Below are 57177 nucleotides of genomic sequence, written 5' to 3' on the forward strand. Positions count from 1 at the left end.
TCTTGAGGGATGAGCACGGCTGACGTTGCCGTCATCATGGGCAGCCAGTCCGATTGGGAGACCATGCGCCACGCGTCCGAGACGCTGGAAGCGCTGAAGATCCCGCACGACAGCCGCATCGTCTCCGCCCATCGGACGCCCGAGCGCATGTACGACTTCGCCCGCAGCGCGAAGGCGCACGGCTTCAAGGTGATCATCGCTGGCGCTGGCGGGGCGGCGCACCTGCCGGGCATGGTGGCAGCGCTCACCACGCTGCCGGTGTTCGGCGTTCCGGTGCAGTCGAAAGCCCTGTCCGGCCTCGACAGCCTCTATTCCATCGTCCAGATGCCGGCCGGCGTACCGGTGGGAACGCTCGCGATCGGCGTTGCCGGGGCGACCAATGCGGCGCTGCTGGCGGCCTCCGTGCTGGCGCTCTCGGACCCGGCCCTGTCCCAGCGCCTCGAAGCCTGGCGCGCGGCCCGCACCGGGGCGGTGGCGGAACGGCCGGCCTGAGCCATGCTGAAACCCGGAAGCGTCATCGGCATCCTCGGCGGCGGCCAGCTCGGCCGCATGATCGCGCTCGCGGCGGCGGAGCTGGGCCTGAAGACGCACATCCTGTGCCCGGACAAAGACAGCCCCGCCTTCCATGTGAGCGAACACCACATCTGCGCGCCCTATGACGATTTCGCGGCACTGGAGCGCTTCGCGGCGGGCGTGGACGTGGTGACCTACGAATTCGAGAACGTGCCGCTCGCCACTGCCGAGTTCCTCGCCGCCCGCGTGCCCCTGAGGCCGGGGGCAAAAGCCCTCGCCATCACCCAGGACCGGCTGGCGGAAAAGAGCTTCGTGCGCGACCTCGGCATCGAGACCGCGCCGTTCGCCGCGGTGGACGACCTCGCGGGCCTTGAGGCGGGAGTGGCGGCGCTCGGTCTGCCGGCGGTGCTGAAAACCCGGCGCTTCGGCTATGACGGCAAGGGGCAGGTGATGATCCGCCCGGAGGAAGACCTCACCGCCGCCTGGCATGCGCTGGGCCGGCAGAGCGCGATCCTGGAGGGCTTCGTCGCCTTCGAGCGCGAGGTCTCGGTGGTGGCGGCGCGGCGCGCCGATGGCGCGTTCCAGGCCTTCGACGTGACCGAGAACGTGCATCGCGAGCACATCCTGCACACCTCCACCGTGCCCGCCACTCTGTCGGTGGCCGCGGCGCGGCAGGCCCGGTCCATCGCCCGCGCCATCGGCGATGCCCTCGACTATGAGGGCGTGTTCGCGGTGGAGCTGTTCGTGGTGGGATGCGGCGCGGACGAACGGGTGATCGTCAACGAGATCGCCCCGCGGGTGCACAACAGCGGGCACTGGACCCAGGACGGCGCCGTGACCTCCCAGTTCGAGCAGCACGTGCGCGCCATCGCCGGCTGGCCGCTGGGCGAGGTTGCACGCATCGGCCGGGTGCAGATGACCAACCTCATCGGCGCCGACGTGCACGACTGGCATGCGCTGCTCGCCGAGCCCGGCGCCCACGTCCATCTCTACGGCAAGGACGAGGCCCGCGCCGGCCGCAAGATGGGCCACGTGGTGCGGGTGCGCCGCGATCCGGAAGCCTGCACCAACATTCCCGACGACGGCTGCTAGAGCGTTTTCGAGCGAAGTGGACACCGGTTCGCGTGAAGAAAACGCGTCAATGCAAGAGTCTAGAGCGCTTTTTCATCGACGCGGATACCAGTGCGGGGGCTGTCACAGCCCTGCCATCAAGCCTCACCAAAATACCATCTTAAGCTTGACGTTCCGCGACCTGAGGCGAATCGCCATGGCGACTCTGGCCTCTCCATGAGTCATATGTGCGCAACCCAGTATCCATACTATAATACCACGTTGGTTCAGGGAATGCCGGTGGCCCAGGATCGCTTCAAGGACTGGCTGCGCGAGCTTGCGCGGCACATGGCCCGTACGGGCCGCTATGGCAGCTGGCGTCTGATCCAGATCGAGCTGCGTTTCATGCAGGGCATCCGGGAGGCGGCAAACTGCTTTGCCGATTCCGAGATCCGGACGGAGCTGGATGCCCTGTGCCGCGAGGCGCAGAAGCAGGCGGGGCGGGCCATCGCCCTGCCCGCGCTGGAACCCTCCACCGATTCTGCGTTCGCCGTCGCCACGCGGTGATCGCATCCGCGGGGGACCTTGTGGACCGGCCGGCGCGAAGATGAGCCGGCACAAGGCCCCGCCTCGCTTTTCCGGCGCATCAGGCGAGTGGACAAGGCTCAAGGCTTCTGATAAGAGAGCAGCCTTCCGGATGAGCTGAAGTCGAGCGAAAGGCTCGCGCTTCCCCGGTCCGGGTGTTCAGATCAAAGTTGGCCAGATCACGGCTTGCTGGGCTCGGCGCAACAGCTCGAAGAGGTAAACACGTGCAAGTTCTCGTCCGCGACAACAATGTTGATCAGGCCCTCAAGGCGCTCAAGAAGAAGATGCAGCGCGAGGGGATCTTCCGCGAGATGAAGCTGCGTGGCCATTACGAGAAGCCCTCCGAGAAGCGCGCCCGCGAGGAGGCCGAGGCCATCCGTCGCGCCCGCAAGCTTGCTCGCAAGCGCGCCCAGCGCGAGGGTCTCATCCCCTCCAAGCCGCGCCCGACCCGCTGATCCTGCCGACGCCGCACGGTCCTCAACCGACGCGGCGCAGCACCTCCCAGTTTCGAGCCGTTTCAACCGCGCGTGCCTGCACGCGCTGATCTTGCTTGCCTGATACCTCAAGACCGCACGCGCCCACCCGCTGACCCATGGGCGGCGCGATTGGTGTGCGTCACGATCTGGTGGAGCGCATGCGACCGCGCTGAAGATCGCCGCCCCCGGCACCTCTTGTCCCGAGCCATCCCGCCTTCATCAACATCGCGCATGCTGCCCCATAGATGCGCAGTGCCAGCGAACCCGCGTGAACAGGGCGCGTGGTCCAGCGACCAGTTAGCGGTGCAATCCGATCGGAACGTGATCTAGAGTGCCAACGGCGGACGAGGGTGCGGCGGTCCAGGCTCGCACCGGGTGCGGCAGGCGCCGTGGTCAGGGGGAGAGGCTCATGGTTGCGCGTGTGGTCGCGGTCGACCCCTTCGATATCATCGTGTTCGGCGCCACCGGTGACCTCGCGCGGCGTAAGCTGCTGCCGGCCCTGTTCGAGCGCGATCTCGCCGGCCAGATGCCCGACGAGGCCCGCATCATCGGCGTGTCGCGGCGTCCCATGGAGCGGGCGGCATTCCAGGACTTCGCCCGGGACGCCGTGGAGATGTCCGACGGCATCGAGGATGCCCGCCCGGACCGCCTGGCCCATTTCCTCGACCGGCTCGACTATGTGGCGGTGGACGCCCAGTCCGACGCCGGCTGGGCGGACCTTGCCCGCCTGCTGGAGGAGGGGCGCGACCATGTCCGGGTGCTCTACCTCGCCGTGGGCCCGGACCTGTTCGATCCCATCTGCGCGCGCATCGGCGCCCACGGCATCGTCACCGACAAGACCCGCGTTGTGGTTGAAAAACCCGTGGGCAAGGATCTCGCCTCAGCGCTGAAGGTCAATGCCGCCGTCGGCAAGGTCTTCCGCGAGGAAGCGGTGTTCCGCATCGACCATTATCTCGGCAAGGAGACGGTGCAGAACCTGATGGCGCTCAGGTTCGCCAACGCCCTGTTCGAGCCGGTGTGGAACAATGCCCACATCGACCATGTACAGATCACGGTAGCCGAGAGCATCGGCACCGCCGGCCGCGCCGGTTACTACGATACCGCCGGCGCCCTGCGCGACATGGTGCAGAACCACATTCTGCAACTGCTCTGCCTGGTCGCCATGGAGCCCCCCGTGTCGCTGGACGCCGATGCGGTGCGCGACGAGAAGCTGAAGGTTCTCAAAGCCCTCACCCCCATCACCGAGGCTAATGCCGCCCAGCTTACCGTGCGCGGCCAGTATCGCGCCGGCGCCTCGGCGGGCGGGGCGGTGCCGGGCTATCTGGAGGAGCTGGGCTCCGCCACCTCGGAGACCGAGACCTTCGTGGCGCTGAAGGCGGAGATCGGCAACTGGCGCTGGTCCGGCGTGCCGTTCTACCTGCGCACCGGCAAGAGGCTGGCCTCGCGGGTGTCGGAGATCGTGGTGGCGTTCCGGCCCATCCCCCATTCGGTGTTCGATGCGCAGGCGGGGCCCATCATGGCCAACCGCCTGGTCATGCGGCTCCAGCCCGACGAGGGCGTGAAGCTGTGGCTGATGATCAAGGATCCCGGCCCCGGCGGCATGCGGCTCCAGCACGTGCCCCTCGACATGAGCTTCGCCAGCGTGTTCGGCGTGCGCAACGCCGACGCCTACGAGCGGCTCATCATGGATGTGGTGCGCGGCAACCAGACCCTGTTCATGCGCCGCGACGAGGTGGAGGCGGCCTGGAACTGGATCGATCCCATCCTGGATGCCTGGCGGACCTCCCGCGAACCGCCCAAGCCCTATACCGCCGGCACCTGGGGTCCCTCCGCCGCCATCGCCCTCATCGAGCGGGACGGACGGACCTGGACCGACGATGCCTGAGGCCGCCATTTCCGAGACCCCCATGACGACACCCGCCTTCCCCTTCGCCCTCGCCGCTTACGACGACCCCGCCGCACTCGCCCGCGCCCTGGCGGCGCACGTAGCGGAGGCGCTACGGGCCCGCGTCGCCCGCGACGGATCGGCGAGCCTCGCCATCTCCGGCGGCCGCACGCCGACGCGCTTCTTCGAGACCCTGTCCGGCGCGCCGCTGGACTGGAGCCGCATCGCGGTGACCCTGGTGGACGAGCGCTGGGTGCCGGAGACCTCGGAGCGCTCCAACGCCGCCCTGGTGCGGCGCCACCTGCTGAAGGGGCCGGCCGCCGCCGCGCGCTTCGTGCCGCTCTTCACCGGCGCGCCGACGCCGGAAGACGGACTTGCGGACGCCGAAGCGGCCGTCGCCGCCCTGCCCGCTCCGTTCGCCGCCGTGGTGCTGGGCATGGGGGACGACGGGCACACCGCTTCCTTCTTCCCTGGTGCAGAGGCTCTTTCCGCCGCCATCGACCCGGGCGGCACGGCGCGCCTCATGGCGGTGCGGGCCGAAGGGGCCGGCGAGCCGCGCATCACCTTCACCCTGCCGCCCCTCGTCGCGGCCGACCTGCTGCTCCTCCACATCGAAGGCGCAACCAAGCGCGCGGTGCTGGAGCGGGCTGCGGCCGGTGGCGATGCGGCGGAACTGCCCATCCGCGCCGTGCTCGGCAACGCCCCCAGGCCGCTCGACGTGCTCTGGTGTCCCTGAAGCCTGATTTGCTCGCCTCTCATTTCCTTCCCGCGACCCGGGTTCCCACATTGCCCGCAAAGGGCCTGACGGAGATTTCGCGCCCATGACGTCCATCGCCCCGTCCAACGCCCTCGCGACCGACGCCGCCTTCAAGGCCCTCGCCACCGCCTGGACCGCCCGCGAGGGACGCATCCTCGACCTGTTCACGACGCCGGACCGGTTCGAGCGCTTTTCGGTGGCCTATGGCGACCTGCTCATCGACTTCTCCAAGACTGCCATCACGGACGACATCCTCAAGCTGCTCCTCGACCTCGCCCGCGCGGGCGGGGTGGAGGCGCAGCGCGACGCCATGTTCGCCGGCGACCACATCAACCTCACCGAGGATCGCGCGGTGCTGCACACCGCTTTGCGCGACCAGGCGAGCGAGACCATCCAGGTGGACGGCATCGACGTGAAGCCCGGCGTGGTGGAGACGCTGGCGCGGCTGGGCGATTTCGCTTCGGGCGTGCGCGAAGGCCGCATCGCCGGAGCGCGGGGCAGCGTCATCACCGACGTGGTGAACATCGGCATCGGCGGCTCGGATTTGGGGCCGGCCATGGTGACGCTGGCGCTCGCGCCCTACCACGACGGGCCGCGCTGCCACTTCGTCTCCAACGTGGACAGCGCCCACATCACCGACGTGCTGAAGAGGCTCGACCCCGCCACCACCCTGTTCATCGTGGCCTCCAAGACCTTCACCACGGTGGAGACCATGACCAACGCCGCCACCGCGCGCGCCTTCATCGTGAATGCGCTGGGCGAGGAGGCCGTGGGCGCCCATTTCGCCGCCGTCTCCACGGCGCTCGACAAGGTGGGGGCCTTCGGCATCCCCGCCGATCGCATCTTCGGCTTCTGGGACTGGGTGGGCGGGCGCTATTCGGTGTGGTCGGCCATCGGCCTGCCGCTCATGCTCGCCATCGGCCCGGACCGGTTCCGGGAATTCCTCGCCGGCGCGGCGGCCATGGACGAGCACTTCCGCTCCGCTCCCCTCGACCAGAACCTGCCGGTGCTGCTGGGTCTCGTCGGGCTGTGGCATCGCAATGCCTGCGGCTTCCCGAGCCGCGCCATCATCCCCTACGACCAGCGCCTCGCCCGGTTGCCGGCCTATCTCCAGCAACTCGACATGGAGAGCAACGGCAAGAGCGTGACACGGGACGGGACCGCCGTTGCCCGGCCCACCGGCCCCATCGTGTGGGGCGAGCCCGGCACCAATGCGCAGCACGCTTTCTTCCAGCTGTTGCACCAGGGCACGGATATCGTGCCGGTGGAATTCCTGGTGGGGGCGCAGAGCCACGAGCCGACGCTGAAGGACCACCAGGACCTGCTGGTGGCCAATTGCCTTGCCCAGTCCGAGGCGCTGATGCGCGGGCGCACGCTGGAGGAAGCCACGGCCCAGCTCAAGGCCAAAGGCATGGCCGAGGACAAGGTGGCGGAGATCGCGCCCCATCGCGTCTTCCCCGGCGACCGCCCGTCGCTGACCATCGCCTATGCCACCCTCGACCCGTTCACCCTCGGGCGCATCATCGCGCTCTACGAACACCGGGTGTTCGTGGAAGCGGCAGTGTGGGGCATCAACGCCTTCGACCAGTGGGGCGTGGAACTGGGCAAGGAGCTCGCGACCCAGTTTCTGCCGGCCGTCACCGGCGGCGCGCTGCCGCCGAGCGCTTCGGCGTCCACCTCCGGCCTGATCGCCCATCTCGACGCCGTCGCCGGGGGCTGATCCCTTCCCTTTAGGCAGGTAGCGCGTTCTTCCCGCCAGCTCCCGCATGTGCGATGCTGCTATGCAGCAATGCGGGGGTTCCTCTGCGTATTATGTATACCACATCGATCTCAGCCTGCGCTATGAAGAGGTCGATCCCGGTGGTGCATCGCACATGAGGGCTCATTCGGGGGCGGCACTTGAGGTGCCTGGAGAGAAGATGATGAACGCGCTTGAACTGACGGCCTTCGGCCTTTTCGGCATTGTGCTCTCGCTCGCGGTTACCGGCCTGAACGCACAGAAGCCTTATATGTCGGTCGCCGGCGGCATGGGCATTCCGGTGGAAGACGTTCTGCTGCAGCCGTCCGAGCCGCGTTTCGCCTCTGTGCACACCGCCGCCAACGGCGCGGTGGAAGTGGCCGTCGCGCCCCACCACAACTGATGAAGCCCCCTCGGGGTGGATCGGGGACCTTCGGTGTCCAGATGCACCTGCGGACAGAAAGAAGGGAGCGGCAAGCCGCTCCCTCAAGGTAGGCCCGGGGTAGGAGGGCCAAAGTGAAGTCCGAGGACGGGACCGGGTTTCCCCGCCCCCGTCCGTCGGCCAATCTTCAGCTGACGACCTTGGCGCTTTGGACCTCCACGTCCTCCTTCGCCGCCGCTCCCAGCACGAAGCGGGCGCGCAGCGGCTTCAGGACGAAGAGCGCCATGAGCGCGGCGATGGCGTTGACGCCCGCCGTCAGCATGAACACTAGGTCCCAGTTGCCGAGCTTGGCAACCGCGACCGAGGCCAGCGGCACCACGAGCGAGGCAGTGCCCTTCGCGGTGTAGAGCAGGCCAGCGTTGGTGGTGGCGAAACGCGAGCCGAAGGTGTCGCCGCAGGTCGCCGGGAACAGCGAGTAGATCTCACCCCAGGCGAAGAAGACGAGGCCGGTGAGGATCACGAACGCGATCGGGTCGGCACCGAAATGGGCCAGAGCCAGCACGCCCACCGCTTCCAGCGAGAAGGCGATGAACATGGTGTTCTCGCGCCCGATATTGTCCGACACCCAGCCGAAGAACGGGCGGGTGACGCCGTTGAGTACCCGGTCGATGGACAGGGCGAAGGTCAGGGCCGGCAAGGTGAGGCCCATGATCGAGACCGGCACGTCGGCGATCTTGAAGTCCTTGGCGATGGAGCCGAGCTGGGCCGTGGCCATCAGGCCGCCCGCCGCCACCAGCACGAACATCAGGTACATGACCCAGAACACCGGGGCCTTCAGCATCTCCCCCGGACCATAGCTGCGACGGCTCTGGGTGGTGGAGGTGGAGGCGACGACCGGCACCTGGCCGGGCTTCGGGCTCATCAGGAACAGCGACGCGACGAGCACGACGGCACCCTGGATCAGGCCGAAGAACAGGAAGGTGTGCTCGTAGCCCTGCGCCTTGATCATGGCCGCGATGGGCACGATGGTCAGGGCCGATCCGGCGCCGAAGCCGGCGGCGGTGATGCCAGCGGCAAGGCCGCGGCGATCGGGGAACCACTTCAGCGCCGCACCCACGGCCGTACCGTAGACCGCGCCGGCGCCGGCGCCGCCGAGGGCGGCCGAGATGTACAGCATGGTGAGGCTGGAGGCGATGGAGTTGAGCCCCCAGGACAGGGCACACAGGATGCCGCCGATAAACACCACTGGCCGCGGCCCGAACTTGTCCACGAACCAGCCTTCCACCGGGACCAGCCACGTCTCGAACACGACGAAGATGGTAAAGGCCACCTGGATGGCGGCGCGACCCCACTGGTGTTTCTCGTTCATCGGTTCGACGAACAGCGTCCAGCCGTACTGGAGGTTGGCGATCATGGACATGCAGACCACGCCGATGGCGAGCTGCATCCATCTTCCGCCCAACGGCCCGCGCACGGGCGTCGAAAGATTCTGCGACATTTCCTTCCCTTTCTCACTGGGGATCATCGAAAGCGATGAACGGCCCGTGACGGTCACCATTCTTGATGCGGGCCTTCTTGACCGAGCCCGCTCGCGTACCGAGAAGGAATCTGTATCAAAAATACGGTATACATAATGCGTTTAACGGCTATGTAACTGATACATTCCGTTGTTTTCAGGGGTTATCCGGAAGGGGAAGACCGCTTTCGCACGGCACGACCGAGCAGAGAACAGGTCCATATTCTTGATTCTTGATCGCATGCTCTCGACGGCGAGGCATATAACGTCACTTTCTACATCGACACAATTGCGACCGATTGACAACCAATCCCGCGAATGCATCCGAAGACCTGCACGAGCACATGGACCTCTCGTGGTGTTCAGATCGTGGCACACAGACGAAAAAAGCCCCGGCACAAGGCCGGGGCTTGAGGGGCCGCCACTTGGACGGCGGAGGGACGGGTTCGGTCGCCTTAGCCGGCGCATGGCGCTGGCGGGGCGAAGCCCGGGGGCGCGCCGACCGGGTCCTGATCCGGACCTAGATCGTTCACGCGCCCTTGCCTTTGGGCTTCCGGATAGGCGCCGATCGCCCTGCACCGCAGGATGACCGGAAAACATGTCGTGTCTTCTTGAACTTGAACCTTGCGGACCGACCAGGCCGGGCGCGCCGACCCGGTCGGATCTGAAAGGTCAGGCCGTCGCTTCGCGGGTCGTGGTCGCTGCGGCGGCCGCCTCGGCATTTTGCCGGTGGTGGCGCACCAGCATGGGCCGCAGGACGAAGAGCGCACCGAACGCCGCGGTCAGGTCCATGGCCGCCACCGTGTAGAGCACGGTGGTCCAGGTGCCCGTCGCCTCCATCAGGATGTTGGCGAGCGGCACCAGCAGGGCGGCGAAGCCCTTGGCCGTATAGAGCATGCCGTAGATCTTGCCGATGTGCTTGGAGCCGAAGGTATCCGCGGCAGTCGCCGAGAACAGGGAGTAGACTTCGCCCCAGGCCAGGAAGACGATGCCGGACAGGATGATGAACGCCCACGGATTGTGGCCGAACGTGCCCAGCGCGACGATGCCGATGCCTTCCATGGCGAAGGCGAAGAACATGGTCTTCTCACGGCCGATATGGTCGGAGATCCAGCCGAAGAAGGGGCGGGAGAAGCCGTTCAGGATGCGGTCCAGCATCAGGGCGAAGGGCAGCGCCGCCATGGCGAAGAAGTAGAGGTCGACGTTGATGTGCTTCACGCCGAGGTCTTCGGCGATCACGCCCAGCTGCGCCACGGCCATAAGGCCGCCGGACACGGTGAGGATGAACAGGGTGAGCATGATCCAGAACACGGGGGTCCGGAGCGCCTCGCCCAGGGTGTAGTCACGCCGGCTCTGGGCAACGTTGGACGAATAGACCGTTTCGGTCTTGGACGGCGCCCGCAGGAAGCCGGCCGCAAGCAGGATCACCGCGCCCTGGATCAGGCCGAAGGTGAAGAAGGTATCCTGATAGCCGCTCGTCTTGATCATGGCGGCGATGGGCAGGATGGTGAGCACGGTACCCGAGCCGTAGCCGGCCGCGGTGAGGCCCACGGCGAGGCCGCGGCGATCCGGGAACCACTTCAGCGCGGCGTTCACGCAGGTGGCGTAGACGCAGCCGACGCCGATGCCGCCCACCGCCGCCGCCACATAGAGCGCCGTCAGGGATTCGGCATAGGAATTGAGCACCCAGGACAGGCCGGTGAACACACCGCCGACAAGCACCATGACCCGCGGGCCGTACTTGTCGATGAAATAGCCCTCGATGGGCGTCAGCCAGGTCTGCACCACGACGAAGACGGTGAAAGCCACCTGCACGGAGGCACGCGTCCATCCGCGCGTGGAGACGATTTCCGGGACGAAGAGCGTCCAGGAATACTGGATGTTCGCCGCGGCGACCATACAGACGATACCGGCGACAAGTTGCAGCCAGCGATTGGTCGCAGGCGCCTTTACTGCTGCTTCAACCATTTTTCCTACCCCTTGAGACTTTTTATATTTTTGATGTTGGTAACCGCTCCACCCTCTTTTTGTCCCTCATGGAGCGGCGGATGTTCAAACGGGCGTTTTTCTCCCGTCAGACTGCACCGGCGGCACGCATGCCGGCGATCTCTTCGTGGGTGTAGCCGAGCGTGGCCAGCACCTCGTCCGTATGCTCGCCGAGGAGCGGCGCGCGCTCGACGGGAACATGGCTTGCGGACAAATGGATGGGAGATCCCACGGTGACATAGGTGCCGCGCTCGGGATGCGGCACCTCCACCAGGAACCCACGGTCATAGAGTGCGCGGTCCTCCAGGATGTCCTTGGTGGACAGCACCGGGCCGCAGGGCACGTCGATGGCCTTCAGAGCGGCCATGACATCGAACTTGGTGCGCTTGGCGGTCCAGCGCTCGATGATTTCGAAGCACTGGTCGAGCCTCTGGGCCCGCGCCTCGTGGGAGGCGAATTTCACGTCGTCGATGAGGTCCTTGCGGCCCACCAGCCGCATCAGCGGCGCCCAGCCCTGGGGCTGGATGATGACGTAGCAATAATCGTTCTCGCCCCCCGGCGCGCAGCGCAGGGCCGCGCCCGGCTGGCCGCCACCCGAGCAGTTGCCGGCCCGCGGCACGCAGTCCCCTTCCGGAGCGCCGGGATATTCGGTGAGCGGCCCGGCGTCGAGACGCTGCTGGTCGCGCAGCTTCACGCGCAGAAGGTTCACCACGCAGTCCTGCATGGCCACGTCCACCTTCTGGCCCTCCCCCGTGACGGTGCGCTGGTAGAGCGCCGCGAGGATGCCGGTGACGCAGTGGATGCCGGTGCCGGTATCGCCGATCTGGGCGCTGGAGGCGGTGGGCGGTCCGGAGCGCCAGCCCGTGGTGCTCATGGCGCCGCCCATGGCCTGGGCGATGGTCTCATAAGCCTTGGCGTCAACGCCGGCGCCCTCCGCGAAGCCACGGATGGAGGCATAGATCAGGCGGGGGTTACGGGCGCGGACGGCCTCGTAACCGAAGCCCTGACGATCCAGCACGCCGGGGCCGAAATTCTCGACAAGCACGTCGCAGGCGTCGATCAGGCGGCCCATGGCCTCCTGGCCCTGCGGCGTCTTGATGTTGATGGTGACGCTCTGCTTGTTGGCGTTCAGCATCGTGAAGTAAAGGCTGTCCACATTGGACTTGTCCCGCAGCTGCGAACGGGTGATATCCCCGCGCCGCGGCATCTCAACCTTGATAACCTCAGCCCCCAGCCACGCAAGAAGTTGCGTCGCGGACGGGCCGGACTGCACGTGCGTCATGTCCAGGACGCGCACGCCGTCGAGCGCCTTGCCCATGCATCCACTCCCGGATTTCCCTGCCCTGATTTGCGGAGCCGCCGGTCTGCGCCGGCTTGCCTTTCGCTGGGTTGCCGGCTTTCGCCGGCGCGCCATGTTCTGCAAATGCCGGCTTCGCCGGCCTGTCTTGCTTGGGTTTGCCGACTTCTGCCGGCAGGGACTGGACCCTGAGGGCATCGTCCGCGGTACTTTTGTGTACTGAATTACGTATGCCAGATACAAAATGTAGCACCGTCATTCGGTCCCCGCAATCACTTTGCGTAGGGACCTCACCTAAGGGCGGCGAGACCTGCTTCCATGCCCGCGCTGACCGGCTCGCGAAGGGCCGCTTCCTCTTCCTTGAGGTAGTGGCGCATGAGATCGGTGGCGCTGATGACGCCGACGAGACTGTAGTTCTCGATGACGGGAAGGTGGCGCACCTGGTGCTCCACCATCAGCCGCAGCACCGTCTCGATGCTGTCAGCGAGGCTGCAGCTGATCACTTCCCGCTTGAGCAGGCTGGCGAGAACCATCTTGGGCGTGTTGGCGCCATGCTCCAGCACGGCACGGGTGACATCGCGCTCGGAAAAGACTCCGACCACGGTGTTGCCTTCGGTGCGGCACACGTCCTTGACGATGACGGAGGAGATGTTCTCCCGCTTCATCACCAATACGGCGTCGGCCACGGTTTCATGCATGCGCAGGGTAATGATGCGGGTATCGCGCTTGGCCCGCAGCATGTCGTCCACGGTCATCATCGGCGTTCTCCCCTGGCTCGGGCATGGGCTGGAGGCTTGTCGTGCAAGCGGTCCGCAGCGCGCATCCCGACTACGTTCAGAACCGGATTCACCGATCAGATCGATTTGACCTGATCGGACCCAGCTCTGTGTTCGCCGTCATGGGCGGGGCTTGGGCCAAATAGGCCACCCCGTCTTCTGGGAGAGATGCTGGTATTCAAAATACATTCTGTCAACGCGCACCGCGGCATGAACCGGCCCATATCTTTGCTGCATCGCAATGCAACTAGGCAGCAGGTGCGGCATTGCTTACCACCTGCAATCATGCTGCCATTAGATATGATGTATATGGTGGGCAAAGGCGGGAATCACGCGGCGCCGATCCGGCGAACCTGATCAGCCAGGGGCGAAAGGGTGCGATGACGTACCAGGATATCAACGTGAAGCCGATCGAGACGGAATCGAGCTTCCGGATGAAGGCGTACAAGGCGCTGAAGGCGGCCATCATGGAGATGGACATCTACAGCCACCCCGAGGAGATCCGCCTCGAGGAACGCCAGCTCTCCGAGCGGCTCGGCGTCTCGCGCACGCCGATTCGCGAGGCCATGACCCTGCTGGAGCAGGAGGGCTTCGTGCGCTCCGTGCCGCGCCGCGGCATCTTCGTGGTCCGCAAGACCAAGCAGGAGGTGATCGAGATGATCACCGTCTGGGCAGCGCTGGAGAGCATGGCCGCGCGCCTCGCCTGCGAGCGGGCCAGCGAGGGGGAGATCCGCCTGCTGCGCGAGAACGTGCGCGCCTTCGCCAACCGCGATCCGGAAGACTACGTCTCGGAATATTCCGAGGCGAACCTCGCCTTCCACAAGCTCATCATCCGCATGTCCGGATGCCAGCTCATCGCCGAAACCACGGAAAACCTGTTTCCGCACATGCGCGGGGTCCGCAAGGTCACCATCGGCCAGGACCACCGCGCCCAGCGCTCCATCGTGGACCACACGAAGATCGTGGAAGCCATCGAGAAGCGCGACCCGGACCTTGCCGAGCGCCTGGTGCGCGAGCACACCATGGGCCTTGCCCGTCATGTGGCCGAGCACGGCAACTTCCTGGACTGACCCGACGGCGACGCACGCAACAAAAAAGGCCGGCGCATGCGCCGGCCTTTTTTGCTTTTCACGGACGCCCTCAGGCCGCCTTGTGCTTGCCAATCATCTCGATGAAGCGGTCGAACAGATAGTGGCTGTCCTGAGGGCCGGGGCTCGCCTCGGGGTGGTACTGCACCGAGAACACCGGCCGGTCCGCCAGCGCGATGCCGGCGTTCGAGCCGTCGAACAGGGAGACATGGGTCTCCACCGCGTTCTTGGGCAGGGTCTCGCGGTCCACCGCGAAGCCGTGGTTCATGGAGGTGATCTCCACCTTGCCGGTGGTGAGGTCCTTGACCGGATGGTTCGCGCCGTGGTGGCCCTGGTGCATCTTCACCGTACGCCCGCCCACCGCGAGGCCGATCATCTGGTGGCCGAGACAGATGCCGAAGGTCGGCACACCGGTCTCGATGATCTGGCGGATCACCGGCACAGCGTATTCCCCCGTGGCCGCCGGATCGCCGGGGCCGTTGGAGAGGAACACGCCGTCCGGCTTCAGGGCCAGGATGTCGTCGGCCGAGGAGGTGGCAGGAACCACCGTCACCTTGCAGCCGGCGCGGGCGAGCAGGCGCAGGATGTTGCGCTTCACGCCATAATCCACCGCCACCACATGGTGACGGGGCGCATCCTGGTGGCCATAGCCCTTTTCCCATTCCCAGGTGGTCTCGTCCCAGCCGAAGCGCTGGGCGGAGGTGACGCCGGGCACAAGATCCATGCCGACGAGACCGGGCCAGGCCCGCGCCTCCGCCTTCAGCGCCTCGATGTCGAAGACGCCGTCGGCGGAATGGGCGATGACCGCGTTGGGCATGCCCGCCTCGCGGATGAGGGCGGTGAGCGCGCGGGTGTCGATGCCGGTGATGCCGGGAATGCCGCGCGCCTTCAGCCATTCATTCAGGTGGCGGGTGGCGCGGTAGTTGGACGGCTCGGTGACGGCGGTGCGCAGCACCACGCCGCGGACGCCCGAGGCGGCGGCCATGGACACCGTCTCGATGTCTTCCTCGTTGGTCCCCACGTTGCCGATGTGCGGGAACGTGAAGGTGATGATCTGGCCCGCGTAGGAGGGATCGGTCAGGATCTCCTCATAGCCGGTGATGGCGGTGTTGAAGCACACCTCGCCGGCGAGCCGGGCTTGCGCGCCGATGCCGAATCCTTCGAGGACCGTGCCGTCCGCGAGGACGAGGACAGCGGTGGGCTTGGGCTCGCTCCAGCCTTCGGCGGAGGGGCGCACATCCCGGCCTTCGGCCGGGGCGGTCGGGGCGTGGTCTTGTTCGGTGGTCATAGATCGCCTAGATAGAGCCTCGCGCGTCGCGTTTCCAGCGTCCCGCACCGAATTTGTGCGGCGCGGCGCCGGACGGTCGAGGGACCGGGGAGGAAACGAGCCTCCGCAGGCTGGCATTCCGGATGGAACCGAAGGCTTGCGACCGGGTCGGCCCGGCACCTTTGCTCTCCCCGCCACCCCGGCCCGCCCACTTATCCATTCCTTCTTTCAATCTAAGGACGACGTTCCGTGCTTCGTGACGACATCAACACGGCCCTGAAAGAGTCGCTGAAGGCCCAGGACAAGCGCCGCACCGGCACGCTCCGGCTGATCAACGCGGCGCTGAAGGACCGCGACATCGAGCAGCGCGGCCAGGGCAAGGATCCCCTCACCGACGACGAGTTGCGCGCCCTGCTGGCCAAGATGGTCAAGCAGCGCGAGGAAAGCGCCAAGATCTACGAGGAGAATGCCCGCCCCGAGCTCGCCGAGCAGGAGCGCGAGGAGATCACCTATATTCAGGCCTTCCTGCCGCAGCAGCTCTCGGAAGCCGACACCCGTGCCGCCATCAAGGCGGTGATCGCGGAGATCGACGCCAAGGGCATCAAGGACATGGGCCGCACCATGGCGGTGCTGAAGGAGCGCCACGCCGGCGCCATCGACTTCGGCAAGGCCTCCGGCTGGGTGAAGGAAGCCCTCACCGCGGCCTGAGGCCGCTCGCCGGCGGGTGCTGGCCGCCGGCTTCCGTCTCTTTTCCCTGAAGGCAACGCCCGGTCAGCCCCGGCGCTTCCAGATGTCTCCGTCCACGCCCGGCGGCAGGTCCGGCATGTCCGCCGCGATGAAGACGGGCTCCACGCCGGCCTTGCGCTTGGCGAGATAGTCCTGCGCCAGCCGGACCACCGTGCCCGACAGCAGCACGATGGCCACCAGGTTGATGGAGGCCATGAGCCCCATGGAGGCGTCGGCCGCGTTGAACACGGTGGCGACGCTCTGCACCGCGCCCCACACCACCATGGCGAGCACGCCAATGCGCAGGAGCACCACCCCGGACACATGACCGTGGCCGAGGAACACCAGCGCGTTCTCCGCATAGGAGTAGTTGCCGATGATGGAGGTGAAGGCGAAGAAAAAGATGGCGATTGCGACGAAATAGCGTCCCAGCCCGCCCACATGGGCTTCCAGCGCCGCCTGGGTGAGCTGCGTTCCGGTGGCTGTCCCCAGCTCCACGCCCGACAGCAGGATGAGCAGCGCGGTGGCGGTGCAGATCACGATGGTGTCGATGAACACGCCCAGGGACTGCACGAAGCCCTGGCTCACGGGGTGGTGCGGATTAGGCGTCGCCACGGCGGCGATGTTGGGCGCGCTGCCCATGCCGGCCTCGTTGGAGAACAGGCCGCGCTTCACCCCGTTGAGCATGGCCGCGGCCACCGCTCCCGAAACGCCGCCGGCCGCCGGCTCGAGGCCAAAGGCGCTGCCGACGATATGGCCGAGCGTGGCCGGCACCGCGCCGAGATGGGTCACGAGCGCGTAGAGCGCGAGGACCACATAGGCGAGCGCCATGAACGGCACCACCAGTTCGGCGGTGCGCGCGATGGCGGCGATGCCGCCAAAGATAATGACGCCCGAAAGCGCGGCGATGACCAGCCCGGTCCCGAGCTTGGGCACGCCGAACGCGCCCTGCATGGCGTCGGCGATGGAATTGGCCTGCACGGCGTTGAAGACCAGGCCGAAGGAGAGGATGAGGCAGACCGAGAACACCCCGCCGGCCCACGGCGCCTTGAGTCCGCGCGCGATGTAGAAGGCCGGCCCTCCGCGATAGCGGCCCTTCTCGTCCTTCACCTTGTAGAGCTGGGCGAGCGTGCTCTCGGCGAAGGCGGTGGCCATGCCGAGGGCCGCCACCACCCACATCCAGAAGATGGCGCCGGGCCCGCCGAGGGTGAGCGCCACGGCGACCCCGGCGATGTTGCCGGTGCCCACCCGCGAGGCGAGCGAGGTGCACAGGGCCTGAAACGGCGTGATGCCGGACTTGTCGGTGGCATCCGCCCGCAGCACTGAGCGCAGCATCTCCGGAAAATGCAGGATCTGGATGAGGCGCAGGCGGAAGGTGAAATACACGCCCACCGCCAGCAGGCCGTAGATGAGGATATAGCCCCAGAAGATCGTGTTCAGGACATCGATCAGTGCGTCCATTGCGCCCCGGCCCCCGTGCAACGACCACGTGCACCGCTCAGGCTAGCGACGGGTTGCCACAGGGTCCACAGGGATTCGCACCGGAAGGTACCGCTCCGCCGCGCCATGGCACGCTGTGGATAACGAGGACAGCGCGGCGCGGATGGCGTCCGGTCGACGGTCGCTGACGCGCGCCTGGCATCCACCTCCCGGCCCCACAAGCGGCGGTATCTTAATGGCGCAACCCACTTCAACGCCCACATGAACCCAAGTTGGGGAGGCGCGATTCGCAATTTCGGAAATTACAGCCCAAAAGTTGCATCACAGCATCTTTCACCGCACCGCAATCAGAGATACCGTAACGTGATCGGTGGCTGGGTACAGATTATGGGTTAGGGGGCCGCATGATGAGCGCCTTGGATTACCGCATTGCAAGTCGGGCCGGGTCGCTCGCCTCCCTGGGTCCGCTCGTCACCGGCCAAAGGTGCAGTCGTGCTGCGGGCCGAAGTGTCGTCTCAACTTGTGGTGCGCGCTGCATCCGCGCGGCCATCGCCCGATGAAGCCCGGACTAACCGACAAGCAAGGCGCAAAAGGTGAGCCGGGCAGCCTGTCCCGGACCATGGACGGGCCAAGGATCAGGGCGGATTGGGTCGACGGCGCCAAAGGCATCAGCATCTGCCTCGTGGTGCTGTGGCACACGGCCGGGGCAGACCTTTTCGTCAACACCCTTCTGATTTTCGTGCGCATGCCGCTGTTTTTCTTTGCCGCAGGCTTCTTCGCGGCAAAGGCCATCAGCGGCAGTTGGGCGAGCCTGCTCAAGAACAGATGCCTGAACTATTATTATATCTACGTCGTATGGATGACAATTTTCTTCACAATGGTCGTGTGCGTACGTGAGTTGAAGAATGGCACGCCGCCCCACATTTCAGATTATCTGATAAATTTCGTTTTACCGCTGGAATATCTCTGGTTCATTTTCGCGCTGGCCCTGCTCTTCGCCGTGGCCAAACTGGCGCGCCTGCTGCCGAAACCGGCCGTGATCGGCATTCTGCTCCTCGCCTATGCCGTCAGCGTCGCCGACGGCCAGTGGGAACCCCTCACCTTCGCAACGCGCATGGCGCGCCTGCCGCTGTTCTTCATCCTCGGCACCTATGCGTTCACCGCAGTGAACACCCATTCCCACACCTACCGGCTGCTGTGGCCAGTGACGCTCGCGGCCTTCCTCGCCCTCAGCGCCACGATCCTGCTCTTCGATATCGATCACCTCGCACCCCTCACGCTGGTGGCGAGCGCGCTCGGCATCTTCGCGGTCTGCCAGTTCTGCCAGGTGGTGGAGGGCACGGCCATCGGAGCCGGCCTCGGCTTCATCGGCCGGCACACCCTCTACATCTACCTCCTGCACAAGATCCTGATCGTCTATCTCATCAATGGGTTCGCCCTCATGGGCCTGTCGGGGCTACCCGCAACCCCCTACCTGGTCTTCGCCACCGCGCTGCCCCTGTCCCTGATCGGGGGACTGGTGCTGTCACGCATCGCGCCCTGGCTGTTCGAGGCGCCTTGGGTCGGCAGGCCACAATCCAAGATTGCGACATCATCCTGATTCGCCGGTAAGCAGCGCTTTACAAGGAAGGCCCCGCCTCCCACTGTTACAGGTCTCGTCCCGCGGCACCCGTCATGCGGCCCCGGCGGCCCCAGGCGCCAGCGCCGCGATATCGCGCTCACGTCCAACAGACCAGGCACAGACCAGGCCATATGCGCTTTCCGCCCGCCTTCCTCGACGAGATCCGTGCCCGCCTCCCGGTGTCGGAGGTGGTGGGCCGGCGCGTCAAGCTGAAGAAGCAGGGGCGAGAGTTCGCCGGCCTCTCTCCCTTCAACGCGGAGAAGACTCCGTCCTTCTTCGTCAACGACCAGAAGGGCTTCTACCACTGCTTCTCCTCCGGCAAGCACGGGGACGTGTTCGATTTCCTGATGGAAACGGAGGGCGTGCCCTTCGGCGAGGCGGTGGAGCGGCTCGCCGCCATGGCCGGCCTGCCCCTGCCGCAGGAGACCCCGGAGGCCGCCGCGAAGGAGCGCCGCCGCCACACCCTGTTCGAGGTCATGTCCCTTGCCGCCCGGCATTTCGAGGAGACGCTGCAATCGCGCCTCGGGGCCAAGGCGCGCGGCTACCTCGCCGACCGGGAACTGGGCGCCGCCACCCAGAAGCGATTCGGCCTCGGCTATGCCGCCGGCGAGCGCTTCCGCCTGAAGGAGGCGCTGGGCAAGGCCGGCGTGCCGGTGGAGGACATGGTGGAAGCGGGCCTGCTGATCGCTGGCGAAGACATCCCCGTGCCCTACGACCGCTTCCGCGACCGGGTCATGTTCCCCATCACCGACCTGAAGGGCCGCATCGTCGGCTTCGGCGGGCGGGCCCTCGAGAAAGACGTTCCGGCGAAATACCTTAACTCCCCGGAAACGGTGCTCTTCCACAAGGGATCGCTGCTCTATAACGGCGCCGCCGCCCGCACCGCCGCCCAGTCGGGCGCGCGGGTGATCGCGGTGGAAGGCTATGTGGACGTGATCGCCATGGCCGAGGCCGGCTTCGGAGCCACCGTGGCGCCCCTGGGCACGGCGCTGACCGAGGATCAGTTGCAGTTGCTCTGGCGCATGTCGGAAGAGCCGCTACTGCTGTTCGACGGCGACAAGGCCGGCCGCCGCGCCGCCCATCGCGCCATCGACCTCGCCCTGCCGCACCTGAAGGCCGGGCGCAGCCTCGCCTTCGCCACCCTGCCGGACGGGCAGGACCCCGACGACCTCATCCGCCGCTCCGGCCGCGAGGCCATGGAAAGCGTGCTGGCCCAGGCGCGGCCGCTGGTAGCGGAACTGTGGGCACGCGAGAGCGAGACCGCCACCCTCGACACGCCGGAGCGTCGCGCGGGCTTAGAGGCGCGCCTCGGCGAGGTGGTCTCCGCCATCGCCGACGAGACGGTGCGCAAGCACTATCGCCAGGAATTGCTCAGCCGCTTCAATGCCTTGGTCTCCCCCCAGGACCGCGCGCCGGCCCGGGCCCGGCGGGAGGGCTGGAAGGAGGGCTGGCAGCCGTCCGGCGGCCGCCGCGGCGCGCCTTTGCCCCCGCCCCTGGTGCCGCGCGGTACCGAGATCGCGCGCAGCGCGCTGGTGCGCGGGCCCATGGCGGCCCTGCCCCGCAACGAGGCGCTCTTGCTGTTCTGCCTCATCAACCACACTTTCCTGCTGGACGAGGCGGACGAGGACGTGGCAAGCCTGCCACTGGCCAACCCGGAGGCGGACCGCCTGCGTCGCATCCTGATCGACGCCCACCTCGAAGGCGCCGATTCCGACGCCCTCACGGAGCGTCTGGGGCGGGAGGATATCGACGCTCTCACCCGCCGGGTGAAGGCACTCGCCAATCCTCGGCACGACTGGCCGGCATATCCAGATACCGCACAAAGCGATGTCCGGCTCTGGTGGCATCAGCGGACGGCCTTGCATCGCAAGGCCCACGCGCTATCTAGAGAGTTGAAGGAGGCCGAACGCAGCCTGGGGGAAGATCCCAGTGAAGCCAATTTTGCCTGGCTTCGGGACGTCCGCGAGCGCCTTTCGGCGCTGGACGGAACCGAGGCACTGGTGGAAGGCTTTGGTGCGTCATCAGGCCGGAGTGCGGTGCGCTCCCTTTGAATCGGCCATGGTCCTGGAACGCGATTCCGGGAACAAAGGAAGTTCAAGGCGGGCTGCGGCACTCTTTTTTCGCTTTCCGGCTGTCGGCTACCCCATGGTGGCCACATCGGTGAGCGAAGCAGAATGAAAGGGAGCCTAACGCATCAACCATAGGGGTTGGAAGTGCGTTCAGGCTGGTTTAACGGGATGGCGTCAAAAAAGCCGCTCCCGGGCGCAAAGGCAAAAGGTGGCACGGCCGAGGCGCCGCGCCGCCGTTCTGCTGTTGGCACTCAGCAGGATCCGCAGGAGAAGTCCATGGCGAAGCAGTCTTCCGAAGCGACCGAGGCTCCCGAGAAGGAGACCGACGCGCCCGACGGGCCGTTGCTCGACCTCTCCGACGCCGCCGTCCGGAAGATGATCAAGAATGCCAAGCGCCGGGGCTATGTGACCTACGAGCAGCTCAACGAGGTGATGCCTTCCGAGGAAGTCACCTCCGAGCAGATCGAGGACACCCTCGCCATGCTCAACGACATGGGCATCAACGTCATCGAGGCCGAGGAAGCCGAAGCCGAAGAGGGCGCTGAGGAAACCGAGACCGCCGAGGAGCCCGAGGAGGCCGAGGGCGGCGAGCTCGCCGAGCCCGCCCCGCGCGCTGTCGCGCGCTCCGAGACCAAGTCCGAGCCGGCCGAGCGCACCGACGATCCGGTGCGCATGTACCTGCGCGAAATGGGCTCGGTGGAGCTGCTCTCCCGCGAGGGCGAAATCGCCATCGCCAAGCGCATCGAGGCCGGCCGCGAGGCCATGATCGCCGGCCTGTGCGAGAGCCCGCTGACGTTCCAGGCCATCATCATCTGGCGCGACGAGCTCACCGAGGGTCGCGTGCTGCTGCGCGACATCATCGACCTCGAGGCCACCTATGCCGGCCCCGAGGGCAAGAACCCGCCCGCAGCTCTGGGCGAGGAAGCAGCCCTTGCCCCCGAGGCGGGCGAGGACGGTCTTCTGGGCGACGCCCCCGGTCCCGAGGGCGACGACGACGACATGGAAAATTCCATGTCGCTCGCCGCCATGGAGGCAGAGATCAAGCCGAAGGTGCTGGAAACCTTCGACCGCATCGCCTCGTCCTACACCAAGCTGCGGCGGCTGCAGGACCAGAACGTCGAATCCAAGCTGAAGAACGAGACGCTGTCGCCGGCGCAGGAGCGCAAGGCGAAGAAGCTGAAGGAAGACCTCGTCGGCGACGTGAAGAGCCTGTCCCTCAACCAGGCCCGCATCGACGCCCTGGTGGAGCAGCTCTACGAGATCAACAAGCGTCTCGTCGGGCTGGAGGGGCGCCTGCTGCGCCTCGCCGACAGCTATGGCGTGACCCGCGACGACTTCCTGAAGAACTACATGGGCGCGGAGCTGGACCCCAAGTGGCTGCTGCGGGTGTCGAAGCTGGGTACCAAGGGCTGGAAGGGCTTCGTCGGCCACGAGAAGGATACCATCCACGAGATCCGCGGCGACATCCACGCGCTGGCCACCGAGACCGGGCTGGAGATCGCCGAGTTCCGCAAGATCGTGCAGATGGTGCAGAAGGGCGAGAAGGAAGCCCGCCAGGCCAAGAAGGAAATGGTGGAGGCCAACCTGCGCCTCGTCATCTCCATCGCCAAGAAGTACACGAACCGTGGCCTGCAGTTCCTGGACCTGATCCAGGAGGGCAACATCGGCCTGATGAAGGCGGTGGACAAGTTCGAGTACCGGCGCGGCTACAAGTTTTCCACCTATGCCACCTGGTGGATCAGGCAGGCCATCACGCGGTCCATCGCCGACCAGGCGCGGACCATCCGCATCCCCGTGCACATGATCGAGACGATCAACAAGATCGTGCGCACGAGCCGGCAGATGCTCCACGAGATCGGCCGCGAGCCCACTCCCGAGGAGCTGGCCGAGAAGCTCGGCATGCCGCTGGAGAAGGTGCGCAAGGTGTTGAAGATCGCCAAGGAGCCCATCTCCCTCGAAACGCCCATTGGCGACGAGGAGGATTCGCACCTCGGCGACTTCATTGAGGACAAGAACGCCATCCTGCCCATCGACGCGGCGATCCAGTCCAACCTGCGCGAGACCACCACGCGGGTTCTGGCCTCCCTCACCCCGCGCGAGGAACGGGTTCTGCGCATGCGCTTCGGCATCGGCATGAACACGGACCACACGCTGGAAGAGGTTGGACAGCAGTTCTCGGTGACCCGCGAGCGCATCCGTCAGATCGAGGCGAAGGCGCTGCGCAAGCTCAAGCACCCCTCGCGCTCGCGCAAGCTGCGGTCGTTCCTCGACAATTGAGGGGACGGCATATGTGATCGGAAAAGGCGGCCCTTGCGGCCGCCTTTTCTTTTTCAGCGTGCCGACGCCTTGCAGGGGGATCTTGGGATCGGAGGCCAAAGAAACTACCAGGACCATACGTCGAACGCCTGCGGTACGGTGCGGCAACAGTTGGTGCATCTTGCTTGCACCACGCCACGCGGGACGCCCCCGTCAAGCCTGAATTCAGCTACTCTCCCGCTCCACCAGATCGAAGCCGAGATCGATGGCCGGCTCGGCGCGACAATCGCCCTCCATGAGATCCACCAGCCGGCGCGCGGCCGCCTCCCCCACCTTGGCCCGCGGGGTGCGAATGGAGGTGAGGCGCGGCGCCATGTGGGCCGACAGGGGCAGGTCGTTGAAGCCCACCACGGCGACCCGCCCGGGAATGGGGACCTGCCGCCGCGTCGCTTCGAAGATGGCGCCCTGGGCGAGGTCGTCGTTGCAGAAGAAGATGCCGTCGATGTCGGGATAGGCCTCCAGAAGGCGCACGAACAGCTCGCCGCCGAGGGCCACCGACGACGGCTCGGGCACCGACAGCCACACCGGGGGCCGGACCTCGCGCTGACCCGCCAGCACGCGCTGGAAGCCGAGCCCGCGTTCCAGCGCGCGCGGATCGAGCTGGGCGGCCACATAGGCAAGATGGCGCCGGCCCCGGGCCAGCAGGTGACGCGCCACCGCCGCGCCCGACTCCTCCTGCGAGAAGCCGACGCTGTGAACCCCCATCTCCCGGCTCAGCTCCATCATGTAGACCACCGGAATGCCGCTCGCCTTCAGCAGGCTGCGCGTGGCCGGTGTCTGCTCCAGCCCGGTAAGAAGGATGCCTCGGGGCTGGTAGGCCAGATAGTTGCGGACCAGCTTCTCCTCCTCCTCCGGCGAATAGTGGAAATTGCCGATCAGCACCTCCAGGCCGCGCGGCATGAGCACGTCGTGGATCGCCTCCAGCGTGTCGATGAACAGCAGGTTGGAGAGGGAGGGAATAAGCACCGCCACCGCATCGCTGTGGGCGGAGGCGAGGGTGCGCGCGGCGGGGTTGGCCACGTAATTGAGCGCGGCCGCAGCTTCCCGCACCCGTTTTGCAAGATCGGGATCGACACTGGCCACGCCGCGCAGGGCGCGCGAGGCGGTGATCGGCGAGACGCCGGCGATCCGCGCCAATTCCGCCAAGGTGGGACGGCCGCTGGCGCGCGACCCGCGGGAGGAGCCGCCGGACGATCCGCTCGAAGACCGTTGGGACATGGACGCGTTTTTCCGCTTGATAGCTGCCGCCGACAGCGCATAAGATAACGCTATCTTGACGGCATCAAGCAAGAAACTTGCGCGCTCCACAGTAACGGAAGCGCTATCTCCGCAGAAGTTAGGGACATACTCGACTTAAGGTCAATGGCCCGACGGCGCATGGCAGGTATGTTTCGGCCGAGAAAAGATAGCGCTATCTCAAAAGGGACGCGCGACACCGCCCACGGGGCACGGGGGAGACGAGGATGGGCGACAGGATTGCAGCCCTGGTGGTGATGGGCGTTTCGGGCTGCGGCAAGAGCAGCGTCGGCGCGGCCGTGGCCGAGCTGGCCGGGGCACGCCTGATCGAAGGCGACAGTTTTCATCCCGCGGGCAACATCGCCAAGATGTCCGCCGGCATTCCCCTCGACGACGACGATCGCGCCGGATGGCTGGCGCGCCTCGGCGAGGAGATGGCGCGCACCCTCAGTGAGGGCGCGGCACCGGTTCTCACCTGCTCGGCGCTGAAGCTGAAATATCGCGATGCGCTGCGTGCCGCCGTGCCAGGCCTCGGCTTCGTGTTTCTCGACCTGACACGGGAAATGGCGGCCCGCCGGGTAGCCGAACGGCCCGGACATTTCATGCCGGCGAGCCTCATCGACAGCCAGTTCGCGGCGCTGGAGCGCCCGTCGGCGGAGGGCCTGACGCTGACCCTCGATGCCACGCTCCCTCTGTCCGAGATGGCCCCCCGCGTCGTGGAATGGTGGCGCGCGTCTACGGAGATGCACGCAGGGGCGCGACACATCCCCGGCTCCACTCTTAGCCAGGCCGTCTAACCCCTTCTTTTTCTCCTCCGTCCGCCCGGGTACGGGATCGCTGATGCGGGGCAGCTTTCGCGCATATGAGATAGCGCTATCTCACCTTGCGTCAGCGAAACTTCTTTGTCTTCCCGGCCAACCGCACCGGGGCGACAGGCCCACGGACGGTCATTTTCCACTGAGTTTCAAGACCATTGTGAGGAACGCATGCTGGGCATGAGCAAGGACACATTTCTACTGGTCGACGCGGCGGTGACCATCATCGGTCTCATCGTCCTCATCACCCGCTTCAAGGTCCACCCGTTCGTGGCGCTGATCCTGGCCGCGGGCTTCCTGGGGCTCAGCTCCGGCATGCCGGTGGACCTCATCATGAAGTCGTTCCAGGACGGCTTCGGCGGCGTGCTGGGCTTCGTTGGCATCGTGCTCGGGCTTGGCACCATGCTGGGCAAGCTCATGGCCGAATCGGGCGGCGCGGACCAGATCGCCCAGACCCTCATCAACGCCTTCGGCAAGCAGCGGGTGCACTGGGCCATCATGCTCGCCGCCTTCCTGGTGGGCATTCCGCTATTCTTCGAGATCGGCTTCGTGCTGCTCATCCCCCTCGTCTTCGTCGTGGCAAGCCGCACCGGCGTGTCCCTGGTGAAGGTGGGCATCTCGCTCCTGGCCGGCCTCTCGGCCGTGCACGGCCTGGTGCCGCCCCATCCAGGGCCTCTACTGGCGGTGGGCGTGTTCGGCGCCGATATCGGCAAGACCATCTTCTACGGCCTCATCGTCGGCCTTCCCGCGGCCGCTATCGCCGGCCCCATGTTCGGCTCGTTCATTTCAAGGCGCATTCCGGGCCATGCCTCGCCGGAGCTGGTCGCCCAGTTCGTGCAGGATACCCGCACCCACAGCCTGCCCGGCTTCGGCGTCACCCTCGCCACCATCCTGCTGCCGGTGGTGCTGATGCTGCTGAAGGCCTTCGCCGACGTGACCTTCGCGGCCGGCCATCCGGTGCGCTCCTGGCTGGACCTCATCGGCCATCCCATCACCGCGCTGCTCGCGGCGCTGCTGCTGTCGCTCTACACCTTCGGCAGCGCGCGCGGCTTCACACGCGAGGTCATCGGCAAGCACCTCAACGACAGCCTCCTGCCGGTGGCGGGCATTATCCTCATCGTCGGTGCCGGCGGCGGCTTCAAGCAGATGCTGGTGGCGAGCGGGGTGGGCGATGTCATCGGCCACATGGCGGTGCAGGCCCACGTGAACCCCATCCTGCTCGCTTGGCTGGTGGCGGCGGTGATCCGCGTGGCCACGGGCTCCGCCACGGTGGCGACCATCACAGGCGCGGGCATCGTCGCCCCGGTCCTCGCGCTTACCCCCGGCGTCAACCGCGAACTGCTGGTGCTTGCCACCGGCGCAGGCTCGGTGGTGCTCTCCCACGTCAACGACGCCGGCTTCTGGCTGGTGAAGCAGTATTTCAACATGACGGTGGAGGAGACCTTCAAGACCTGGACCGCCATGGAGACGATCCTGTCGGTGGTCGCCCTCGGCCTCATCATGGCTCTGTCGCTGGTGGTGTAGCTCCACCGCGACAGCACGCCCGCCGCCGCTTCCCCAAGTCCGGCGGCGGGCGTGGTTTTTTACGATCCCGAAGATGCTGCGCATCCGGGATCTCTTCGCTCAAGCGCCGCGCGGGCCGGTGTCAGGGCTGGCGGAACCGGGCGCGGATGCGCTGCTCCAGCTCGTCGCGCACGGTGCGGTAGGCGTCGAGGCGCTGCTCGCGATTGCCGGCTTCCCGGGAGGGGTCGGGGGTGGGCCAGTATTCCACGCCCAGGGCGTTGGTGCGGGTCAGCTCCAGCGCGCGGTGGTGGGCGTCGGGCGAGAGGGTGATAGCGAGGTCGAAGCTGAGGCCCTCATATTCCTCGAGGTCCTCCACACTTTGCGGCCGATGCTTCTTCACGTCGAGGCCGATTTCGTCCAGCACCGCGGTGACGAAGGGGTCCACGTCCCCCGCGATCACGCCGGCCGAGGCCACATAGATGGACTTGCCGAACAGGTGCTTGGCCAACGCCTGCGCCATCACCGAGCGCACGACGTTCTGCCCGCACATGAAGAGAACCGATTGCGGCCGCGCCGAGCGCTTGGGTACCGCAGGCGGCTCCATGGTCGCTCAGCCTTTCCAGTGCAGGGCGCAGATGAGCGTGAACAGGCGCCGGGCGCTGTCGAAATCCAGCTCCACCTTGCCGTCGAGGCGCTCGCGCAGCAGCGTCGAGCCCTCGTTGTGGAGCCCGCGCCGGCCCATGTCGATAGCCTCGATCTGGCTCGGCGAAGCGGAGCGGATGGCGCTGTAATAGCTTTCGCAGACGAGGAAATAGTCCTTCACCACCTTGCGGAAGGGGGTGAGGGAGAGGTGGTGCTGCACCACCTGCTCGCCGCTCTCGCGCTTGATGTCCAGCACCAGGCGGCTCTCCGCGAGCGAGATGTGGAGCGTATAGGGCCCCTCCCCGGGATCGCCGCACGGGGCGAAGCTGTTGTCCTCGATGAGGTCCCAGATGGCGGTGGCACGCTCGTGGTCGATGTCGGCGCTGGAATGGCCGATGGAGGCGTCGTCGAGAGTCACCGCGCTGAGGCGGGCTGAGGGGCGCGCATCCGGCTTATCGCTCATCGCCTCGTCCTTCCGATCATCTGTTGGTGCGGATGGAGACAGACCGCCCGTGGGCATCGAGGCGCTCTACCGCCGCAAGGCGCACGGCCGCCGGCCCGAGCTGTTCCAGCGCGCCGGCGTCGAGCTTCAGGATCGAGGTGCGCTTCATGAAGTCGAGCACGGACAGGCCCGAGGAGAAGCGCGCCGAGCGGGCGGTGGGCAGCACGTGGTTGGTGCCACCCACATAGTCGCCGATGGCCTCCGGCGTGAAGGCGCCCACGAAGATCGCCCCCGCATGCCGCACCTTGGCCGCAAGGTCGTCCGCATTGGCGGCGTGGATCTCCAGGTGCTCGGGCGCAATGCGATCCACCAGCGGAATGGCCGAGGCAAGGTCGGGCACCAGGATGATGGCGCCATGGTCGCGCCACGAGGCGGAGGCGATGGCGACACGCGGCAGGGTCGCCAGCATGCCCTCCACCGCCTTCTCCACCTGGTCCGCCAGCTCGGGCGAATCGGTGATGAGGATGGACTGGGCGGCGGTGTCGTGCTCGGCCTGGGCGAGGAGGTCGGCGGCGATCCAGTCGGCGCTGGCGTCCCCGTCGGCGAGGATCAGCACCTCGGAGGGGCCGGCCACCATGTCGATGCCCACCTTGCCGAACACCTGCCGTTTCGCAGCCGCCACATAGGCGTTGCCGGGGCCGACGATCTTGTCCACCGGCTGGATGGTCCTGGTGCCATAGGCCAGCGCCGCCACCGCCTGGGCACCGCCCACACGATAAACCTCGTGCACGCCGGCAAGGCGCGCCGCCGCCAGCACCAAAGGTGCGATCTCGCCATCCGGAGCCGGCACCACCATGACGATGCGCGGAACGCCCGCGACCTGCGCCGGCACCGCATTCATGAGCACGGACGACGGATAGGCCGCAGTGCCGCCGGGCACATAGAGCCCCACCGCGTCCACGCTGGTCCAGCGATGGCCCAGCACCACGCCGGCGGCATCGCGATAGCTGTCGTCGGCCGGCTTCTGGCGGGCGTGATGGGATTCAATGCGTGCCTTGGCGAAGACGAGCGCCTCGCGGGTCTCGTCCGGGATGGAGGCGAGGGCGGCGTCCAGCTCCGCGTCGCTCACGCGCAAGCCGAGCTTTGCAAGGTCCACCCGGTCGAAGGTGCGCGACAGATCGATGAGGGCCTCATCGCCCCGCGCGCGCACGTCGGCGATGATGGTGGCCACCTGTTCCTGCACGTCCACCGAGGCCTCGCGCTTGGAGCCGAGGAAGGTGGTGAAACGCTCGGGAAAATCGGGTTGTTCGGTGATGAGGCGGATCGGCATGACGCCTTGCTAGAGCAGGTTCGTCCGCGAGGGAAGCCCCGCGGTCACCGTGCCGCGCCGACAGCACGCTGCGCCGGCGCCTCTGCAGCCCCGCTCAAGCAGCGGTGCCCTTGGATTGCGTCACTTCTTCCGGCACCGGGTGCTTGGGCGCATGGGTGCAGCCCCAGGCGGGCCCGAGGTCCCGCATGCCGGCCTCGATGCACTCCACCTCAAGCCGCACTTCCGCGCCGCCGGAGAACGTGAGCAGCACGAAGCCCGAGGGGGTCTCGCCGGGGATGAAGGTGACGGCCAGGAGATTGAGCACGCCGGTGCGGCGCGCCTCCTCCATGTTGCGGCACTTCACGTCGCGCACCCGCTCGAAATGCAGGCCAGTGCGCCGGCGCACGGTCTCGTTCGCGCAGACCTGCTGGTCCCAGTCGAAGCGGTTCAGCACCATGGCGAAGCGCTGCAGCCGCGGCAGGAACCCCATGTCGACCGTCTTCACCACCGCATCCTGGAGATGGGCGGAAAAGATCGCGAGATCCTCGTCGTCGAGGGCGATGAGCTTCAAATTTTCCATGGCGATGCTGCCTTTCTGGCATGAAGCGCAAATAGCGATCACAGCCCCGCCCTTCAAGGGGCAAAGGCGCGGCTCAGGTCTGCAACAGCCCGCCGGGACGGGCAAAACGCGATGCTTCGCCTTTGCCATGGCGCCCCGGCGACCTATAGGTTCCCTGCGCCGGCGCATGCGGCATAAGGGATGACGGCACCATGAGGATTTTCGGCCCGCTCTGGCGGGGCTCAAAGCGCGTGGTGAAGCTGTTCGCCCTGCTGGTGGCCGCCGTCGTCCTCACCATCTTCGTGGTGAGGGCCGTGGACAGCCAGCGCGGTCCGCCGCTGGAGCCGTGGCATACCTTCGTGCCGCAGGAACTCAGCCGCAGCGCGCTGGCGAAGGCCGACCTTGCCCAATACCTTGAGGCAGAGGCCAAGGCGTTCGCCGCCGTGCAAGCCAAGGTGACGCAGAAGCTGCCCCCCTCCGACCGGGTGCGCTTCAATCGCTATTTTGACGCCAGCCCCATCTATCCCGGCCGCTTCGCCCAGGATTTCAACCGCACCTATGTGCTGGAGCCCAAAGGCGTGCCGGAAGGGGCGGCGGTGTTCCTGCACGGCCTCACCGATTCGCCCTACAGCCACCGGCACCTGGCCAAGCTCTATGCGGATCACGGCTTCGTCGCCATCGTGCTGCGCCTGCCGGGCCACGGCACCGTGCCCGGCGCCCTCACGCAGACCGATTACGAGGACTGGATCGCCGCCACGCGCCTCGCCATGCGCGAGGCCCGCCGCCGCGTGGGACCGGACAAGCCGGTGCATATCGTCGGCTATTCCAATGGCGGGGCGCTGGCGCTCATGCATGCGCTGGATGCGCTGGACGATCCGTCACTCGTGGCGCCGTCCCGCATCGTGCTGATGTCGCCCATGGTGGGGGTGACGGAGTTCGCGCGCTTCGCCGGCCTGGCCAGCCTGCCGGCCATCTTCCCGGCCTTCGCCAAGGCGGCGTGGCTGAGCCTGATCCCCGAGTTCAACCCCTTCAAGTACAATTCATTCCCGGTGCATGCGGCGCGCCAGTCCTTCCTCCTGACGCAGGCGCTGCAGGAGAACATCACCCGCCATTCGCGCTCCGGGCGGCTTTCGGGCCTCGCGCCGGTGCTCACCTTCCAGTCGGTGCTGGACCACACGGTGAGCACCCGCGCGGTGGTCGATGAACTGCATGCGCGCCTCGACGACAATGGCAGCGAGCTGGTGCTGTTCGACATCAACCGCGGCGGACAGTTCGAGGAACTGCTGACGGTCAATGCCGGCACGGCCCTTTCCCGCCTGCTGCCGCCGGCGCCGCGCCGGTTCCGCACGGCGGTGATCGCCAACGCCTCCACCACCACCGAGGCCATGGAGGTGCGCGAGACCCTCGCCAACGCCACCGAGGAGACGACGCGCCCGCTCTCGGTCACCTATCCGGACGATGTCTATTCCCTGTCCCACGTGGCGATCCCGTTCCCGCTCTCCGACGGGCTCTACGGGCTGGAGCCGGACCTTTCCGACACCTTCGGCATAAGGCTCGGCGACATTGCCGCGCGGGGGGAATTCGGATCGCTGGTGGTGGGGGTGGACATGCTGGTGCGCATGTCCTCCAACCCCTTCTTCCCCTATCTCGCCGAACGGGTGGCGGCAGGCCTGCCCCCCGCCCGTTAAATGAGGAAGCCGACGCTCAGGCGCCGCTCGGGGGCTCCTTTGGGGCCTACGCTCAGGCGCCGCGCGGGCTTGGGCTCAGATCTGCTCGGGGACCGTCTGGCCGGAAAGCAGTTCCGCCACGTAGCGGGACGAGGGATGGTGGGCGCAGATGGTGAGGACGGCGATCAGGATCGGCACGCCGATGAACGCGCCGGCGATGCCCCACAGAAACGCCCAGAAGAACACCGAGAACAGCACCAGGAACGGCGACACCGCCAGCGCCTTGCCGGCAAGGCGCGGCTCCAGATAGGAGCCGGAGAGGAACTGGATCACGTTCAGGCAGGCGAAGACGAACAGCGCCATCTCCCAGGATTCGAACTGGGCGAGGGCGAACAGCGCGGGCAGAAGCGTCGCCACGAACGGGCCGATGAACGGAATATAGTTCATGGCGAAGGCGATGGCGCCCCAGGCAAGCGCCAGTTCCAGCCCGGCCGTGAGCGTGAACACCCACACCACCGCCCCGGTGGCGATGCTCATGAGCGTGCGCACCGCCATGTATTTCTGCAGCTTCGCCGCCGTATCCGCGAGGGCCGCCGGCAGGTGCGGCGCGCGCCCGGTGCGGCCGAGGCGCAGCACCTGGCTCTTGGCCGCATCCACCTCCAGCAAGCCGAGCAACACATAGACGAAGGTGAAGACAAGGAAGCTTGCCAGCCCCTGCAGGCGGCCGGACAAGTCCTGGAACACCCGCAGCAGCCAGCGCACGTTGAAATGCTCGGCCCACAGGCCCGCCAGCACGAAGCCATGCCCTTCCAGCCATGCGGCGGCCTGGCCATAGAGCACCTGGAAGCGGGCAGTGTTCTGGAACACCCAGGTTGCCACATGGCTGAAGCCCCACACCACCACGGAGGACACGCCGCCCACCACCGCCAGCGTGATGACGAGGGTGGCCAACACCGCCAGCAGCTTCGGCAGGCGTTTCTCCAGCAGGGCCTGGAGCGGGTAGACCACGGCGATGACGAATACGGCGAAGGCCACCGGCACGATCAGCGTGTCCGCCACATAGAGGGCGGCAAAGACCAAGATCGCCGCGGCGAGACCGACCGGAAACTTCATGCTGCATCCTTCCCCGAAAGCGGGCCTGCACCGACTACCTCAAGCGCAGCCGGATGGCGAGGGGACGAGGCACGCAACCGGTCATGCCGCAGGGATGTACCGATGTATGCAATGCGCTCACAGAATGGCACTTATGCTTAAATATTGAGCCCCATCTGCACGAGTCCGGCGCACGAGGTCGCCAACAGCAACCGGCAAGGCATTGATTTTGTTAAAACCATCATCTGGCACGTCCGTTGCTTGATAACAGGACGAGTTGGTGGCTAGGGTTCCGGCATCCTGAAGGATGTGCTGGTCCGAGAGCTGCCACTGCTCCGGGAGACATCCGGGGCGGGTGCACGGCGGGATAAAAGCCCGGGAGACCTCAGTGGCCAAGGAATTGGCGGCACTTGGGTTTCCGCCAGTTCCCAATCGTTCGAAACGAAGGGGAATTACATGCACACTGCGTTCTCGTTCTCAGCTCAGCGCCTGAAATCCTTCGCCGCCCGCGCCCTCGGCGCCGCCGCCGTGGTGGGCCTCGCGCTCGCCGCCCAGCCGGCCGCCGCCGCGCCCAAGAAGGAATTCAAGGTCGCCTGGTCCATCTATGTGGGCTGGATGCCATGGGGCTACGCCAACGACACCGGCATCGTGAAGAAGTGGGCCGACAAGTACGGTATCAAGATCGAAGTCGTGCAGTTCAACGACTATGTGGAGAGCATCAACCAGTACACGGCCGGCGCCTTCGACGCCCTCACCGTCACCAACATGGATGCCCTCTCCGTGCCCGCCGCCGGCGGCGTGGACACCACCGCCGTCATCGTCGGCGACTTCTCAAACGGCAACGACGCCGTGATCCTGAAGGGCAAGAAGGAGCTTTCGGCCATCAAGGGCCAGAAGGTGAACCTGGTGGAGTTCTCCGTCTCCCACTATCTGCTCGCCCGCGCCCTTGAAAGCATCAAGCTGAAGGAGCGCGACGTGAAGGTGGTGAACACCTCCGACGCCGACATGGTCGCCGCCTTCAAGACCAAGGACGTGACCTCCGTCGTCACCTGGAACCCGCTGGTCTCCGAGATCCTCGCCGACAAGAACGCCCACAACGTGTTCGACAGCTCCAAGATCCCCGGCGAGATCATGGACCTGATGGTCGCGAATTCCGACACGCTCAAGGACAACCCCGACTTCGGCAGGGCCCTGGCCGGCATCTGGTACGAGACCACGGCCCTCTTCACCGCCGACACCGAGGCCGGCAAGGCGGCGCGGGCTGCCATGGGCAAGGCCTCCGGCTCGGACCTCGCCGGCTTCGACAGCCAGCTTGCCGCCACCAAGCTCTTCGCCAAGGCGTCGGATGCGGTGGAATTCGTGCGCTCCCCCGCCGTGGGCACCACCATGGACCGGGTGCGCTCCTTCCTGTTCGAGAAGAACCTGCTCGGCTCCAACGCCAAGTCCGCCGACGCGGTGGGCATCGCGCTGGCCGACGGCAAGGTGCTGGGCGACGCCAAAAACGTGAAGTTCCGCTTCGTCGATACCTGGATGGCGCTCGCCGCCGACGGCAAGCTCTGAGGGCGCCCGCTCGAACCGCCCCCTTCGTGAAACACCGTCATCCTCCGGCTTGACCGGAGGATCCACCGGCCCACGGCGGGAGCGGCTCCGGAACACGGTGCAAGCGGCACGGCGTGGATGCCCGGAACCCGCATGTTTGCGGGTTCCGTTCTCAGAAGCTGAAGTCGGCAACAGCCAACTTCAGGGACAAGCCCGGGCATGACGAAGGAAGGGGCGGCACGCGTCGCTTCCCCCGTTCCAAGGTCATCTATGCAGCAGCGTTCGCCCTCTGCGCGCATGCCCCCTCCCCGGCCCTCCCCCGCAAGCGGGAGAGGGAGCCCCTGCGGTCCAGTTGGACTGCCATCCAACCCAATTTTCGGAGCAGCGCTGATGCGCCTTGTAAACGTCAGGCCGGATCGGGGAACGGCGCTGTTCCTCGCCATCCTGCCCTTTGCCCTCGTCATCCTCGCCTATGTGCTCGGCTCGGCCGAGCGCCTGTCCGCGAACCCCGACGACAAGCTGCTGCCGAGCCTCGTGTCGCTAGGCGATGCCATCGTCAAGGTGGCCTTCACCGCGGATGCCCGCACCGGCAACTACCTGTTGTGGTCGGACACCCTGGCGAGCCTTGAACGCCTGTTCTCGGCGCTCGCCATCTCCACCGCCATCGCCCTCCTCATCGGCGTGCTCGTGGGCATGCTCCCCATCGTGCGCTCCTTCCTCGCGCCGTTCGTGGCCATGGTGTCCATGGTGCCGCCGCTGGCGCTCCTGCCCATCCTGTTCATCGTGATGGGCCTCGGGGAAGCCTCGAAAATCGCGCTCATCACCATCGGCATCACGCCCTACCTCGTGCGCGACCTCGCCATGCGGGTGGAGGAACTGCCCCGCGAGCAGATGATCAAGGCGCAGACGCTCGGCGCCTCCACCTGGCAGATGGCCCTGCGCGTGGTGCTGCCACAGATCCTGCCCCGCCTCATGGACGCCCTTCGCCTGTCGCTGGGGCCAGCCTTCCTGTTCCTCATCGCGGCGGAGGCCATCGCCTCGGACAGTGGCCTCGGCTACCGGATCTTCCTGGTGCGGCGCTATCTCGCCATGGATGTGATCCTGCCTTACGTGGCCTGGATCACCCTCCTCGCCGTGGCCATGGATTTCGCGCTGGTGCGCGCCCGCCGCTTCTTCTTCCCCTGGTTCGGAGCCGCGAAATGACCGCCATCGCCGTGCGCCACCTCTGGAAGGAATATGGCGACCAGATCGTGCTGGAGGACATCTCCCTCGATTTCGCACCCCGCTCCTTCATCGCCCTCGTCGGCCCCTCGGGCTGCGGCAAGACCACCTTTTTGCGCATCCTGCTCTCGGAAGAGACCGTGACCCGCGGCGAGGTGCTGATCGACGGCAAGCCCATCGCCCGCGAGCCGGGAGCGGACCGGGGCGTGGTGTTCCAGCGCTATTCCGTGTTTCCGCACCTCACCGTGCTGGGCAACGTGGTGCTCGCTGCCGAGATGGAGGAAGCCCCCTTCATCGGCCGCCTGTTCGGCGCCCGCCGCCGTCAGGTGGAGGAGGAGGCTCGTGCCCTCATCGAGGAAGTGGGCCTGAAGGGCGCCGAGGACAAATACCCCGCGGCGCTGTCCGGCGGCATGCAGCAGCGCCTGGCGCTGGCGCAGGCCATCATGCGCAAGCCCAAGATCCTGCTGCTGGACGAGCCGTTCGGCGCGCTCGACCCCGGCATCCGCGCCGACATCCACCAGCTGATGCTGAAGCTGTGGAACAGCTGCGAGATGACCGTGGTGATGGTGACCCACGACCTGAAGGAGGCGTTCACCCTCGCCACCCGCATCATCGCCTTCGAGCGCCGCCGCAACCGGCCCGAGGAAAAGGCCCGCTACGGCGCCACCATCGCCAAGGACATCGAGGTCTGGCCGACCCGCATCGCCGGCAAGACCAGGCAGGTTTCACCCACCCCAGGCCGGGACGACCCGGCCATTCCCTCGGGACCCGGCCGGGACGACCCGGCACTTCAGACGGCTTGAGGAGACACGCCATGACCGTCACCGAGGACACCCGCCTCTTCATCGAAGAGAACACCCGCCGCTATGCAGAGCTGAAGGCCGCCGGCCAGAAGCATGCGCCCAAGGCCCTGCCCGGCCCGACGCCGCGCGATGGCGCGCCCATCTCCGAAGGCGCCGTGATCCACGCCGAGACCCTTCCCGGCGGCTGGTACTGGTCGACGCCGCTGAAAGCCGGCGAGGCCCTGCGCATCCGCCTGCCCGATGGTCCGGCGGCGGTCTCCATGATCGCCTGGGCGGCGGGCGACAAGACCGAGCGGCTGAACTATGCCGACACGGTGAAGGTCCAGTGGACCTCGGCCCTCGGCAAGGGCCGCGTGCTGTTCTCCGACATGGGCCGGGTGATGTTCTCCCTGATCGAGGACACGACCGGCTTCCACGACGCTTTGGTGGGCGGCTCCACGGCCGCCTCCAACCGCGCCCACTATGGCGACAAAGTGCTGCGCAACACCCGCGACAACTTCATCCTCGCCGCCGGCAAGCTCGGCTACGACAAGCGCGACATCCCCCCGGCCCTGACCTTCTTCGCGCCCGTGCGCACCGATGCAGAAGGCCGCTTCCACTGGTTGGACGGCAAGCGGCAGACGGGCGATTTCGTGGACCTGCGCGCCGAGATGGACCTTATCGTCGCCCTGTCCAACTGCCCCCACCCCCTCGACCCGGCGCCCGATTACGCGCCGCCCGCCGTGGAGGCCATCCGCTTCCGCGCGCCCGCGCCGGCCGCGGACGACCTGTGCCGCACCGCCACCATCGAGGCCGTCCGCGGCTTCGAGAACAACGCACGCTGAGGGGAGGCTGACATGAGCAAGTTCTTCGCGACCCCCGTGCGGGATGCTTCCACCGCCATTGCCGATTACTTCGTGCCGGCCAACGCCCCCTTCTCCTGCGTGGTGAAGAAGGGCGAGAGCGTGCGCATCGTGGATCTGGAAGGCCAGCAGGCGGTGGACACCCTGTTCTACCGCGCCGACGACTTCTCCGAGCGCTATTCCTCGCAGGATACGCTGCGGGTGCAGGGCTCGGCCTATGTGTCCACGGGCACCAAGCTGATCTCCTCCGAGGGCAACCTCATGCTCACCGTGACCGCCGACACCTGCGGGCGGCACGACACCTCGGCGGGCGCCTGCTCGTGCGAGGCCAATACGGTGCGCTTCGGCCACCAGGTGAAGTATCTGCACGCCTGCCGCGAGAATTTCGTCATCGAGGTGATGAAGCACGGCATGTCGAAGCGCGACGTGGTGCCCAACATCAACTTCTTCATGAACGTGCCGGTGGAGCCCTCGGGCGAATTGGCCATCGTGGACGGCATCTCTGGCCCCGGTGACTATGTGGAGCTGAAGGCAGAGATGGATGTGCTCGTCGTCATCTCCAACTGCCCGCAGATCAACAATCCCTGCAACGGCTTCAACCCGACGCCGATCCAGGTCCTCGTCTTCGCCGGCGAGGAGGGCTGATCCATGTTCACGAAGGTCCTGATCGCCAATCGCGGCGAGATCGCGCGGCGCGTCATCCGCACGCTCCGCGCCATGAACATCAAGTCGGTGGCCGTCCATTCGGACGCCGACCGCTTCACCCGCGGCGTGCTGGAGGCGGACGAGGCGGTGCGCCTCGGCCCGGCGCCGGCCGCCGAGAGCTACCTGAACGTGGACGCCGTCGTTGCCGCCTGCAAGGCGACGGGGGCGCAGGCGGTGCATCCCGGCTACGGCTTCCTGTCGGAGAACGTGGCGTTCGCCCAGCGCCTCGCCGATGAGGGCATCCGCTTTATCGGGCCCAAGCCCGAGCACCTGAAGGACTTCGGCCTGAAGCACACGGCGCGTGCGCTGGCGAAAGCCTCCGGCGTGCCGCTGCTGCCGGGCACCGACTTGCTCGACAGCGCCGAAGAAGCGCTGAAGGCGGCGGAGGCCATCACCTATCCGGTGATGCTGAAGTCCACCGCCGGCGGTGGCGGCATCGGCATGCAGCTGTGCCATACCCCGCAGGAGCTGGCCGACACCTTCGAGCGCGTCCAGCGCACCGCCCGCGCCTCCTTCGGCGATGCGCGGGTGTATCTGGAGCGCTTCGTGGCCGAGGCGCGCCATGTGGAAGTGCAGATCTTCGGCGACGGCAAGGGCCGCGTGGTGGCGCTGGGCGAGCGCGACTGCTCGCTCCAGCGCCGGAACCAGAAGGTGGTGGAGGAGACCCCTGCCCCCCTGCTCTCCGACGACGTTCGCGCGCGCCTGCACGCCGCCGCCGTGAAGCTGGGCGAGAGCGTGGCCTATGAGAGCGCCGGCACCGTGGAGTTCATCTACGACCCGGCCCGGCAGGAATTCTACTTCCTGGAGGTGAACACCCGCCTGCAGGTGGAGCACCCCGTCACCGAGGCGGTGTTCGGCATCGACCTCGTGGAATGGATGATCCGCCAGGCCGCCGGGGAAGATCCCATATCCGCCGCCGGTCCGCTCGTGCCGAAGGGCGCGGCCATGGAGGTGCGCGTCTATGCGGAGATCCCGCATGCCAACTTCCAGCCCTCGGCGGGCCTGCTCACCGAGGTGAAGTTCCCGGCCGGCGCGCGCATCGACGGCTGGATCGAGACCGGCACCGAGGTGACGCCCTATTACGATCCCATGCTCGCCAAGGTGATCGTCACGGGCGAGGACCGCCCCGCCGCCATCGCCGCCCTCAACGCGGCGCTGGCGGGCACCTCCATCTGCGGCATCGAGACCAACCTGCAGTATCTGCGCGCAATCGCCGCGTCCGAATTGCTGGCGTCAGCCAAGGTGGCCACCACCGCGCTGAAGGACTTCGCTTTCAGGCCCGAAAGCGTGGAGGTGATTGTTCCCGGCGCCCAGTCCAGCCTTCAGGAGCTGCCCGGGCGGCTTCACCTGTGGCACGTGGGCGTGCCGCCCTCCGGGCCGATGGATGAATATTCGTTCCGCCGGGCCAATGCGCTGGTGGGCAATGCCGAGACCGCGTGCGCACTGGAACTGACGGTCAATGGCCCGACGCTCCGCTTCCACGACGATGCGGTGGTCGCCCTCTCCGGCGCGCTGATGCCGGCGGCGCTGGATGGCATCCCCGCCCCGCACGACGCGGCCTTCCCCGTGAAGGCCGGGCAGGTGCTGTCCATCGGCGCCATTTCGGGGCCGGGGCAGCGGTCTTATCTGGCGGTCAATGGTGCGTTCCAGGCCCCCGTGGTGCTGGGCTCGCGCGCTACCTTCGCGCTGGGCGCCTTCGGCGGCCATGCCACCGGCACCCTGAAGGGCGGCGATGCCCTCCACCTCGCGCCCAAGGCCGCACGCCCACAGGTTCCGGACCATGCGCCCGGCGCTCCGGCGCCGCTGACGCGGGAGTGGAGCATCGGCGTGGTCTATGGCCCCCACGGCGCGCCGGACTTCTTCCAGGACGACGACATCGCCGACCTGTTCGACGCCACCTACGAGGTGCATTTCAACAGCGCCCGCACCGGCGTGCGCCTCATGGGGCCGACGCCGCGCTGGGCCCGCACCGATGGCGGCGAGGCGGGGCTCCACCCCTCCAACATCCACGACAATGCCTATGCCATCGGCGCCATCGACTTCACCGGCGACATGCCCATCATCCTCGGCCCGGACGGCCCCTCGCTGGGCGGCTTCGTCTGCCCGGCGGTGATCGCCCGCGATGAGCAGTGGAAGATGGGTCAGCTGAAGCCCGGCGACACCGTGCGCTTCTTCGCGCTGCCCCGCCCGCAGGACCCTATCGCCGGCCCGATGGTCATCGGCGCGCCGGAGGAGACCGGCTCCCCCATCCTCGCCCGGCGGGACGACGGGCCGGTGGGCGTGGTCTACCGCCGGCAGGGTGACGACAACCTGCTGGTCGAGTTCGGCGACATGCACCTCGACATCGCCCTGCGCCTGCGCGCCCACCTGATGGCACAGGCGGTGGGGGAAGCGCGCCTGCCGGGGATCATCGACCTCACCCCCGGCATCCGCTCGCTGCAGATCCATTACGATGGCGCGGCTATGCCCCGCGCCAAGCTGCTCGACGCCCTCGCCGAGATCGAGAGTGGCCTGCCCCGCGCCGAGGACGTGGTGGTGCCGAGCCGCGTCGTCCACCTGCCTTTGTCATGGAACGACCCGCAGGCGGAACTTGCCATGCGCAAGTATCAGGAACTGGTGCGGCCCAACGCGCCGTGGTGCCCGTCCAACATCGAGTTCATCCGCCGCATCAACGGCCTTGAAGACGAGCAGGCGGTGAAGGACATCATCTTCGGCGCCAGCTACCAGGTGTTGGGCCTCGGCGACGTCTATCTCGGGGCGCCGGTGGCCACGCCTATCGATCCGCGCCACCGCCTCGTCACCACCAAGTACAATCCAGCCCGCACCTGGACGCCGGAAAACGCGGTGGGCATCGGCGGCGCCTACATGTGCATCTACGGCATGGAGGGGCCGGGCGGCTACCAGTTGTTCGGCCGCACCATCCAGATGTGGAACACGTGGCGGTCCACCAAGGCGTTCGAGCCCGGCACCCCGTGGCTGCTGCGCTTCTTCGACGAGATCCGCTTCTTCCCCGTGAGCCATCAGGAATTGATGGAAGCGCGCGAGGCCTTCCCCCATGGCGCCTATCCGGTGCGCATCGAGGACGGCCGCTTCTCCTATGCCGACTACGCGGCGAACCTTGCCGCCAATGCCGGCGAGATCACCGCCGGCAAGGCCCGCCAGCAGGCGGCCTTCGAGGCCGAGCGCGCCCGCTGGAAGGCGGAAGGGCTCGACAGCTTCGTGGTGGAGGACGGCGCCGGCCCCTTCAGTGAGGGCGAGATGCCGGACGGCTGCTTCGGCGTGTCCGCCAACGTGCCGGGCAATGTCTGGAAGGTGCTGGTGGAGGAGGAGACGGTGGTCGCCGCAGGCGAAACCATCGCCATCATCGAATCCATGAAGATGGAAATCTCCATCACCGCCCATGCCGCCGGGCGGGTGCGGGAGATCCGTGCCGTCCCCGGCCGCACCGTGCGGTCCGGCGATGTGGTCTGCGTGCTCGAAGCCCTGTGACGAAAGCTGAGGGAAAGCTCATGACGACCGATCTGCCGCTCAGCGGACATCGCCCGTCCGAAACCAAGCCGCCGGAAGCCGTGCCCATCGCCGTGGTGGGCGCGCATCTCTCCGGCATGCCGCTCAATCCGGAGCTTACGGAGGCCGGCGGCGTGCTGGTGAAGAGCTGCCGTACCGCGCCGGACTACCGGCTGTTCGTGCTGCCGGACACCACGCCCCAGAAGCCGGGGGTGGTGCGCGCGCCGGGCTTCGCCGGGCCGGGGCTGGAGGTGGAGGTCTGGGCGCTGGACCCCGCCGCCTTCGGCCGCTTCGTCTCCCGCATCCCGGCGCCGCTCGGCATCGGCAAGGTGCGGCTGGAGGACGGCAGCGAAGTGCCCGGCTTCCTGTGCGAGGCCCATGCGGTGGAGCGGGCCGAGGAGATCACCGCGCTCGGCGGCTGGCGCGCCTATATGGCGCGGCGGCGCGGATAGAGTGTGTTCGAGCGAAGTGGATACCGGCTCGCGTAAAGAAAACGCGTCAACACAACAACCTAGAGCGATTTCCGTGAGCCGGAGCGAGCGAAAAACGCTCTAGGCCGCGCCGCCCTTCTCATCCCCCGGCGCGGCCGGGGGATGCCCCTCTCCCACGGGAGAAAAAGCGGCCGTAGCGCGCCTCAGGCCTCCGGCTGCTCGCCGACGACTTCCTCGGCGCTGTATTTGTACACGCGACCACAGAATTCGCAGGTAACGGCGATGTGGCCGTCGTCCTGGATCATGTCGTGCCGTTCCTCGCTGGAGAAGGAGGCGAGCACGCCCGACACCCGCTCGCGCGAGCAGGAGCAGTGGGCCGCCATGGGCGAGGGATCGAACACCCGCACCCCGCGCTCGTGGAACAGGCGATAGAGCAGCCGCTCGCTGGAGAGGTCACGGTCGATCAGTTCCACGTCTTCCAGGGTGGCCACGAGGGATCGCGCCTCCACCCAGGCGTCGTCCTCGTCCACCGCGTGGACGGCAGTGCCCTCCGGCGCGTCGCCCGGCGACAGGTCGGACATGCGGGAGCGGGAAGCATCGTTCGGCAGGAACTGGGCGAGAAGCCCGCCCGCCCGCCAGGACGAGGCCGCGCCCCCGGCCTTCATCTCCTCGCCCACCGCAAGGCGCACGCGGGTGGGGATCTGCTCGGACTGCTTGAAATATTCGTGCGCCGCTTCCTCCAGACCAGAGCCGTCCAGCGCCACCACCCCCTGGTAGCGGTTGGCGGAAATGCCCTGGTCGATGGTCATGGCGAGGTGGCCGCGCCCGATGAGGGCGGCGGGCGATGTCTCGTTGCGCCGCTCGGCTTCCGCCAGCGCCTCCTTGTCGAAGCGCGCATAGGCGCGGATCTTGTCGGGGGTGACGAAGTCCGCCACCACCATGTCCACCGGCCCGTCGGTCTGGGTCTGCAGGATGAAGCGGCCCTCGAACTTGAGGGACGAGCCCAGCAGCACGGCGAGCGTCACCGCCTCGCCCACCACCCGCTTCACCGCCGCGGGATAATCATGGTGCGCCAGCACGGCATCCAGCGTGGTGCCGAGACGCACGGTGCGCCCGCGCAGGTCCAGCGCATCCACCTGGAAGGCGGTGACGATGTCGTCCTGCGCCGCCTCGGCCCGGCGGGTGGTGCCGTGTCTCTCGCCGCGGGACTGCTCGCCGCGGGACTGCTCGCCGCTCATGGGGGGACTCCTCGAAACGATGGGCCGGGCAAGACGATCATGGCCGCCGATTGTGGCCGCTGGTCGCTGACCATAGCCGCTAATCCCGGCCGCCGCTGCGCCGGCCAGATGCCATCCCGCCCGAAAGGGTTGAGCCGGCATATAGGCACCCGACCCCGCCGGCGGAAGATGGCCGCCGGATCGGTCCGTCAGACCAGCCCAACCGCCATCGTTCCGGATCTTTCCGCCCCGAAGGTCGCCCCGGTGATCGGCGCCTGCTACTCGCCCGCCGCGTGGAAGCACCAGGCCAGGATGCCCTTCTGGGCATGCAGCCGGTTTTCCGCCTCGTCGAACACCACCGATTGCGGGCCGTCCATCACCTCGTCGCTCACCTCCTCGCCGCGATGGGCGGGCAGGCAGTGCATGAAGATGGCGTCCTTGTCGGCCCGCGCCATGAGCGCGCGGTTCACCTGATAGGGCTTCAACAGGTTGTGGCGGCGCTCCGCCTCCTTGTCGCCCATGGAAACCCAGGTGTCGGTGACGACGCAGTCCACGCCCTCCACCGCTTCCTCGGGATCGCGCATGAACTTCACCTTCGCCTTGGTGCGCTTGACGAAGTCCTTCAGCGCCTGGCGCGGCGAAAGCTCCTTCGGGGTGGCGACCTTGAGCGAGAAATCGAAGCGCTGGGCGGCATGGACCCAGGACGCCAGCACGTTGTTGGCGTCGCCGGTCCAGGCCACGGAGCGGCCGGTGATGTTGCCCCTGTGCTCCTCGAAGGTGAGCACGTCCGCCATCACCTGGCAGGGATGGGAGATGCGCGTGAGCCCGTTGATCACCGGCACGGTGGCGTATTTGGCCAGCTCGGTGAGGTCGTCATGGTCCAGGATGCGGATCATGATGGCGTCGACGAAGCGCGACAGCACGCGGGCGGTGTCGGCGATGGTCTCGCCACGCCCGAGCTGCATCTCCTGGCCGGTGAGCATGATGGTGTCGCCGCCCAGCTGGCGCATGGCGAGGTCGAACGACACGCGGGTGCGGGTGGAGGGCTTGTCGAACACCATGGCGAGCGTCTTGCCCGCGAGCGGCCGGTCTACCTCGCCGGCCTTGCGCCGGGCCTTGAGGTCCTTGGAAAAATCGAGAACCCGGCGCAACTCCTCGGCCGGGATCTCGGACAAGTCTAGAAAATGGCGCACGCCGTTCCCCTTCATTCCGCCGCTCCCTGCACCGGGGCGGCGACGAGGCGGTCCTCGATCCGCCGGCAGGCAGCTTCGATCTTATCCACGGCGATGCCCACCTCCTCCTCGCTCACGATGAGCGGGGGCAGCAGCCTCACCACATTGTCGCTGGCGCCGGGCGCAAGCAGGCCTTCCTCGCGCAGCGCCGTGACGAGGTCCGCCGCCGGCACGTTGGCGCGCAGGCCCAGCAGCAGGCCCTGCCCGCGCACCTCGGCGATGATGGACGGATGCCGGTCCTTGAGTTCGGCCAGGCGCTGCACGAGGCGCGTCGACATGGCGTTCACATGGTCGAGGAAGCCGTCGGCGAGCACGAGGTCGAGCACCGCATTGCCCACCGCCATGGCCAGCGGGTTGCCGCCATAGGTGGAGCCGTGGGTGCCGAGCGTCATGCCCTTGGCGGCCTCTTCAGTGGCAAGGCAGGCACCCATGGGGAAGCCGCCGCCGATGCCCTTGGCCACCGCCATGATGTCCGGGATGACGCCGACCCATTCGTGGGCGAACAGCTTGCCGGTGCGCCCGACGCCGCTCTGCACCTCGTCCAGCACCAGCAGCAGGCCCTTCTCGTCGCACAGCTCCCGAAGCCCCCTGAGGAAGCCGGAGGGGGGCACGCGCACGCCGCCCTCGCCCTGCACCGGCTCCACCAGGATAGCGGCGGTCTCGGCGGTCACGGCGGCGCGGGCGGCGCCCAGGTCGCCGAACGGCACCTGGTCGAAGCCCGGCATGGCCGGCTCGAACCCTTCCAGATACTTGGCGTTGCCGCCGGCGGCGATGGTCGCCAGAGTGCGGCCGTGGAAGGCGCCCTCGAAGGTGACGATGCGGTTCTTCTCGGGATGGCCGCTGGCATACTGGTACTTGCGGGCCATCTTGATGGCGCACTCGAGGGCTTCCGCACCCGAATTGGTGAAGAACATGGTGTCCGCGAAGGTCACCGCCTTGATGCGGTCGGCCAGCCGCTCGCCGCCGGGGATGCGAAACAGGTTCGAGGTGTGCCAGAGCTTCCGGGCCTGCTCGGAGAGCGCCTCGGCGAGATAGGGATGGGCGTGGCCCAGCACATTAACGGCGATGCCGCCGGTGAAATCGAGAAAGCGTCGCCCGTCCGTCGTGACGAGCCAGCAGCCCTCCCCCCGTTCGAATTCGAGGTCGATGCGCGCATAGGTCGGCAGAACGGCGGTGATCACTTTAATCCTCCCAAAAAGGGTTCATTCCCCTTGAGGTGGCACCGGTTGACGAACAAAACGCGACAACCGGCGCGTCGCAAACAAAAAAGGCCGCCCAAGCGGGGGGCGGCCCGACAGCTGCGGATTCTAATGATCATGCGCGAGAGGTCAACTCATGCGCCGCCGGAGCCGGTTCTTTGACCTCGCGCAAGTTTTCCGGCGCAAGTTTTCACGGCACAAGGGTGCGCAATGGAACCTGCGGCATTAACGAAGCCTTAAGGAGCTGGGGAAAACGGCCTTGACGCCATTGCCGACTCTGTTGTGCGCACCAGCCATATTGTAGGTTGTTCCTCGTCAGCCACGAGATGTCGTGCGCGAGGGACGCCAGGGACGATTTTCCAGGACCTTGCAGAGCCGGGCCGAACCCGCGCGCGGATTGCGTGCGGGAACGCGGAAGGAGTCCGGCTTCACGCGCCACCCGGCATGATCGGGGGGCTGGTTGGCTTGGAGCCGGATCGGTTCAGGTTGAAATGCCTGATCGACCATTCCGTCTCCAACGTGATGAAAAGAGGCCGGTTTTACCGATCAGGTCGCGACCTGACCGGACGGACTCCAGGCGCCGCGCGTATTCCGGCGCCCTCGTTTTCGGCCGACGCATCTTCGCCGGCCGTCGTCCGAGGTCCAGCACGGGCTCCGGACCCACCCACGCGACGCCGGCGGATGCTGGCGCCGGTGGCTTTCAAATGCGGCAAATGGAGAAGAGCGATGAGCTGGACTGACGAGCGCGTCGAACTCTTGAAAAAGCTCTGGAGCGAAGGCCTCTCCGCGAGCCAGATTGCAACCGAACTGGGTGAAGTCACCCGCAATGCGGTGATCGGCAAGGTGCACCGGCTGGGCCTGTCCGGCCGGGCCAAGTCGCCAGCCCCGGCGCCGGCCCGCCCGCGCAGCAAGACGGACCGGCCTGAGCGGCCAGAGGCCCGTCCCAACCGCCCCGCCACCATCGGCAACACCGCGCTCGCGGCCGAGCCGGAGGACATGCCGGAAGAGGCGCCGGCTCCGGCTCCCGCCCCCAAGGCGTCCGACAACGTGGTGCCCATGGCGCAGCGTTGCACCATCATGAACCTCACCGAGTCCACCTGCCGCTGGCCCCTGGGCGAGCCGGGCACGGAGAGCTTTCATTTCTGCGGCGGCAAGAGCAATCCGGGCACGCCCTATTGCACCGTGCATGCCCGCATGGCCTACCAGCCGGTGCAGGACCGCCGCCGCGACCGGCGCCTCGCCTATCTGTGAAAACAGGAAGGGCCGGGGAAGAGGCACCCCGGCCCTTTTCATTCAAGATCTTGAGATCGCTAGGGGATTTCCCTCGGCTACCGGTCCGGAAAGCTCAGTCCGCAAGCCCCAGCGTAGGTGCGGCGCGGCGTTCCAGCACGTCGCGGATGGCGGCGACGAGGTCTTCCTCCTTCACCGCGAACTGGGCCGGGCGAGCGGCGCGATATTCCGCATTGTCAGCGATGGAGGCGGCGATCTTCGCGCCTTCCACGAGGTCCTTGATCTGAACCTCGCCCGCCGATTTCTCGTTTGATCCCTGGATGATAACCGCGGGCGCGCCGCGCCGGTCGGCATATTTCATCTGCGGTTTCATGCCGCCGCCACCCAGATACATCTCGGCCCGGATGCCGTTGGCGCGCAGGTCGGCGACCATCTTCATATAGTCGGCGAGGCGGTGCGGCTCCTTGTCCATGACCAGCACCACGACCGGGCCAACCCCTTCCACTGCATCCATTTTTCCCAAAAAGGCCAGGGCCGCCAGCAGCCGGGAGACGCCGATGGAGAAGCCGGTGGCCGGCACCTTCTCGCCGCGGAAGCGGGCCACCAGGCCGTCATAGCGCCCGCCGCCGGCCACCGAGCCGAAGCGCACCGGGCGCCCCTCTTCGTCCTTGATTTCAAACGTCAATTCGGCCTCGTAGACGGGGCCGGTGTAATATTCCAGGCCGCGCACCACGCTGGGATCGATCTTCACCCGGTCCTGATAGCCCGCCGCACCCACCAGCGCGGCGATGTCGCGCAGCTCGGCCATGCCTTCAAGGAAGGCGGAATTGGACGCCAAGGCTGCCGCGAGTTCCACATCACCGTCGAGTTCGACTTCAACTCCCACATCGGTGGCGCGCAGGCCCTTGCCGGTGAGCATGGCCAGCACAACCGCGCTCTGGCGCTGGCTTAGGCCCGCCCCCTTGGTGAAGTCGCCGCTCTCGTCGCGCCGGCCGGCGCCGAGCAGAAGTTCGACACCTTCAACGCCGAACTTGTCGAACTTGTCGATGGCGCGCAGCACGGTGAGGCGACGGCCGAAATTTTCATCGCCGCCGAGGCCGATGGCCTCCATCACCCCGTCGAGCACTTTTCGGTTGTTCACGCGCACCACATAGGCGCCGCGGGGCACGCCCACCGCCTCCAGGGTGTCGGCGGCCATCATGCAGATCTCGGCGTCGGCGGCCACCGAGGGGGCGCCCACGGTGTCGGCGTCGAACTGCATGAACTGGCGGAAGCGGCCGGGGCCGGGCTTCTCGTTACGGAAGACGTAGCCGGCCCGGTAGGAGCGGTAGGGCTTGGGCAGTTGCTCGAAATGCTCGGCCACGTAGCGGGCCAGCGGCGCCGTCAGGTCATAGCGCAGGGACAGCCACTGCTCGTCGTCGTCCTTCAGGGAGAACACGCCCTCATTGGGGCGGTCGAGGTCCGGCAGGAACTTGCCGAGGGCGTCGGTGTATTCGAAGGCCGGGGTCTCCAGCGCCTCGAAGCCGTACAGCTCGTAGACGGCGCGGATCTTCTCCAGCATGGCGCGGGTGGCGGACAGCTCCGCGCCGGTACGATCGACGAGGCCGCGGGGGAGCCGCGCCTTCGGCTTGAATTCTTTGGCCATGGGGATTGGGAGCCCGTCCCGGTATCTTCAAAGGGTTGGGGCGTCTTAGAGGACGGGGGACGGAACGGCAAGTTTGGGGGGAGATTGTGCCCCCTCTCCGCCCCAGAGAGTGTTTGAAAATGCGACCGGTCGGGGTCTCGCCGACCACTGAGGTTCTTGGCATCGTCATGGCCGGGCTCGACCCGAAAGCCGGCTGTTGCCGACTTCCGTCCTTACGAACGGAACCCGCAAACACGCAGGTTCCGGCCATCCACGCCGAGGGGCCGGAAGCGATCTCGGGGCATCGCGCATGCGGCACCGCGTGGATGCCCGGCACGAGGCCGGGCATGACGGGGGTGAAAGGCACGCCGGACTAGGCCCACCCAAAAGGCGAGCCGCCCCTCAGCCCCTCACATAGACCCGGGTGCCGAGCGGCACGCGCTCGTAGAGGTCGATGATGTCCTGGTTCAGCAGGCGGATGCAGCCGGAGGACACCTGCTGGCCGATGCTCCACGGCTCGATGGTACCGTGGATGCGGAACAGGGTGTCGCGGTCGCCGTCGTAGAGATAGAGCGCGCGCGGGCCGAGCGGGTTGGTCTCGCCGCCGGGCAGGCCGGCCGCATAGGGTCCGTAGCGGGCCGGCTGGAGGCGGACCATGTTGGCGGTCGGGGTCCAGTGGGGCCACTTTTCCTTGCGCTTGATGGTGGCCCAGCCGCGGAAGGAATAGCCCTCCTTGCCCACGCCCACGCCGTAGCGGATGGCCTTGCCGTCCCGCCCGATGAGATAGAGGAAGCGCTCGTTGATATCGACGAGGATGGTGCCGGGCGCGAAGCCCGCGGGCGCCGGCACCTCCTGGCGCAGGAAGCGGGGATCCACCTCGGAGAGGTCGACCTCGTCCACCGGGAAGGGCTCGCCCTCCACCGGGCCATACATCATGGCCGACCGGCTGAGCGGCGCCGGCGGCGGATTGGTCACGCAGGCGGCGAGCGCCAGGGGCGCGCCGAGCACGAACAGGCGGCGGGTGAGGCGTTCAGGCGTCGAGGAATGATCTGCCGGGGGGAACTTCAGGGCCATGGTCTGTCCACTCGGAACGAAACGAATCTCTGCACGCGTCAACGCGCGAACCGGGGCGCGGGTTTCGCCCCGTGTCCGTTGCATTGAATCTGGCTTAGGTGGCGTTAAGGTTAACGCCGCCTCACCGCCTGCGCCCAAGGGCAAGCGGATGGCGCGGCGCCAAGACCTTATGGGCAGCGATGTACCACCATTGCTGCGCTGCGGGGTGGCCTTTGCGCCACACTTTTCCGGTGAACGACATCGCGGAAATGTGAAAGCCGCTCCGCTCGCCCGACGCAGGCAGGGGTAGATCTGCACGGTCGCCCCAATGGCCGCTCCAAGGGCACCGGCAGGAATAGCCGTTCGTCCTTGCGGCAGCCGCACCCGGCTACGGAAAAGCGCGGGCGTGACCGTGCTAGGCTTGATGGCGGAAGGCTTCGCACCCGGTTCCGGGGCGGACGGCAGCCCCGCCGGGCCGCGCGATCATGCCTTCCGCCTGCCCACGGCCCACCCGCCGGCAAGAGCGGGATGCGCCGGACCCAGCCAGGGGGAAACCCATGACCGCATCCATGAACGCATCCACCCTCGCCTTCCGCTTCGCCGTCATCTTCGTTGTGACGGGCATGCTCATGGGCATCGCCATGGCCGCCTCGCACGACACCTCGGTGATGCCCGCCCACGCGCATCTCAACCTGCTCGGCTGGGTGAGCCTGTTTCTGTTCGGCATCTATTACGAGCGGCGCCCCGCCCTCGACACGAGCCGCCTCGCCCGGCTCCAGGTGTTGATCTGGGCATTGGCCACGGCGGTGCTCACGGTGGCCGTGGCCGCCGTCCATCTGGGCCACGACGCCGCCGACCCGGTGGCGGCGGTAACCTCGCTGGTGGTCCTCGGCGACGTGCTGCTGTTCGGCTACCTGGTGTATCGCGGCGGGCCGGTGCGCGAAGGCCAAGGGCGCGACGGCAAGGGCTTCGCGCCGGCCGAATGAGCCCGCCGCCCCTCAGGCCGCTGATGCCCCCCGGCCCGAAGGCTCAGAGCCTGTTGAAAATTTGCTCGGATGAGCGCCTGTTGCCCTCGCAAGCGCTTTATCTCGGTCATGGCCGGGCTTGACCCGGCCATCCACGCGGAGAGGCTGGGCCGAACTTTCGGAGGCGAGCGCAAGCGGCGCGGCGTGGATGCCCGGAACCCGCATGTTTGCGGGTTCCGCTCTCAGAAACGGAAGTCGGCAACAGCCGACTTCCGGGTCAAGGCCGGGCATGACGAGGGTGATTGCGGTCGCGCCTTTTCAAATTTCCAAACAGGCTCTCAGATGCCCTCGCCGAGATTGACGAAATCCGCCATCAGGCGCTCCGGCGGCAGGGTGTCGCGGCCGGCGGGCCGGGCGAGGTCCTCCACCAGGCGGTGCACCTGCACGGAGATTTCCGGCACCGCCGTCACCTCCCAGTAGGCGGGCCGGGCCAGCGGGCCGAGCGCATACAGCCAGTCGCTGGCGTGGCCGTAGCGATCGAGCACCGCCGAGCCTCGGGTCTCAAGGCCGAGGCCCAGGGCGTCGGGCAGGATGCGGCCGCTGTCCCGCAGCCCGTCGAACGGCGGGAAGGCGAAGCTCTGGAAATCGGAGCGCGGGCCGGTGCAGTTCACCATCCGCGCCACCTCCAGCGTGAGGGCGCTGCCGCTGTGCCGGCGCCGGATGTGGGCGACAAGCCCGCCCGGCGCCCGCTCGAACCCCGCGATGCGCCCCGCCACCACCTTCAGCCGGCCGGAGGCGACCAGCCCGTCGAGCCGCCGGGCGATGCGCGGCGCCATGCGGTGGCGGTGAATGTCCCAATAGGCGCGGGCGTGGCGCAGGAAGCGCGCCTTCTCCCGCTCGGACCAGCCGGACCAGACGCCGGCGATGGAAGGCCGCACCGCGTCCATCACCCGCTGCCAGGGCACGCCCTTGTCGGCGGCACGGGCCACGGCGGCGCGGATGAGGCGCATGCCGCGCAGCGGGCTGCTCGCCTCCGCCGGGTCCACGAACGGCTCGAAGGCGCCGCCGCGCACATGGGCCTGCGGCAGCAGTCCGTGGCGGGAGACGCTCCAGATGGGGCCGCGATGGCCCTGCTCGTCCAGCAGCAGCGCCACGTCCACCGTGGTGAGGCCGGAGCCGATGAGCAGCACCGGCGCCTCGGGCGGCAGGTCGTGGAGGCCCTCGCCGGCCCAGGGATCGGGCACGAACAGGGGGTCTTCATAAAGACCTCCGTCGCGGCAGCGCGGCGGCTTCGGCGGCAGATTGCCGGTGGCGAGCACCACATGGGTGCCCTCCACCCGCCGCCCGTCGGCGAGCTGCACCGAGGGCGCCGGCCGGTCGGTGACATGGACCACCTCGCCGCGCAGCCGCACCAGCCGGTCGCCGCGGGTGGCCAGCGCCTCCCTCATCCGGGCGGTCAGATAGGCGCCGAACAGGGCGCGGGGCACGAAGGCCTGAGACAGGTCCCCGCCCGCCTCGGCGATGGCGTCGGTGAGGTCGGCGCCCGACTGCCCCAGCCATTCCGTGAAGGTGGGCTTCAGCCCCACCTCCATGCGCGCCACCGGCACGTTGAGCAGATGGAACGGCCCGCACGCGCCATAGGCAAGGCCCGGCCCGGCGGTGCGGGCGCTTTCCACCAGCACCACGTCGAGCCCCTCCTGCGCGGAGGCGGCAAGGGCGAACAGCGTGCCGGAAAAGCCACCGCCCACGACGATGACGGACTTGCGCCCGTCCCTCAGGTTCAACATCCAGCGTTCTCCAGGCCCGGCCCGCCCCTGGAGCGTTTTCGAGCGAAATGGATACCGGTTCGCGTGAAGAAACGCGTCAACACAACGCACCAGAGCGGTTGCCGTTCGCCCTAGCGAACGGAAAACGTTCTAGGAGGCTGACCGCTGACGCTCCTGCGGCACGATGGTGTTGCCGATGATCTCGCCGAACGGGCCGCGATGGCTCGCCGACACACCGGGCGCGCCCGTGCCCGAGGCGAGCGGCAGCAGCGGCAGCACCCCTTCGCCGAACCGATAGGCTTCCTCAAGGTGAGGATAGCCGGAGAGCACGAAGGTATCGATGCCCAGCGCCATATACTCCTTGATGCGCTCGGCCACGGTGGCGGGATCGCCCACCAGCGCGGTGCCGGCGCCGCCGCGCACCAGGCCCACGCCGGCCCACAGGTTGGGGCTCACCTCCAGCTTGTCGCGGCGCCCGCCGTGCAGGGCGCTCATCCGCCGCTGGCCTTCCGAATCCATGCGCGCGAACACCTTCTGGGCCTCGGCGATGGTGGTGTCGTCGATGTAGGAGATCAGCTTGTCCGCCGCCGCCCAGGCCTCCGCCGTGGTGTCGCGCACGATGACATGGAGGCGGATGCCGAAGGTCAGCTCGCGGCCCACCGCCGCGGCGCGGGCCTTCAGGTCCTTGATCTTCTCGGCCACCAGCGCGGGCGGCTCGCCCCAGGTGAGATACTTCTGCACCTGCCGCGCTGCCACCTCGTGGGCCGGGGCGGAGGAGCCGCCGAAGAACAGCGGCGGATGGGGCTGCTGCACCGGCGGATAGAGCAGCTTGCCGCCCTCCACCTGAAGATGCTTACCGGTGAAGGTCACTTCCTCGCCCTTCAGCAGGCGGGTGTAGATGTCGAGGAATTCCCGCGTGATCTCGTAGCGCTCGGCGTGGTCGGCGAAGAAGCCGTCGCCCTTGTTCTCCTCCGGATCGCCGCCGGTGACCACGTTGATGAGCGCCCGCCCGCCCGAGATGCGGTCCAGCGTCGCCGTCATGCGCGCTGCGACGCCGGGCGAGAGCAGGCCGGGCCGCACCGCCACCAGGAAGCGCAGCCGCTCGGTGAGGCCAACCAGCGCCGAGGCGACGATCCACGAATCCTCGCAGGAACGGCCGGTGGGAATGAGCACGCCGTAATAGCCGAGCTGGTCCGCCGCCTGCGCGATCTGCCTGAGGTAGCCGAGGGTCACCTCCCGCGCCCCGTGGGACGTGCCGAGATAGTGCCCGTCGCCATGGGTCGGCAGGAACCACAGCACGTTGGCGGCCTCGGCCGGGGTGAGGGTGGTCTCGGCAGGCGCGGCTTCGGCACTCGACATGGATGGGCTCCGGTTGAAGGCGCGCCAGCCGCCGCCATGCGCCGGCTCCGGCCTGCCTTTTAATTCAATAAACTTCATCGAGTTTATTGACTATGGCGCTGGCCGCTGTCTATCCTTTTTTCCACCAGACGCACTCCGGATTGCTCCGGAGGCTCCCGAACGCCCCGGCGCCGCCGCGCGCCGACCAGAAGGCCATTTTCATGAACGCGCATACTCCCGTCGCCTCCCCCACCCTTGCCCCCGAGCTGCCAGACGCCTCGCTCGCCTTCCGCGCCGCCATGCGCAAGCTGGCCGGCGCCGTGAGCGTGCTCACGGTCGGCACCGGGGACGAGCGCACCGGGCTCACCGCCACCTCGGTCACCTCCCTGTCGGTGGAGCCGCCGACCCTGCTCATCGCCGTCAACCGTGGCTCCTCCTCCTTCGCCCCGCTGCTGAAGGAGCGGAATTTCGCCATCAACGTGCTGCGCCCGCACCACCAGCCCATCGCCGACCAGTTCGCCGGCAAGGGCGGGCTGAAGGGCCCCGAGCGCTACCAGGGCGCCGACTGGACCCGGCTTACGACCGGCGCGCCGGTGCTGGCGGATGCGCTGGCCGCGTTCGACTGTGAGCTGGAGGACGCCATCGAGCGGCACTCCCACGTCATCGTCATCGGCCGGGTGGTGGCCTCCCGCATCACCGAGAGCGCGCAGCCGCTGCTCTACTGGGCCGGCGGCTATCGCGGCCTCGCCGACTGACGCCGGTCGCCTGCCGACCGCCCTCGCGTTTCTCCCGAAGGATCACCTCATGACCCACCGCGTCACCCGCCGCACCTCGCTCCTCCTCGCCGCCGGCCTTGCGACTGGCTTGGCGGGCCTCGTGTCGGCCCCCGCGCTGGCGCAGGAGAAGGTGGTGCGCATCGGCTACCAGAAGTACGGCACCCTTATCCTGCTCAAGAACAAGGGCCTGCTGGAAGAGAAGCTGAAGCCACTCGGCTATACGGTGAAGTGGGCCGAGTTCCCCGCCGGTCCGCAGCTGCTGGAGGCGCTGAACGCCGGCGCCATCGACTTCGGCAATACGGGCGAGGCCCCGCCGGTGTTCGCCCAGGCCGCCGGCGCGCCGCTGGTCTATGTGGGCTATGAGCCTGCCGCCCCCCAGGGCGAGGCCATCCTGGTGCCCAAAGACAGCCCGCTGAAGACCGTCGCCGACCTCAAGGGCAAGACGGTGGCCCTCAACAAGGGCTCCAACGTCCACTTCCTGCTGGTGAAGGCGCTGGAGAAGGCCGGCGTGCCCTACACCGACATCAAGACCGCCTACCTCACCCCGGCCGACGCCCGCGCCGCCTTCGAGCGCGGCTCGGTGGACGCCTGGGCCATCTGGGACCCCTTCCAGGCCGCGGCGGAGAAGACCATCGAGGCCCGGCAGCTGGCGGATGGCACCGGCATCGTTTCCAACTACCAGTTCTATTTCTCCACCAAGGCGTTCGTGGACCAGGCGCCGCAGGTGGTGGACGCGGTGCTGGCCGGCGTCGCCGAGATCGGCGCCTGGACCAAGGCCAACCCCAAGGCGGCGGCCGAGACCTTCTCGCCCCTCATCGGCATTCCCGCGCCCATCCTCGAGGTGGCGCTGGCCCGCCAGCAGTATGACGTGAAGCCGCTGACGCCCCAGGTGGCGGCGGAGCAGCAGAAGGTGGCGGACGCCTTCTTCGCCCTGGGCCTCATCCCCAAGCCCATCCGCATCGCCGACGCCCTGCGCGCGCCCAAATCCTGAGCGCTGACGTTCCGAGGAGATCCGCCATGAGCCTGTCCGGCCCCACCGAAGCCATCGCCTTCACGCAAGGCGCGGCTGCCGGCACCGTGCCGGGCAGTAGCGTCCCGGCCGTCGCCGGGGCGCAGGCGGAGCGTCACGATACGGCCGGCACCGTCGGCCGGTCGCGGCTGGCAAGCACCGGGCGGGCGCTCGGCAGATCACTGGCGAAGTCGCTCGCCCCCTGGGCGCTGCCGCTGGCCATCCTCGCCTTGTGGCAGGCGGCCGCGAGCCTCGGCTTCCTCTCTTCCCGCGTGCTGCCGGCACCGGGGGACGTGGCCATCGCCTTCTGGCGCACGCTGAAGGACGGCTCGCTCATCGCCAACATCTCCGTCTCCACCGGCCGGGCGCTCACGGGCCTTGCCATCGGCGGAGGCATCGGCTTCGCCCTCGGCGTGCTCAACGGGGTGTGGCGGCCGGCGGAAACCGCGCTCGACTCCACCCTGCAGATGCTGCGCAACGTGCCGCACCTCGCCATCATCCCCCTCGTGATCCTGTGGTTCGGCATCGGCGAGGAGGCCAAGATCTTCCTGGTGGCGGTGGGGGTGGCCTTCCCCATCTATCTCAACACCTACCATGGCATTCGCAACGTGGATTCCGGCCTGATCGAGATGGCGCGGGTCTACGGGCTCTCCCCCGCCGCCCTGTTCACCCGCATCGTGCTGCCGGGGGCGCTGCCCTCGGTTCTGGTGGGCCTGCGCTATGCGCTGGGCATCATGTGGCTGACGCTGATCGTGGCCGAGACCATCTCCTCCACCGAGGGCATCGGCTACATGACCATGAACGCCCGCGAATTCCTCCAGACCGACGTGGTGGTGCTGGGCGTGCTCGCCTATGCCCTCCTCGGCAAGCTCGCCGACAGCCTGACGCGAGCCATCGAGCAGCGCGCGCTGGCGTGGAACCCGGCCTACCAGCCCGGCGGCAAGGGAGTGGCGTGATGGAAATCTTTGCCGCCAGCGACGCCGAAATCTCCGCAGCCCTGCGTGACCGGGACAGCCGCGAACCCGACAGCCGCGTTTTGGAGATTCGCGAGACCTTCCGCACCCCGCGCTTTCCGGAAACCGCCACCGCCGAGCGCTGGCAGGGCGAGCGCATCCGCCTGAAGAATGTGGTGAAGAGCTTCGGCGCCCGCACCGTGCTGCGCCGGCTCGACCTCGACGTGCCCGCCGGCCAGTTCCTCGCCGTTGTGGGCCGCTCGGGCGGGGGCAAGACCACCCTCATGCGCCTCATCTGCGGGCTCGACACCGCGAGTTCCGGCGAGGTGAGCATCGGCGAAGCGCCCGTCACCGGCCTGATGCCGCAGGTGCGCCTGCTGTTCCAGGACGCCCGTCTCGCGCCGTGGCAGCGGGTGATCGGCAATGTGGGCATCGCCCGCGGCCCCGGCTGGCGCGAGAAGGCCCATGCGGCCCTCAAGGACGTGGGCCTCGCCGATCGCGGTCGGGAATGGCCCTATGTGCTCTCCGGCGGGCAGAAGCAGCGGGTGGCGCTGGCCCGCGCCCTGGTGTCGCGCCCCGGCGTGCTGCTGCTGGACGAGCCGTTCGGCGCGCTCGACGCCCTGACCCGGGTGGAGATGCATCGCCTCACCGAGCGCATCTGGAAAGAGCACGGCTTCACCGTGGTGCTCATCACCCACGACGTGGCCGAGGCGGTGTCGCTGGCCGACCGGGTGGTGGTGCTGCGGCAGGGCGAGATCGCCCTCGACGTGCCGGTGGATCTGCCCCGCGGCGGGCGCACGGGGGCCGACGCCGCCCGGCTGCACGAGCGCATCCTCGCCGCCGTGTGAGGCGGGCGGGCGCGATCTCCTCCAGTCTGGAAGCCGCACTGGGACGATGTCCCCCGACCACCGTCGCCGTCCGGCTTGACCGGACGGCCCATGGCCCCGACGGGAAGACGCTCTCAGGGACAAAACGGCGGGGGCGGGACAAGCGGCGAGATGGACCCTCCGGTCA

47 protein-coding genes, 1 pseudogene and 1 riboswitch are annotated in these 57177 nt (G+C 67.5%); of the genes and pseudogenes, 29 read left to right on the forward strand and 19 right to left on the reverse strand.

The annotated features are described in order from the left end of the window. Positions 1-9: 9 nt before the first annotated feature. The 8 genes from purE (at position 10) to FZ033_RS14545 (ending at position 7407) form a co-directional block, all read left to right on the forward strand. Positions 10-492, forward strand: coding sequence for a 5-(carboxyamino)imidazole ribonucleotide mutase (purE, locus tag FZ033_RS14510; protein WP_149576832.1), 483 nt, complete (start codon positions 10-12; stop codon positions 490-492). A 3-nt stretch (positions 493-495) separates the two neighbouring features. Further along, positions 496-1605 (forward strand): 5-(carboxyamino)imidazole ribonucleotide synthase, encoded by a 1110-nt coding sequence (locus tag FZ033_RS14515; protein ID WP_149576833.1) that lies wholly within the window; start codon positions 496-498, stop codon positions 1603-1605. Between the two features lie 252 nt (positions 1606-1857). Beyond that, entirely contained in the window at positions 1858-2130 is a 273-nt protein-coding gene (locus FZ033_RS14520; protein WP_149576834.1) for a hypothetical protein, read from the forward strand. A 242-nt stretch (positions 2131-2372) separates the two neighbouring features. After that, positions 2373-2603 (forward strand): 30S ribosomal protein S21, encoded by a 231-nt coding sequence (rpsU, locus tag FZ033_RS14525; RefSeq protein ID WP_012113273.1) that lies wholly within the window; start codon positions 2373-2375, stop codon positions 2601-2603. 430 nt (positions 2604-3033) lie between these two features. Then, positions 3034-4509 carry a glucose-6-phosphate dehydrogenase gene (zwf, locus tag FZ033_RS14530; RefSeq protein WP_149576835.1) on the forward strand — a complete coding sequence of 492 codons (1476 nt, stop codon included), beginning with the start codon at positions 3034-3036 and terminating at the stop codon, positions 4507-4509. Positions 4510-4531: 22 nt separating this feature from the next. Then, entirely contained in the window at positions 4532-5245 is a 714-nt protein-coding gene (gene pgl / locus FZ033_RS14535; protein ID WP_149576836.1) for a 6-phosphogluconolactonase, read from the forward strand. 85 nt (positions 5246-5330) lie between these two features. Then, entirely contained in the window at positions 5331-6986 is a 1656-nt protein-coding gene (pgi, locus tag FZ033_RS14540) for a glucose-6-phosphate isomerase (protein ID WP_149576837.1), read from the forward strand. A gap of 199 nt (positions 6987-7185) precedes the next feature. After that, positions 7186-7407 (forward strand): hypothetical protein, encoded by a 222-nt coding sequence (locus FZ033_RS14545; RefSeq protein WP_210247903.1) that lies wholly within the window; start codon positions 7186-7188, stop codon positions 7405-7407. 166 nt (positions 7408-7573) lie between these two features. Here the strand turns inward: FZ033_RS14545 and oxlT (FZ033_RS14550) are convergent, their stop codons facing one another. The 4 genes from oxlT (FZ033_RS14550) to FZ033_RS14565 all read right to left on the reverse strand — a co-directional run bounded on the left by oxlT (FZ033_RS14550) (position 7574) and on the right by FZ033_RS14565 (position 12943). Beyond that, entirely contained in the window at positions 7574-8884 is a 1311-nt protein-coding gene (gene oxlT / locus FZ033_RS14550) for an oxalate/formate MFS antiporter (RefSeq protein WP_149576839.1), read from the reverse strand. Between the two features lie 690 nt (positions 8885-9574). Then, on the reverse strand, positions 9575-10870 hold the full coding sequence (gene oxlT / locus FZ033_RS14555; protein WP_149576840.1) for an oxalate/formate MFS antiporter: 1296 nt from the start codon (positions 10868-10870) through the stop codon (positions 9575-9577). A 106-nt stretch (positions 10871-10976) separates the two neighbouring features. After that, positions 10977-12206, reverse strand: coding sequence for a formyl-CoA transferase (frc, locus tag FZ033_RS14560; RefSeq protein ID WP_149576841.1), 1230 nt, complete (start codon positions 12204-12206; stop codon positions 10977-10979). 269 nt (positions 12207-12475) lie between these two features. Further along, positions 12476-12943 (reverse strand): CBS domain-containing protein, encoded by a 468-nt coding sequence (locus FZ033_RS14565; protein ID WP_149576842.1) that lies wholly within the window; start codon positions 12941-12943, stop codon positions 12476-12478. Positions 12944-13341: 398 nt separating this feature from the next. Between FZ033_RS14565 and FZ033_RS14570 the strand changes: the two genes are divergently transcribed. Continuing rightward, positions 13342-14031, forward strand: coding sequence for a GntR family transcriptional regulator (locus tag FZ033_RS14570; RefSeq protein ID WP_149576843.1), 690 nt, complete (start codon positions 13342-13344; stop codon positions 14029-14031). Positions 14032-14101: 70 nt separating this feature from the next. On the opposite strand, the gene carA is transcribed toward FZ033_RS14570, so the two are convergent. Further along, positions 14102-15337: a glutamine-hydrolyzing carbamoyl-phosphate synthase small subunit gene (gene carA / locus FZ033_RS14575; protein ID WP_232847485.1), complete on the reverse strand. Its 1236-nt coding sequence runs from the start codon at positions 15335-15337 to the stop codon at positions 14102-14104. A gap of 228 nt (positions 15338-15565) precedes the next feature. Between carA and FZ033_RS14580 the strand changes: the two genes are divergently transcribed. Then, positions 15566-16024 (forward strand): GatB/YqeY domain-containing protein, encoded by a 459-nt coding sequence (locus tag FZ033_RS14580; RefSeq protein WP_149576844.1) that lies wholly within the window; start codon positions 15566-15568, stop codon positions 16022-16024. A gap of 63 nt (positions 16025-16087) precedes the next feature. Here FZ033_RS14580 and FZ033_RS14585 read toward each other — a convergent pair whose 3' ends face one another. Beyond that, positions 16088-17503, reverse strand: coding sequence for an alanine/glycine:cation symporter family protein (locus tag FZ033_RS14585; RefSeq protein ID WP_149576845.1), 1416 nt, complete (start codon positions 17501-17503; stop codon positions 16088-16090). Between the two features lie 535 nt (positions 17504-18038). Between FZ033_RS14585 and FZ033_RS14590 the strand changes: the two genes are divergently transcribed. From FZ033_RS14590 to rpoD, 3 genes are all read left to right on the forward strand, one after another. Then, complete coding sequence (locus tag FZ033_RS14590; protein ID WP_149576846.1) at positions 18039-19082, forward strand: acyltransferase family protein; 1044 nt, start codon at positions 18039-18041, stop codon at positions 19080-19082. 152 nt (positions 19083-19234) lie between these two features. Then, complete coding sequence (dnaG, locus tag FZ033_RS14595) at positions 19235-21154, forward strand: DNA primase (RefSeq protein WP_149576847.1); 1920 nt, start codon at positions 19235-19237, stop codon at positions 21152-21154. Positions 21155-21448: 294 nt separating this feature from the next. Beyond that, complete coding sequence (gene rpoD, locus FZ033_RS14600) at positions 21449-23449, forward strand: RNA polymerase sigma factor RpoD (protein WP_138399485.1); 2001 nt, start codon at positions 21449-21451, stop codon at positions 23447-23449. A gap of 204 nt (positions 23450-23653) precedes the next feature. Here rpoD and gntR read toward each other — a convergent pair whose 3' ends face one another. Next, on the reverse strand, positions 23654-24706 hold the full coding sequence (gene gntR, locus FZ033_RS14605; RefSeq protein ID WP_149576848.1) for an HTH-type transcriptional regulator GntR: 1053 nt from the start codon (positions 24704-24706) through the stop codon (positions 23654-23656). A gap of 245 nt (positions 24707-24951) precedes the next feature. Between gntR and FZ033_RS14610 the strand changes: the two genes are divergently transcribed. Both FZ033_RS14610 and FZ033_RS14615 read left to right on the forward strand, forming a co-directional pair. Continuing rightward, complete coding sequence (locus FZ033_RS14610) at positions 24952-25521, forward strand: gluconokinase (protein WP_149576849.1); 570 nt, start codon at positions 24952-24954, stop codon at positions 25519-25521. A 189-nt stretch (positions 25522-25710) separates the two neighbouring features. Beyond that, entirely contained in the window at positions 25711-27063 is a 1353-nt protein-coding gene (locus FZ033_RS14615) for a GntP family permease (protein ID WP_149576850.1), read from the forward strand. Positions 27064-27184: 121 nt separating this feature from the next. Here the strand turns inward: FZ033_RS14615 and FZ033_RS14620 are convergent, their stop codons facing one another. The 4 genes from FZ033_RS14620 to FZ033_RS14635 all read right to left on the reverse strand — a co-directional run bounded on the left by FZ033_RS14620 (position 27185) and on the right by FZ033_RS14635 (position 30015). After that, the gene (locus tag FZ033_RS14620) at positions 27185-27646 is read right to left on the reverse strand and encodes an arsenate-mycothiol transferase ArsC (RefSeq protein ID WP_149576851.1); all 462 of its coding nucleotides are present in this window, start codon (positions 27644-27646) and stop codon (positions 27185-27187) included. Positions 27647-27652: 6 nt separating this feature from the next. After that, positions 27653-28147: a UPF0262 family protein gene (locus FZ033_RS14625; RefSeq protein WP_149576852.1), complete on the reverse strand. Its 495-nt coding sequence runs from the start codon at positions 28145-28147 to the stop codon at positions 27653-27655. A 16-nt stretch (positions 28148-28163) separates the two neighbouring features. Next, positions 28164-29456, reverse strand: a complete 1293-nt coding sequence (gene hisD / locus FZ033_RS14630; RefSeq protein ID WP_149576853.1) for a histidinol dehydrogenase — start codon at positions 29454-29456, stop codon at positions 28164-28166. 94 nt (positions 29457-29550) lie between these two features. Next, a complete protein-coding gene (locus FZ033_RS14635; protein ID WP_149576854.1) occupies positions 29551-30015 on the reverse strand; it encodes a DUF2948 family protein in 465 nt (154 codons plus the stop codon). A gap of 191 nt (positions 30016-30206) precedes the next feature. Between FZ033_RS14635 and FZ033_RS14640 the strand changes: the two genes are divergently transcribed. Further along, positions 30207-31682 carry an alpha/beta hydrolase gene (locus FZ033_RS14640; RefSeq protein WP_149576855.1) on the forward strand — a complete coding sequence of 492 codons (1476 nt, stop codon included), beginning with the start codon at positions 30207-30209 and terminating at the stop codon, positions 31680-31682. A 75-nt stretch (positions 31683-31757) separates the two neighbouring features. Here the strand turns inward: FZ033_RS14640 and FZ033_RS14645 are convergent, their stop codons facing one another. Then, positions 31758-32774, reverse strand: a complete 1017-nt coding sequence (locus FZ033_RS14645; protein ID WP_149576856.1) for an AI-2E family transporter — start codon at positions 32772-32774, stop codon at positions 31758-31760. A gap of 252 nt (positions 32775-33026) precedes the next feature. Then, a riboswitch (guanidine-I (ykkC/yxkD leader) is annotated at positions 33027-33137 on the forward strand. 72 nt (positions 33138-33209) lie between these two features. Here FZ033_RS14645 and FZ033_RS14650 point away from each other — a divergent pair. From FZ033_RS14650 to FZ033_RS14680, 7 genes and pseudogenes are all read left to right on the forward strand, one after another. Next, positions 33210-34313 (forward strand): putative urea ABC transporter substrate-binding protein, encoded by a 1104-nt coding sequence (locus FZ033_RS14650; protein WP_188079498.1) that lies wholly within the window; start codon positions 33210-33212, stop codon positions 34311-34313. Between the two features lie 369 nt (positions 34314-34682). Continuing rightward, positions 34683-35495, forward strand: a complete 813-nt coding sequence (locus FZ033_RS14655) for an ABC transporter permease (RefSeq protein ID WP_149576857.1) — start codon at positions 34683-34685, stop codon at positions 35493-35495. After that, positions 35492-36316 carry an ABC transporter ATP-binding protein gene (locus FZ033_RS14660; protein WP_149576858.1) on the forward strand — a complete coding sequence of 275 codons (825 nt, stop codon included), beginning with the start codon at positions 35492-35494 and terminating at the stop codon, positions 36314-36316. The genes FZ033_RS14655 and FZ033_RS14660 overlap by 4 nt, the downstream gene beginning before the upstream one ends. A gap of 11 nt (positions 36317-36327) precedes the next feature. Beyond that, on the forward strand, positions 36328-37140 hold the full coding sequence (locus FZ033_RS14665) for an urea amidolyase associated protein UAAP1 (RefSeq protein ID WP_149576859.1): 813 nt from the start codon (positions 36328-36330) through the stop codon (positions 37138-37140). A 12-nt stretch (positions 37141-37152) separates the two neighbouring features. Next, on the forward strand, positions 37153-37803 hold the full coding sequence (locus tag FZ033_RS14670) for an urea amidolyase associated protein UAAP2 (RefSeq protein ID WP_149576860.1): 651 nt from the start codon (positions 37153-37155) through the stop codon (positions 37801-37803). 3 nt (positions 37804-37806) lie between these two features. Continuing rightward, a complete protein-coding gene (uca, locus tag FZ033_RS14675; protein ID WP_149576861.1) occupies positions 37807-41352 on the forward strand; it encodes an urea carboxylase in 3546 nt (1181 codons plus the stop codon). Positions 41353-41432: 80 nt separating this feature from the next. After that, positions 41433-41822: pseudogene (locus FZ033_RS14680) on the forward strand (allophanate hydrolase-related protein); the annotation flags it as partial. 182 nt (positions 41823-42004) lie between these two features. Here the strand turns inward: FZ033_RS14680 and FZ033_RS14685 are convergent. The 3 genes from FZ033_RS14685 to FZ033_RS14695 form a co-directional block, all read right to left on the reverse strand. Next, positions 42005-43039 carry an Hsp33 family molecular chaperone gene (locus tag FZ033_RS14685; protein ID WP_149576863.1) on the reverse strand — a complete coding sequence of 345 codons (1035 nt, stop codon included), beginning with the start codon at positions 43037-43039 and terminating at the stop codon, positions 42005-42007. A 257-nt stretch (positions 43040-43296) separates the two neighbouring features. Next, positions 43297-44226, reverse strand: coding sequence for an ornithine carbamoyltransferase (gene argF / locus FZ033_RS14690; protein ID WP_149576864.1), 930 nt, complete (start codon positions 44224-44226; stop codon positions 43297-43299). After that, entirely contained in the window at positions 44223-45431 is a 1209-nt protein-coding gene (locus FZ033_RS14695) for an aspartate aminotransferase family protein (RefSeq protein ID WP_149576865.1), read from the reverse strand. The genes argF and FZ033_RS14695 overlap by 4 nt, the downstream gene beginning before the upstream one ends. 744 nt (positions 45432-46175) lie before the next feature. Here FZ033_RS14695 and FZ033_RS14700 point away from each other — a divergent pair. Further along, positions 46176-46700 (forward strand): GcrA family cell cycle regulator, encoded by a 525-nt coding sequence (locus tag FZ033_RS14700; protein WP_012113237.1) that lies wholly within the window; start codon positions 46176-46178, stop codon positions 46698-46700. Between the two features lie 94 nt (positions 46701-46794). Here FZ033_RS14700 and hisS read toward each other — a convergent pair whose 3' ends face one another. Together hisS and FZ033_RS14710 are read right to left on the reverse strand one after the other, a co-directional pair. Then, positions 46795-48324, reverse strand: coding sequence for a histidine--tRNA ligase (hisS, locus tag FZ033_RS14705; RefSeq protein WP_149576866.1), 1530 nt, complete (start codon positions 48322-48324; stop codon positions 46795-46797). Between the two features lie 381 nt (positions 48325-48705). Then, positions 48706-49377: a L,D-transpeptidase gene (locus FZ033_RS14710; protein WP_149576867.1), complete on the reverse strand. Its 672-nt coding sequence runs from the start codon at positions 49375-49377 to the stop codon at positions 48706-48708. 536 nt (positions 49378-49913) lie between these two features. On the opposite strand from FZ033_RS14710, the gene FZ033_RS14715 reads away from it, so the two are divergent. Then, positions 49914-50342: a hypothetical protein gene (locus tag FZ033_RS14715; protein ID WP_232847486.1), complete on the forward strand. Its 429-nt coding sequence runs from the start codon at positions 49914-49916 to the stop codon at positions 50340-50342. Positions 50343-50659: 317 nt separating this feature from the next. On the opposite strand, the gene FZ033_RS14720 is transcribed toward FZ033_RS14715, so the two are convergent. Further along, the gene (locus tag FZ033_RS14720; protein ID WP_149576868.1) at positions 50660-52108 is read right to left on the reverse strand and encodes an FAD/NAD(P)-binding protein; all 1449 of its coding nucleotides are present in this window, start codon (positions 52106-52108) and stop codon (positions 50660-50662) included. A 129-nt stretch (positions 52109-52237) separates the two neighbouring features. Next, entirely contained in the window at positions 52238-53446 is a 1209-nt protein-coding gene (ssuD, locus tag FZ033_RS14725; protein WP_149576869.1) for an FMNH2-dependent alkanesulfonate monooxygenase, read from the reverse strand. Positions 53447-53646: 200 nt separating this feature from the next. Here ssuD and FZ033_RS14730 point away from each other — a divergent pair, with 200 nt between their 5' ends. The 4 genes from FZ033_RS14730 to FZ033_RS14745 are packed head-to-tail and all read left to right on the forward strand — an operon-like array spanning position 53647 to position 57011. Continuing rightward, positions 53647-54180 carry a flavin reductase family protein gene (locus tag FZ033_RS14730; protein ID WP_149576870.1) on the forward strand — a complete coding sequence of 178 codons (534 nt, stop codon included), beginning with the start codon at positions 53647-53649 and terminating at the stop codon, positions 54178-54180. Between the two features lie 49 nt (positions 54181-54229). Continuing rightward, the gene (locus FZ033_RS14735; RefSeq protein WP_149576871.1) at positions 54230-55192 is read left to right on the forward strand and encodes a sulfonate ABC transporter substrate-binding protein; all 963 of its coding nucleotides are present in this window, start codon (positions 54230-54232) and stop codon (positions 55190-55192) included. A 26-nt stretch (positions 55193-55218) separates the two neighbouring features. Continuing rightward, complete coding sequence (gene ssuC, locus FZ033_RS14740; RefSeq protein WP_232847487.1) at positions 55219-56166, forward strand: aliphatic sulfonate ABC transporter permease SsuC; 948 nt, start codon at positions 55219-55221, stop codon at positions 56164-56166. Beyond that, a complete protein-coding gene (locus tag FZ033_RS14745; protein WP_149576872.1) occupies positions 56166-57011 on the forward strand; it encodes an ATP-binding cassette domain-containing protein in 846 nt (281 codons plus the stop codon). Before ssuC ends, FZ033_RS14745 begins: the two co-directional genes overlap by 1 nt. Positions 57012-57177: the final 166 nt, after the last annotated feature.

The organism is Xanthobacter oligotrophicus (assembly GCF_008364685.1).
GTDB lineage: Bacteria > Pseudomonadota > Alphaproteobacteria > Rhizobiales > Xanthobacteraceae > Xanthobacter > Xanthobacter oligotrophicus.

Excerpts from the sequence above, each read along its gene's own strand:
- purE (WP_149576832.1), top strand. The coding sequence starts at position 10 with ATGAGCACGGCTGACGTTGCCGTCATCATGGGCAGCCAGTCCGATTGG.
- FZ033_RS14515 (WP_149576833.1), top strand. The coding sequence starts at position 496 with ATGCTGAAACCCGGAAGCGTCATCGGCATCCTCGGCGGCGGCCAGCTC.
- FZ033_RS14520 (WP_149576834.1), top strand. The coding sequence starts at position 1,858 with ATGCCGGTGGCCCAGGATCGCTTCAAGGACTGGCTGCGCGAGCTTGCG.
- zwf (WP_149576835.1), top strand. The coding sequence starts at position 3,034 with ATGGTTGCGCGTGTGGTCGCGGTCGACCCCTTCGATATCATCGTGTTC.
- pgl (WP_149576836.1), top strand. The coding sequence starts at position 4,532 with ATGACGACACCCGCCTTCCCCTTCGCCCTCGCCGCTTACGACGACCCC.
- pgi (WP_149576837.1), top strand. The coding sequence starts at position 5,331 with ATGACGTCCATCGCCCCGTCCAACGCCCTCGCGACCGACGCCGCCTTC.
- FZ033_RS14545 (WP_210247903.1), top strand. The coding sequence starts at position 7,186 with ATGATGAACGCGCTTGAACTGACGGCCTTCGGCCTTTTCGGCATTGTG.
- oxlT (WP_149576839.1), bottom strand. The coding sequence starts at position 8,884 with ATGTCGCAGAATCTTTCGACGCCCGTGCGCGGGCCGTTGGGCGGAAGA.
- oxlT (WP_149576840.1), bottom strand. The coding sequence starts at position 10,870 with ATGGTTGAAGCAGCAGTAAAGGCGCCTGCGACCAATCGCTGGCTGCAA.
- frc (WP_149576841.1), bottom strand. The coding sequence starts at position 12,206 with ATGGGCAAGGCGCTCGACGGCGTGCGCGTCCTGGACATGACGCACGTG.
- FZ033_RS14565 (WP_149576842.1), bottom strand. The coding sequence starts at position 12,943 with ATGATGACCGTGGACGACATGCTGCGGGCCAAGCGCGATACCCGCATC.
- FZ033_RS14570 (WP_149576843.1), top strand. The coding sequence starts at position 13,342 with ATGACGTACCAGGATATCAACGTGAAGCCGATCGAGACGGAATCGAGC.
- carA (WP_232847485.1), bottom strand. The coding sequence starts at position 15,337 with ATGACCACCGAACAAGACCACGCCCCGACCGCCCCGGCCGAAGGCCGG.
- FZ033_RS14585 (WP_149576845.1), bottom strand. The coding sequence starts at position 17,503 with ATGGACGCACTGATCGATGTCCTGAACACGATCTTCTGGGGCTATATC.
- FZ033_RS14590 (WP_149576846.1), top strand. The coding sequence starts at position 18,039 with ATGAAGCCCGGACTAACCGACAAGCAAGGCGCAAAAGGTGAGCCGGGC.
- dnaG (WP_149576847.1), top strand. The coding sequence starts at position 19,235 with ATGCGCTTTCCGCCCGCCTTCCTCGACGAGATCCGTGCCCGCCTCCCG.
- rpoD (WP_138399485.1), top strand. The coding sequence starts at position 21,449 with ATGGCGAAGCAGTCTTCCGAAGCGACCGAGGCTCCCGAGAAGGAGACC.
- gntR (WP_149576848.1), bottom strand. The coding sequence starts at position 24,706 with ATGTCCCAACGGTCTTCGAGCGGATCGTCCGGCGGCTCCTCCCGCGGG.
- FZ033_RS14610 (WP_149576849.1), top strand. The coding sequence starts at position 24,952 with ATGGGCGACAGGATTGCAGCCCTGGTGGTGATGGGCGTTTCGGGCTGC.
- FZ033_RS14615 (WP_149576850.1), top strand. The coding sequence starts at position 25,711 with ATGCTGGGCATGAGCAAGGACACATTTCTACTGGTCGACGCGGCGGTG.
- FZ033_RS14620 (WP_149576851.1), bottom strand. The coding sequence starts at position 27,646 with ATGGAGCCGCCTGCGGTACCCAAGCGCTCGGCGCGGCCGCAATCGGTT.
- FZ033_RS14625 (WP_149576852.1), bottom strand. The coding sequence starts at position 28,147 with ATGAGCGATAAGCCGGATGCGCGCCCCTCAGCCCGCCTCAGCGCGGTG.
- hisD (WP_149576853.1), bottom strand. The coding sequence starts at position 29,456 with ATGCCGATCCGCCTCATCACCGAACAACCCGATTTTCCCGAGCGTTTC.
- FZ033_RS14635 (WP_149576854.1), bottom strand. The coding sequence starts at position 30,015 with ATGGAAAATTTGAAGCTCATCGCCCTCGACGACGAGGATCTCGCGATC.
- FZ033_RS14640 (WP_149576855.1), top strand. The coding sequence starts at position 30,207 with ATGAGGATTTTCGGCCCGCTCTGGCGGGGCTCAAAGCGCGTGGTGAAG.
- FZ033_RS14645 (WP_149576856.1), bottom strand. The coding sequence starts at position 32,774 with ATGAAGTTTCCGGTCGGTCTCGCCGCGGCGATCTTGGTCTTTGCCGCC.
- FZ033_RS14650 (WP_188079498.1), top strand. The coding sequence starts at position 33,210 with ATGCACACTGCGTTCTCGTTCTCAGCTCAGCGCCTGAAATCCTTCGCC.
- FZ033_RS14655 (WP_149576857.1), top strand. The coding sequence starts at position 34,683 with ATGCGCCTTGTAAACGTCAGGCCGGATCGGGGAACGGCGCTGTTCCTC.
- FZ033_RS14660 (WP_149576858.1), top strand. The coding sequence starts at position 35,492 with ATGACCGCCATCGCCGTGCGCCACCTCTGGAAGGAATATGGCGACCAG.
- FZ033_RS14665 (WP_149576859.1), top strand. The coding sequence starts at position 36,328 with ATGACCGTCACCGAGGACACCCGCCTCTTCATCGAAGAGAACACCCGC.
- FZ033_RS14670 (WP_149576860.1), top strand. The coding sequence starts at position 37,153 with ATGAGCAAGTTCTTCGCGACCCCCGTGCGGGATGCTTCCACCGCCATT.
- uca (WP_149576861.1), top strand. The coding sequence starts at position 37,807 with ATGTTCACGAAGGTCCTGATCGCCAATCGCGGCGAGATCGCGCGGCGC.
- FZ033_RS14685 (WP_149576863.1), bottom strand. The coding sequence starts at position 43,039 with ATGAGCGGCGAGCAGTCCCGCGGCGAGCAGTCCCGCGGCGAGAGACAC.
- argF (WP_149576864.1), bottom strand. The coding sequence starts at position 44,226 with ATGAAGGGGAACGGCGTGCGCCATTTTCTAGACTTGTCCGAGATCCCG.
- FZ033_RS14700 (WP_012113237.1), top strand. The coding sequence starts at position 46,176 with ATGAGCTGGACTGACGAGCGCGTCGAACTCTTGAAAAAGCTCTGGAGC.
- hisS (WP_149576866.1), bottom strand. The coding sequence starts at position 48,324 with ATGGCCAAAGAATTCAAGCCGAAGGCGCGGCTCCCCCGCGGCCTCGTC.
- FZ033_RS14710 (WP_149576867.1), bottom strand. The coding sequence starts at position 49,377 with ATGGCCCTGAAGTTCCCCCCGGCAGATCATTCCTCGACGCCTGAACGC.
- FZ033_RS14715 (WP_232847486.1), top strand. The coding sequence starts at position 49,914 with ATGACCGCATCCATGAACGCATCCACCCTCGCCTTCCGCTTCGCCGTC.
- FZ033_RS14720 (WP_149576868.1), bottom strand. The coding sequence starts at position 52,108 with ATGTTGAACCTGAGGGACGGGCGCAAGTCCGTCATCGTCGTGGGCGGT.
- ssuD (WP_149576869.1), bottom strand. The coding sequence starts at position 53,446 with ATGTCGAGTGCCGAAGCCGCGCCTGCCGAGACCACCCTCACCCCGGCC.
- FZ033_RS14730 (WP_149576870.1), top strand. The coding sequence starts at position 53,647 with ATGAACGCGCATACTCCCGTCGCCTCCCCCACCCTTGCCCCCGAGCTG.
- FZ033_RS14735 (WP_149576871.1), top strand. The coding sequence starts at position 54,230 with ATGACCCACCGCGTCACCCGCCGCACCTCGCTCCTCCTCGCCGCCGGC.
- ssuC (WP_232847487.1), top strand. The coding sequence starts at position 55,219 with ATGAGCCTGTCCGGCCCCACCGAAGCCATCGCCTTCACGCAAGGCGCG.
- FZ033_RS14745 (WP_149576872.1), top strand. The coding sequence starts at position 56,166 with ATGGAAATCTTTGCCGCCAGCGACGCCGAAATCTCCGCAGCCCTGCGT.